The sequence below is a fragment of the Mesorhizobium sp. M1273 genome, assembly GCF_040318195.1.
Lineage (GTDB): Bacteria > Pseudomonadota > Alphaproteobacteria > Rhizobiales > Rhizobiaceae > Mesorhizobium.
Genome location: NZ_JAMYLV010000036.1, coordinates 1 through 57,201 on the forward strand (window position 1 = coordinate 1; position 57,201 = coordinate 57,201).

Sequence of the window (57,201 nt, forward strand, 5' to 3'; positions counted from 1 at the left end):
GCCATCGCGGGGACCTTCGAGGTCGACCTCCATGATCTGCAGCGGCTTTCCGGCGGCAACGGCGACAGCGGCGCGCGTTTTCATCAGGCAATCCTCCCATGACAGTCTGCAATCCAGGTTAGATTTAACTTACCATTCAGCTCTGCGCTATGCACGAAGCGACGTTGTGACCCCGGATTTTCGTCAGCGCCCGCCGATTTGCATGCGGGATAGGCTCCGACTTTGCCTTGACCGGCCCCCTGAAGCCCATAAAACGGGAAGCCCGTAAAAGAAGGGCAGCCGAGGGACGAGGCCTGCATGTTCACAAAGATCCTGGTCGCCAACCGTGGCGAGATCGCCTGCCGCGTGATCAAGACGGCGCGCAAGATGGGCATCGCCACCGTCGCGGTCCATTCCGACGCCGACCGCGACGCCGTGCATGTCGAAATGGCCGACGAGGCGGTGCATATCGGGCCTTCGCCGGCTGCGCAAAGTTATCTGGTCGCGGAAAAGATCATCGCCGCCTGCAAGGCCATAGGAGCAGAGGCCGTGCATCCCGGCTACGGTTTCCTGTCCGAGCGGGCATCCTTCTGCGAAGCGCTGGAGCAGGAAGGCATCGTCTTCATCGGCCCGAAGCCCAAGGCCATCAAGGCGATGGGCGACAAGATCGAATCGAAGAAGTTCGCCAATGCGGCCAAGGTGTCGACGGTGCCCGGCTGGCTCGGCGTCGTCGAAAACGCCGCCCATGCCGAAAGAATAGCCGGCGAAATCGGCTATCCCGTGATGATCAAGGCTTCAGCCGGCGGCGGCGGCAAGGGCATGCGCATCGCCTGGAGCAAGGCAGAGGTGCGCGACGGCTTCGACCGGGCGCGGTCGGAGGCGAAAAGCTCGTTCGGCGATGACCGCGTCTTCATCGAAAAATTCATCGTCGATCCGCGCCATATCGAAATCCAGGTGCTCGCCGACGCGCATGGCAACACGCTCTATCTCGGCGAGCGCGAATGCTCGATCCAGCGCCGCAACCAGAAGGTCGTGGAGGAGGCGCCGTCCCCCTTCCTCGACGCCAAGACCCGCAAAGCCATGGGCGAGCAGTCGGTGGCGCTGGCCAAGGCCGTCGACTACCAGAGCGCCGGCACGGTCGAGTTCATCGTCGACAGCGACAAGAACTTCTATTTCCTGGAAATGAACACGCGGCTGCAGGTGGAGCATCCGGTGACGGAACTCGTCACCGGCATCGACCTGGTCGAGCAGATGATCCGCGTGGCGGCCGGCGAAAAGCTCGCCATCAAGCAGAGCGACGTCAAGCTGAACGGCTGGGCGGTGGAAAGCCGCCTCTATGCCGAAGACCCGTATCGCAACTTTCTGCCGTCGATCGGCAGGCTGACGAAATACCGGCCGCCGGAAGAGGGAAAATTCGGCGAGGTCGTTATCCGCAACGATACCGGCGTTACCGAAGGCTCGGAAATCTCGATGTTCTACGACCCGATGGTCGCCAAGCTGTGCACCTGGGCGCCGACACGGCTGGCGGCGATCGACGCGATGTCGGAAGCGCTGGACAGTTTCGTCGTCGACGGCATCGAGCACAACATACCGTTCCTGGCGGCGCTGATGCAGCATCCGCGCTGGCGGGAAGGGCGGCTATCGACGGCGTTCATCGCCGAGGAATATCCCGACGGCTTCGCGCCCATTGTGCCGAACAGCGAAGAAAACGCGGTGCTGGCCGCGATCGCAACCGCGGTCGAACTGCTGCGCCGCGACCGGCTCGACCGGCTGGGCGGGCGGCTGGCGCCGCATTCGGGCGCCTTGAAACGCGATTGGGTGGTGAAGATCGGCCGGGATTATCTTTCGGTTGCCATCGTCGAAGGCATGATTTCCATTCCGATGGAGCTCGACCTCACAATCGACGGCGGCAAACCGCTGACGGTGGCATCCGACTGGCGGCCGGGCGATCTCATCTGGCGCGGCACGGTCGGCGGCCGCAAGGTCGCGGCGCAAGTCAGGCCGGTGCTGAACGGGTTCCGCATCGCCTGGAAAGGCATCTCGGTGACAGCCCGCGCCATGCTGCCGCGCACCGCCGAACTCGAAAGGCTGATGCCGGAAAAAGTGGCGCCGGATACCTCGAAGATGCTGCTATGCCCGATGCCCGGCCTCGTCGTGTCGATTGCCGTTGCCGAGGGGCAGGAGGTCAAGGCCGGCGAGACGCTGGCCGTGGTCGAGGCGATGAAGATGGAAAACGTGCTGCGCGCCGAGCGCGATCTCATCGTCTCGAAGCTCAACGCCAAGCCCGGCGACAGCCTTGCCGTCGATGCTGTGATCATGGAATTCGCGTGAGGTTGGACCGAGCGAGGCGCCGAAGCTGCCAATCTCCCCCCTCGTGGGGGAGATGTCTGGCAGGACAGAGGGGGGCGAAGGAACGCGACCTTGCAATTGGTTGGGCACGCTCAGTGGAGGAGGGACAAGGCGAGGCCGCGAGGAATTCGCATTTTTCCCCGTCGCGCCGTATTTTTGTTCTTGCTTTGTGCCGGCAGCTATGCTATTAATTTGGGTATGGTGCTAATTGGCTCCAAGGACCCGCCTGCTAAGGCGGGTTTTTATTTGCAGCCTGACGTCGGCGGGACAGCGCCCCTCTCTGTCCTGCCGGACATCTCCCCCACGAGGGGGGAGATTGGCAGCTTGGGTGGCAGCGCCTTTCTGCCGGCGGAAGCGATTGCTAAGTTCACAAAGCTCCAATCACTACCGCTGGACTCGTGTTACCCGGTGCCGGACAATACAATACATGTTCATCGACTGAGTCCTTGTGAGGCGGCGCGAAAAAACCATGGCGGATGAAAGACTTCCACGCGATCCCTTGCTGCGCGAGGCCTATGCAAAGGCGTCGCGGGCGGAGGCGGCGGCGCGTCGGTTCATTCATCTGCGCGTGCATTCGGCCTATTCGCTGCTCGAAGGTGCCTTGCAGCTCGGCAAGATCGTCGGCCATGCGGTGCAGGACGAATGCCCGGCAATCGCCGTCACCGACACCAACAATCTGTTCGGCGCGCTGGAATTCGCCCAGAAGGCGGTAAAGGATGGCATCCAGCCGATCATCGGCTGCCAGATCGACCTCGCCTTTTCCGGCGAGGCGAGCGACAGCCAGCGCGACCGCAGGCGGCAAGGACCGGAGATGCGGCCGGCCGTCCTGATCGCCGCAACCGAGGCCGGCTACGGCAATCTGGTCAGGCTGGTCAGCCGCGTCTACCTCGAGACACCGCCCGGCGAAGCGGTGCATCTGACGAGCGAGATGCTGCAGGGCCACACCGACGGATTGATCTGCCTTACGGGCGGGCCGCGCGGTCCGATCGGCACTGCCTTGAAACAGGATCGCCGCGAACTCGCCGAGACCCGGCTCTCGGCGCTCAAGAGCCTGTTCGGCGACCGGCTCTATGTCGAGCTTGAGCGCGTGTCCGGCTATGACCGCGCCATCGAGCAGTCGTCGGTCGATCTCGCCTACCGCCACGATCTGCCGCTGGTTGCCACCAACGAGGCGTTTTTCTTCTCTCGTGAAGACTATGAGGCGCATGACGCCCTGATCGCCATCGCCGAAGGTTCCGTGGTTGCGGCCGACAATCGCCGCCGCCTTTCGCCCGACCACTTCCTGAGAAGCCAGGCCGATATGGCGAGGCTGTTCGCCGACCTGCCGGAAGCAATCGACAACACCGTCGAGATCGCGCTGCGCTGCTCGTATTACCCGAAGACCCGCAATCCGATTCTGCCGCGCTTTGCCGGCCGCGATGTCGCCGACGCCGATGCTGCGGTCAAGGCGGAGGCGCAGGAGCTTGCCAGGCAGGCGCATGAAGGGCTAGAGGCGCGGCTGGCGGCGCACGGCCCGACGCCGGGCTACACGGTCGAGCAATATCGCGAAAGGCTGGATTTCGAGCTCGGCGTCATCGAGAAGATGAAATATCCGGGCTATTTCCTGATCGTTGCCGACTTCATCAAATGGGCCAAGGCACAAGGCATTCCGGTCGGCCCGGGCCGCGGTTCGGGCGCCGGCTCGCTGGTCGCCTATGCCACGACCATCACCGACATCGATCCACTGCGTTTTTCGCTGCTGTTCGAGCGCTTCCTCAATCCCGACCGCGTGTCTATGCCCGACTTCGACATCGACTTCTGCCAGGACCGGCGCGAGGAAGTCATCCGCTACGTCCAGCAGAAATACGGCCGCGACCAGGTTGGCCAGATCATCACCTTCGGCACGTTGCAGGCGCGCGCGGTGCTGCGCGACGTCGGCCGCGTGCTGCAGATGCCTTACGGGCAGGTCGACAAGCTGAGCAAGATGGTGCCGTCGAACCCGGCCAATCCGGTCAAGCTCGCCGACGCCATCGCCAACGAGCCGCGCTTTGCCGAAGAGGCGGAGCGTGAGCCGATCGTGCAGACGCTGCTCGATACGGCGCAGAAACTGGAAGGTCTTTATCGGCACGCCTCGACGCACGCCGCCGGCATCGTCATCGGCGACCGGCCGCTGTCGGAGCTGGTGCCGATGTACCGCGATCCGCGCTCGGACATGCCGGTCACGCAGTTCAACATGAAATATGTCGAGCAGGCCGGGCTGGTGAAATTCGACTTCCTTGGCCTGAAGACGCTGACGGTGCTGGACAGGGCCGTCAAGCTGATCCGCCGCCGCGGCATCGAGATCGATCTTGCCCACATTCCGCTCGACGACCCCGAAACCTACGCCATGCTGTCGCGCGGCGAGGTGGTCGGCGTGTTCCAGGTGGAAAGTGCCGGCATGCGCAAGGCGCTGATCGGCATGCGGCCCGACTGTATCGAGGACATTATCGCGCTGGTCGCGCTCTACCGGCCGGGGCCGATGGAGAACATACCGACCTACAACGCCAGAAAGCACGGCGAGGAGGAGATGGCGTCGATCCACCCGAAGATCGACCATCTCGTCAAGGAGACGCAAGGCGTCATCGTCTACCAGGAACAGGTGATGCAGATCGCGCAGGAGCTCTCCGGCTATTCGCTGGGCGAAGCCGATCTGCTGCGCCGCGCCATGGGCAAGAAGATCCGCGCCGAGATGGACAAGCAGCGCGAGCGCTTTGTTTCGGGCGCGGTCGAGCGCGGTGTCGGCAAGCCGCAAGCCGACTTCATCTTCGACCTGCTGGCAAAGTTTGCCGACTACGGTTTCAACAAATCGCATGCCGCCGCCTATGCCGTCGTCTCCTACCAGACCGCCTATCTGAAGGCGCATTACCCCGTCGAATTCCTGGCGGCATCGATGACGCTCGACATGGGCAATACGGACAAGCTCGCCGATTTCCGCCAGGATGCGCTGCGCCTCGGCATCGAGGTGGTGGCGCCGTCGGTCATGACGTCGTTCCGGGATTTCGAGGTCGGCGAGAACCGCATCTTCTATTCGCTGGCCGCGCTCAAGGGCGTCGGCGATGCGGCGGTCGAGCACATCGTCGCCACGCGCGGCGAAAAACCCTTCAAGAGCCTCGCCGATTTCTGTGAAAGGGTCGATCCGAAGATCGTCGGCAAGCGCGTCTTCGAAAGCCTGATCATGGCCGGCGCGCTCGACTGCTTCGGTCATGACCGCGCGGCGATGATGGCCGGCGTCGAGCGGATGATGGGGCTGGCGTCGCTGGCGCAGCAGAATGCCGTCACCGGCCAGCATGACATCTTTGGCGCCTCGCTCGGCGCACAGTCGCAGGCGCTCAACTTGCCGGCGACCGATCCCTGGCTCGCCGCCGACCGCCTGCACCGTGAATTCCAGGTGGTCGGGTTCTATCTCTCGGCGCATCCGCTCGACGAATACAAGGCGGCGCTGCAGAAAATGCGGGTGCAGACCTGGGGCGAGTTTTCGGCCGCCGTCAAACGCGGTGCTGCCGCCGGCCGGCTCGCCGGCACGGTGACCACCAAGCAGGAGCGCAAGACGCGCACCGGCAACAAGATGGGCGTCGTGCAGTTCTCCGACACCTCCGGCCAGTATGAAGCGGTGCTGTTTTCCGAGGGGCTGGCGCAATACCGCGACCTGCTCGAACCCGGCCGCTCGGTGGTGATCACCGTTTCGGCCGAGGACAGGCCTGAAGGCGTCAATCTGCGCATCCAGACCGTGCAGTCGTTGGAGGAAGAGGCAAGCCGTATCCAGAAAGCGTTGCGCATCTTCGTCAGAAATGACGCACCGGCATCGACAATCCAATCGCAGCTTGGCCAGCGTGGCGACAGTCAGGTGAGCATCATCGTCATCAAGGAAGGCGGCGAGGGCGAGGTCGAGATCGAGTTGCCCAACCGCTACCGCGTATCGCCGCAGATCGCGTCGGCGATGCGGGCGGTGCCGGGCGTGGTCGAGGTGGAACTGGTCTAAGAGTTAGCGCACGCTTATGAAGCGGCGATCTCCGCCGGTTGCGGTGCTCTCCGCTGCAGGTTGAGCAGATTTCCCATGAGGATCAGCAGGGCGCCACCGGCGGTGAAGGCGTCGATCTGCTCGTGATAGAGCAGCCATCCGATCACCGCCGACAGCGGCACGCGCAAAAAGTCCATTGGCGAGATGACCGTCGCATCGGCATAGACAAGTGCGCGGGCCATGCAGAAATGCGACGACATGCCGGTGAAGGCGATGAGCAGGATCCACGGCCAGAGCTCAAGCGGCGGGTTGCGCCATTCGTAAAGCGCCGGGACGAGGCCAAGCAGCGACTGGATGATCAACATCCAGAAGATGATGCGCACGACGCTGTCCGTCCGCGTCAGCGACTTGACGAGAACCACCGAGACGCCGAAGCAGACCGCGGCTCCCAGCACGATAACATGCCCCGGATTGACCGCGCCGACGCCCGGACGCACGATGATCACAACGCCGATCAGCCCGAGCACGATTGCCGCCAGCCGTGGCCGGGAGAGCCTTTCGCCGAGGAAAGCGACGGCCAGCAAAGCGGTCCAGATCGGCGTCGTGAATTCGATCGAGATCAGTACCGCAAGCGGGATCAGCGTCAGGGCGTAGAGCCAGGCAGCCTGGCCGGTATAGTGGACGACGTTGCGGGCGATATGAGCCAGCGGGCGTCCGGTGCGCATCGCCGCAAAACCGCCTGACATCATGACCAGCGGCAACAGGATGAAAAAGCCGATCACCGAGCGCAGCTCGAGCACCTGGAAGACGTTTAGTTCGGCCGTCGTGGCACGGCCGGCCACCGACATCGCCAGGAACGAGGCGATCGACAGCGCCATCCAGAACGCGGCCTTGGGGATCGAGGGTGCGGGTGCCATGCGGCTATGTCGCAAGCCGGAGCGCTCATCGCAACCGCTAGCCGACGCATTCGACTGGGCCAGCCGCGCAGCGTTGCAAACAGTGATGTTGAAGCCGGAACCCGCCGCTGAGGGGAGCGTTGGTCCCTCAGTGTTTGCGTGCTGTGTTTTGGATACCAACGAGGAGCGGTCCGATGAAATCACTTGCACGATTTGTACTTGCCGGCTGCCTGACGGCCGGGGCCGGGGCAGCGCATGCCGACGATCCGGATTTTCTTCGCTCATTCCAGGGGAATTTCGCCGGCAAAGGCATCGTCAAGGTGACCACCGATGCGCCGACGGTGAATGTCTCCTGTCATTTCAATTCCGACGCAACGTCGAGCTCGCTGTCGCTCGACGGCAGCTGCCGCGGTCTTATCGTGGTAACGCGCGCCATCAGCGCCGATCTCAAATCGAGCGGGACGAAATACACCGGCACCTATGTCGGATCGCGCACCGGGCCGGCGCAATTGAGCGGCAGCCGCTCCGGCAACGCAATCAATCTCGGCATCCGTTGGGCCAAGGAGGTCAATGGCGATCGCAAGGCGCAAATGACGGTCGAGAAGAACGGCGAGAATGGCATGCGGCTGATCGTCGTCGATACCGATCCGAAAACCGGGAAGAGTGTGGTGACCACCCGGATCGATCTGCAGCGCACGTGACTGGGGCAAGTTGATATTCAGGTGAGGCCGGCCTGCGAAAAGCGGTTTCCTGCGCATCCAGTGCTCACGTACTCACAAGTGCGCTCCGCTCCGGTTCTCGGAAACCACCCTTCTCGACTCGGCCTGACCTGAATCTCAAACATGCCGGTATCATTCCTCGACCGGTTCGGGCGGATGGGCATCGCGGCCCTTGCCGAAGGTATAGCCGGTTTCCACCGCCCTGCGGCCGAACTTGCCGCGCAGCGTGTCGATGGCGCCTTCGGCCATGGCGCGCTTGCGTGACTGGACGTCGACCAGGTCGGGCGGGTCCGCCCGGTCATCGTCGGAGAGATCGCTGACGCCAATGCCGAGCAGCCGGTATTTCGTGCCATCCGCTTCCTTGCGCAGCAGCTCGAGCCCGGTCTGAAAGATGCGGTCGGCCAGCCGGGTTGGATCGCCGAGCTGGCGATTGCGCGTGCGGATCCTGAAATCCTGCGTCTTCAGCTTGAGGACGACGGTGCGTCCGGCAATTCCGGATTTCTTCAGCCGGGCCGAGACTTTTTCCGACAGCGCCCTCAGCACCGAAACCAGTTCGTCGACGGAGGCGATGTCGGTATCGAAAGTGGTTTCCGCCGAGACGCTTTTCGCGTCCTGGTCGGGAACGACGCGACGGTCGTCCTCGCCGCGCGAAAGCCGGTAGAGCCGGTCGCCCATGACGCCGTAGCGGCGCATCAGATCGCCACGTTCCACACGCTGCAACTGGCCGATGGTGCGGATGCCGTCGCGCTCGAGCGTGGCGGCAAAGGCCTTGCCGACCCCCCAGATCAGCGTCACCGGCTGCTCGGCCAGGAAGCCGATAGCCTCGGCCTCGCCGATCACCGAAAAGCCGCGCGGCTTGCGGAAGTCCGACGCCACCTTGGCCAGGAACTTGCAGTAGGAAAGGCCGGCCGAAACGGTGATGCCGATTTCCTTTTCCACGCCGAGTGCGAAGCGCGCCAGCACCACCGCAGGCGGCAGGCCATGCAGGCGCTCGGTGCCGGCGAGGTCGAGAAAGGCCTCGTCGATCGAGAGCGGCTCGACCAGCGGCGTCAGCACCTGCATCATGGCGCGTACCTCGCGGCCGACGCGCACGTATTTTTCCATGTCCGGCGGCAGGACCACCGCTTCCGGGCAGGCTTCGAGCGCCTTGAACATCGGCATTGCCGAGCGCACGCCGTGGATGCGGGCAATGTAGCATGCGGTGGAGACGACGCCGCGCTTGCCGCCGCCGATGATCAATGGCCGGTCCTTCAACGCCGGGTTGTCGCGCTTTTCGACCGCCGCGTAGAACGCGTCGCAATCGATATGGGCAAGGCGCAGCCGGTAGAGCTCCGGATGGCGGGCGAGCCGTGGACTGCCGCAGCGCTCGCAACGGCGTGCCTGGCTGCGCTGAAAACTCAGGCAGTCGCGGCAAAAACCGTGTTCGGGATTGTTGACAGGGGCCGCCATCGCTGCGAACATAAAGAGAACAAATGCAATGGTACGTCAGGACGGATGCCACGACAAGGCGGTGGGCCGGGAGAGAGCTCATGAATACGACCATAGCGCCGCTAGTGCCCGAGCTTTGGGCGGATTTCGAAGATCTTTTCGGTAGGCAAGGCGCCTGCTACGGCTGCTGGTGCACACATTTCCGGCTGTCGCCCGCAGCACGCCGCGCGAGCAACCGGGAGCGCAACAAGGACCACATCAAGGCGCGGATCGAGGCCGGGCCGCCGCCCGGCCTGCTGGCTTTCGAGGGTGGCCAGGCGGTCGGCTGGATGCAGATCGGCCCGCGTGCCGACGTGCCCGAATGGAACAACCAGGGCAGGGGGTCGGCGCCGATCGACCCCGCCGACGCCAGCGATCCGGGCGTCTGGGCGATCTCCTGCTTCTTCATCCGCACCAAAGCGCGCGGCAAGGGCCTGTCGCACCGCCTGGTCCAAGGCGGCATTGAGTTCGCCCGCGAGAACGGCGCGCGGCTGATCGAGGCCTGCCCGATCGACCTGTCGAAGGATTCGCGCTCGATCGGGCTGTTCGTCGGCTCATCGCGGGTCTTCGAAAGGGCCGGGTTCCAGCGATTGGTCGAACGTAAGCCAGGCCGACCGCTGGTGCGGCTGGTGCTTTAGCCGGATGCGCTTTTGGCCTACAGTCGGCGTCTTGCGGCTGTAACGCTGTTTCACTAACACAAGCAATGATTTGGCCCGAGACAACGGAGAATCGACGTGAAGCGTGTATTGCCACTTGTTCTCGCCGTCGCGTTTAGCGCGCCCGCTTTCGCCCAGACCGTCGACAGCCAAGGTGCGAAGAAGCTTACCGATGATCTGGCACATTATTTCGGCAGGCAGGGTTTCGATATCGGACTGGTGAAAATCACTGCCGACGGCGATGCGTACAAACTCGCCGTCGATTTCAAGCCGCTCGTCGCTTTGCTGTCGAAACAGGATTCCTTCAAGTTCGACGTCACGCCTTACGACATGCGGGTCAAGCCGCGCCAGGACGGGCAGTGGGACGTGTCGGCGGATACGTCGCTGACCGGATCGTTCGATTTCAAGGGGCCTCAAGGGCCGCAGCACATCGACTTTTCGGTGTCGAACAACAAGTTCACCGGTGTGTATGATCCGGCCCTGGTGGCCTTCGTCAGCGCCACGGGGTCAATGGACGCTATGACGATGAAAACCCGGGAGCCGAAGCAAGAGGCCGATGTCTCTGCCGGTGCCGGCACCGCCACGCTAAATTCGACGAAATCGGCGAACGGCGGCATCGATTTCACTGTCGCGGAAAAGATCTTGAATTTTGCTGAAGTCCTCAAAGTCAACGATCCCGAGCGAGGGTTGAATTTTCCGGTCACCCTCAATGCGCCGGAACTTTCGGTGCATGCAAACGGCAAGGGTGTTCGGACAAAGCCGTTGATGGATCTGCTTGCTTTTGCCGTCGCTAATGAAGACGAGGCGAAACTGAAAGTAAATCAGGCGGAACTTAAGTCACGTCTCCTTGCGGCGTTGCCTGTCTGGGAAAGAATCGACGGAACGTACGCCTTCAAGGATTTCGCAATTGAGAGCCCAGTCGGCAAGTGGGGTGCGAAGCAGTTGGATTTGGCCAGCGGCATGGATGGCGTCTCCCAGAACGGCAAGATCAACTATGGGATCAAGGCCTCCGGTCTGACGATCCCCCGGCAATTGCTGCCCGCCTGGACTGGTCCACTGGTGCCGACGGATATCGACCTCAACTTCGGCGGTGCCAATATCGATCTCGACACGATGGCGAAGAAGGCGATCGAAGCCTTTGATCTCAATAAGAATCCGCCGTTGCCGGGGGAATTCGGCAAGGCTTTGGTCGCCGATTTCAAGGCCAAGAAACCCAAAGTAATCCTCGGCCACTCGACCGTGAAGAATGGCGACGTCGAAGTCGCCATGGAAGGCGAGATGACTTTCCCGGGCGGCGAAAAGCCTGATGCGACCGTGACCGTCGCTGTGGCCGGCTACGACAGGATCGTCGATGCCCTGAAGGAAGGCGCCAAGAGCGATGAGCAGATGGCGCAGGCCTTCCCCTTTGCGCTGGCCGTCAAAGGTTTTGGCAAGACGCTGCCGGATGGCCGGCTGGAATGGGTGATCAACACCAAGGCCGATGGGTCCGTTGCGGTCAACGGCGCCATGCTGAAGGGGCCGGATGAAGTCCAGGACGACAGCGCCGGCCAGGATGACAACTCGGGCGATGATGGCGCGAATGGAACGGACAATTCGACCGGGGGCGAGGATTCGGACGGCGGCGACAATGGCGGGGCAGGACCGAAGCTGCAGCCCTGAGCGCTCGCATTAAAGCCCCAGAGCACTCGCGATCTTCGGCGCGGCGTCGCGCCAGTCTTCGACGACGCTGACGCCGTCCGGCGGCGGCGGCAGGAAAGCGCGCAGCGAATTGTCGGCCATCAGATGGAAGAGATACGCATCGGCGACCGAGTTCTGCACCGACACAAGATTGGACGGCTGATCGTCGACGAAAGCGACCGGGCGGCCCTTGTTGCCGCGCAATTTGGCCACCGCCGGTCCCTTGGCCATTTCGGTGGTCAAAAGCGGGTAGGGCAATCCGAGCGCGTCGAGATGCGCACGGCGCACCACGCGGTGCTTGTGCGGCATGGCGGTTAGCAGAACGATCTCGGCGCTGTCGCTAAGCGCTGCAAGAGCATCCTCGGCACCGTCGGTGATGCTTTGCCAATCGGCCTGGGCATCAAAGAATTCCCCCAGAAGTGCCGTAACCTCGGGCTGTTCGATCAAACGGCCGCTCGCCGTTTCGGTGATGTTGCCGGTGAGCCGGAAGGAAGCCAGCGTCAGGCCGAAGCCGCGCGATTTGAGGAAATGCGGAAACGGCCGGATGAATTCGAGCACGACGTCGTCGACGTCGAGCACCAGCAGCGGCCGGTCGTCGTCGGCCAGCTCCTCGATCTGCCGCGCCGTCTCGGGATCGTCGCTCATACCGAATGCTCATGATTGTCGTCGCCGAGCGGCAGCGCCCGCAATGCCTTGCCGACTGCGGCCGGCGGCGTCCCGGTCTCCTCGGAAAAACGCATCAGCGTCGGCTCGTGGGCAAGGATGAACTGCAGTACGCCGGCCAGGAATCCAGGCTCGCCCGCCGCCCGGCGGATGGAATGGGCTTCGATGCCGGTGATCGCCAGGAAGCGGGGCAGAAGTTCCGGATCGGCGGCGACGAAGCCCAACGCCTTTACGGCAATGGTTTCCGCTTCCTCGCGCATTGACGCTGCGTTTGCCATCGCTACCTTCCTTCATGGGCGGAATCGTTCTGTTTTCGCAGTAGTGGCAAGTGTCGCCGGCAGCAAGCTCGCCGACCTGGAATCCGAACGCTTTTAGGGCGGCCGGTTTGCGTTTCGTCAATCATATTGCCGTATAGTGGGAACAGGTTTGGTGCGTGCCGACAAGGGGCGCATGACGGCACCCTTCGAGTGGAAGGTCAGCCGGGACGGGAAATCGATGCCAAAGAAGGTTATGATCGTCGAAGACAACGAGCTCAACATGAAGCTCTTTCGCGACCTCATCGAAGCGAGCGGCTACGAGACGGTGCGCACACGCAACGGCCTGGAAGCGCTGGATCTGGCGCGGCAGCACAGGCCGGACCTCATCCTGATGGACATCCAGCTGCCGGAAGTGTCGGGCCTCGAGGTCACCAAATGGCTGAAGGAGGACGATGATCTCCACGTCATCCCGGTCATCGCCGTCACCGCCTTCGCGATGAAGGGGGACGAGGAGCGCATTCGCCAGGGCGGCTGCGAGGCATATATCTCCAAGCCGATCTCGGTGCCGCGTTTCATCGAAACCATCAAATCCTACCTGGGCGATGCCTGATGTCCCTTTCCAGCCGAGCCGGAGCTTTGTGAAATGACCGCGCGGATCCTCGTCGTCGACGACATCCCAGCCAATGTCAGGCTGCTGGAGGTTCGGCTACTCGCCGAATATTTCGAGGTCCTGACCGCCACCAACGGGCCGGACGCGATCGAGATCTGCGAGAACGGCAAGGTCGACGTCGTGCTGCTCGACGTGATGATGCCCGATATGGACGGGTTTGAGGTCTGCCGGCGGCTGAAGGGCGACCCGGCGACGTCGCATATCCCTGTCGTGATGATCACCGCGCTCGACCAGGTTTCGGACCGGGTGCGCGGCCTCGAGGCCGGCGCCGACGATTTTTTGACCAAGCCGGTCAACGATCTGCAGCTGATGACGCGCGTCAAGAGCCTGGTCAGGCTGAAATCGCTGACCGACGAGCTGCGGCTGCGCGCCTCGACGACACGCAATATCGGCATCGAGGAGCTTTTGAGCCGCAACTTCGCTGCCGACGACGCGGTGCCGAAGGTGCTGCTGGTCGACGAGCGCAAATCCTCGTTCGAGCGCGTCCAGAAGATGCTGCGCGGCAGTGCCGATCTCGACGTCGCCAACGATCCGCATGCAGGCTTCTTCCAGGCCGCCGAGCAGCCGTATGAATGCGTGATGATCTCGACGGCCTTCGCCGATTTCGACCCGCTGAGGCTCTGCTCGCAATTGCGCTCGCTCGATCGCACCCGTTTCCTGCCGATCATCCTTCTGGCGGACGAGGGCGAGGAGGGGCGTATCATCCGCGGCCTCGAACTCGGCATCAATGATTATCTGATGCGGCCGATCGACCAGCAGGAGCTGACCGCGCGGCTGCGTACGCAGGTGCGCCGCAAGCGCTACAACGACCAGCTTCGCGCCAGCGTCACCCAGACCATCGAGATGGCGGTGACCGATGCCCTGACCGGCCTGCACAACCGGCGCTATCTCGACAGCCATCTGCAGACGCTGTTCGACCGCGCCGTGGCACGGCGCCGGCCGCTGTCGGTGATGATCACCGATCTGGACCGCTTCAAGAGCATCAATGACGCGCATGGCCATGACGGCGGCGACGACGTGCTGCGCGAATTCGCGCGGCGGCTGCGCAAGAATGTGCGCGGCATCGACCTAGCCTGCCGCTTCGGCGGCGAGGAGTTCGTCGTGGTGATGCCGGACACCGACGGCGCGGTGGCCGAAAAGGTCGCCGAGCGCATTCGCGCCGAAATCGCCCAACTGCCGTTTCCCGTCGGCGCCGAAGGCAAAGCCGTCGAAGTCACCGTCAGCGTCGGCGTTTCGTCGGTGCTGAAAGGGGTGGACACGGTCTCCGCGCTAATGAAACGCGCCGACCTTGCGCTCTACGAAGCCAAGAGCGGCGGCCGCAATCGCGTCGTCGCCAAGGCGGCTTAGCACCGAACACCAATTGCCGGGTCAACGCGACAAGGTTACGAATTTACCTTAATCCAAGCGATTTGCGAGGCTTGGTTAAGAAACGGTTGATTTCCATAAGTTGTTGCGCAAATGTGCAGCCCTTAGACGTAACCGGCACGAGGCTAGATCGCCGGTTCGACCCGAAGAATACCCCATGATGCTCAGGTCCGCCGCATCTCCTGGGTCCGTGGGGTCGGCCGGCCGGCGCTGGCACATAGTGGCCTCCTCGTACCGCTGCCAAACGCCGGCCGGCCCCCAATTTTCAGAACACATCAGGATTCTACGCCAAGACCCGGAAAACGCTTGGTTTTTGTTGCGGCAGCGACAGCGCCCTTTGAAATAGCCGGCTGGGCAGGGCGTATGCGCCCGCAGTCGATTGACAGGGCCTGTCTTCTATGCAGAAATTGGTTGGACCATTGAGCCATTTGGTGACCCGTTGGCATGACCGAATTCGGCCTTTCCCCCATACACGCAACTGCTCGCGACGACGCGGTGCTCAAGGCGCTGGCCGGCTTCGTGATGCGGGAAGCCCTCGGGCCCGGCCAGAGACTGCCGACCGAACGCATCCTCGCCGAGCGCCTCAAGGTGAGCCGCAACACCGTGCGCGAGGCGCTGACGCGCTGGGAAGGGCTCGGCCTGGTCGAACGGCGGCAAGGCAGCGGCACCTATCTCAAGGGAGTGGTCTCGCTGGACATGCTGCACATGCCGCTGACGCTGGCCGGCGGCAATGATTTCACCAGCCTGATGCAGACGCTGGAAATCCGCCGGGCACTGGAAGCGGAAGCCGCCGCCCTGTGCGCCGTCCGCGCGGGCCAGGCAGATCTCGTCGAGATCGGGCGCAAGCTCGACATTATGGAGCAGGCCTTCCACACCCGCGCCGGGATGTCGGCGGAGGAGGACTGGGAATTCCACCAGTCGATCTACCGCAGTTCCGGCAATCCGCTGTTCGAGCAGATCATCGCCGCCATGCACGAACTGTTCCATCGTTTCTGGGAGCATCCGCTCGGCGTGCGTGATTTCGGCCACGCCAGCTTTCCTTACCACCGCACCATCTACGAACGCATCGCCGCGCACGATCCGGAGGGGGCTCGGGCCGAGGCGCTCAAGCTGATCGCCACCGTCGAGGACGATCTGAAGCGCGGCGCGGCCAAACTCGAACTTTCAGGCCAGAAATGAGCGATCATCCCGCCGGTTTCGAAAACGACTATCTCGCCGAGGCAGCGACGCTTCTCGCCCATGACGAGCCTTTCCCCGGCGGCGCGGTGGTCCCGCCGATCTACCAGACTTCGCTCTTCACCTTCGCCAACTATTCCGAGATGGCCGACACATTCGCCGGCAGGCGACATCAGCCGATCTATTCGCGCGGCGACAACCCGACGGTCATGGAGTTCGAGGCGCGTGTCGCCGCTCTCGAAGGCGCGGAGGCCGCGCGCGGCTTTTCCAGCGGCATGGCGGCGATCAGCGCCACGGTGCTTGCTTTCGTCGGTGCCGGTGAGCGCATGGTTGTCGTGCGCAATTGCTACGGCGATGCCTACCGGCTGTTCGAACGGCTTTTGCCACGGCTCAACATCAAGGTCGACTATGTCGACGGTTCCGATCCGGACGCGGTCGCGGCAGCACTTCCCGGCGCCAAGCTGCTCTACCTGGAAAGCCCGACGTCGATGATGTTCGAGCTCCAGGACATAACCCAGCTGGCGCGGCTGGCCAAAGAGCAGGGCATCATCACCTCGATCGACAATTCCTGGGCTACGCCGGTGTTCCAGAAGCCGATTTCGCACGGTGTCGACCTGGTGTTGCATTCGGCCTCGAAATATCTCGGCGGCCACAGCGACACCGTCGCCGGTGTGGTGGCCGGTTCGGCCGCCCATATCCGACATATCAACGAGCAGACCTATTCCTATCTCGGCGGCAAACTGTCGCCTTTCGAGGCCTGGCTGTTGCTGCGTGGCCTGCGAACATTGCCGCTGCGGTTGCCGCACCATATGAAGAGCGGGCTGACCATCGCCGAACGGCTGAAAGCGCATGACCATGTCGAGCGGGTCAACCACCCGGCCTATTCCAACCATCCAGGCAAGGCGACGCTTGCCGGCTATGCCGGGCTGTTCTCGTTCGAAGTGACGGAAGACGTCGACATCCCGGCTTTCGTCGATGCGCTGAAACTCTTTCGCATCGGCGTCAGCTGGGGCGGCCATGAGAGCTTGGTCGTTCCGGCAAAGGCCTCGCTCGAGCAGACGCCGGGCCTGAATTCGATGGCGCGCTTCGGCGTCAGCCCACGAACCATCCGCTTCAGTGTCGGATTGGAAAGTGTCGAAGACCTGTGGGCGGATGTTGCCCGGGCCTTCGACAGAGCAAAAAGATAAAGGAGCCGTTCAAAATGGGAGTGCTGAACATGAAAAAACTGAGCATCCTTCTTGGTGCCGTCGCGGGTCTGGCGATTTCCGCCGGCAGTGTGCTGGCCGATTCCACGGTCAAGATGGTCGAGGTCATCACCAGTCCGCCGCGTACCGAATTCCTCAAGAAGCAGATCGCCGAATTCGAGGCGGCCAATCCGGGTGTCAAGGTCGAGCTGGTATCGCTGCCCTGGGGCCAGGCGTTCGAGAAGTTCCTCACCATGGTGCAGGCCGGCGACACGCCCGACATCGTCGAGATGCCGGAGCGCTGGATGGGCCTCTATGCGACCAACGGCCAGCTCGAGGATCTCGGGCCATACATGGCCAAATGGGACGATGCCAAAACGCTTGGCGAGCGTGCCAAGCAGTTCGGCTCGACGGTCGATAACAAGCAGTACATGATCCCTTACGGCTATTACCTGAACGCGCTGTTCTGGAACAAGAAGCTGTTCAAGGAGGCCGGTCTGGACGGTCCGCCGGCGACGCTCGATGAATTCGTCGAGGACTCCAAAAAAATCTCGGCGATACCGGGCAAATATGGCTACTGCCTGCGCGGCGGCCCGGGCGCCTTCAACGGCATGCATATGTTCATGAACATCGCCGCCGGCAAGGGCGGGTATTTCAACGAGGACGGCACCTCGACCATCAACGAGGAAGGCTCGGTCAAGGGCCTGCAGATGCTCGCCGACATGTACAAGAACGGCCTGGCGCCGAAAGATGCGGTGAGCTGGGGTTTTAACGAGACCGTCACCGGGTCTACAGCGGCACCTGCGCCATGCTGAACCAGGATCCCGACGCGCTGCTCGGCATCGCCGACAAGATGAGCGCCGACGATTTCGCCGTGGCGCCGATGCCGGTCGGACCGAGCGGCAAATCCTATCCGACGCTCGGTTATGCCGGCTGGGCGATGTTCGCCAATTCCCAGCACAAGGACGATGCATGGAAGCTGATGGCGACGCTGTTGTCGCCCAAGGACAATCTGGAATGGGCAAAGGAAGTCGGCGTCATTCCAATCCACAACGGCGCCGACCAGGACGCCCACTTCAGGACCGAGCAGTTCAAAGGCTGGTTCGAGGAACTGAACAACGGCGACAAATACGAGATGGTGACGCCGCCGACTCACCTGGAAAACCTTGGCAATTTCGTAGACCAGGTGGCGATCAAGAATTTTCAGGAAGTGCTGCTTGGCCAGAAAGCGGCCAAGGACGTGGCTGACGAATGGGCCAAGTTCCTGACCAAAGAACAGCAGGACTGGCTGGCCAAGAACAAGAAATAGCTCTTCTTCCTTCTCCCGTTCACGGGGAGAAGGTGTCACGAAGTGACGGATGAGGGCGGCGCCAACCCGTCGTGGCTCGTGTTGCCTCTCATCTGCCTGCCCGTCCTCCGCAGCAGCTGCGCTGCAGCTGCGGAGGGTGGACCGGCATCTCCCCGTAAACGGGGAAGGCGCTGTCGCCAGCCCGTGGTTACCCAGGAGACGATCCAGTACCAATGACCTATGCCGTGTCCGAAATCCGATCCGCCGGCAGGCCGCGAAAGAAGCGGCTATCCCATGCCGTGATCGAGCCTTGGCTCTATCTCAGCCCGGCGATCGCGCTGCTGGTCGTCGTGCTCCTGGTGCCGCTGGTTATCGGTGTCGGCTACTCGTTCCGCAAATTCTCCGCTTTCAAATCCGAATATGTCGGGCTTGGGCAGTATCAGGCGATGCTGTCGGATCCTGTGCTCGGGCAGGCGCTCGTCAACACGCTATGGTGGACGGCAGCCAGCCTGTTCTTCCAATTTTTCCTTGGACTTGGCCTGGCGCTGCTGCTCGATACGCCGTTCCGGGGCAGAAAGATCGTGCAGGCCGTGGTGTTCCTGCCTTGGGCGGTACCGTCCTTCCTCTCGGGCCTGACCTGGGCCTGGCTGTTCAACCCGATCATCGGGCCGCTGCCGCATTGGCTCTACGCCTTGGGGCTGAAAGCCGAGCCAACCAACGTGCTCTCCGATCCCTCGACAGCCATGTGGGGGCCGATCGTCGCCAATGTCTGGTTCGGCATTCCCTTTTTTGCCATCACCCTTTTGGCGGCGTTGAAGTCGATCCCGTCAGAACTGCATGAGGCGGCGGCGATCGACGGCGCCTCGCCGTGGCAGCGCTTCACCAAGGTGACGCTGCCGTTCCTGGCGCCGACCATCGTCATTACCGTCATGCTGCGCACGATATGGATCGCCACATTCGCCGACCTGATCTTCGTCATGACCGAAGGCGGGCCTGCCGGTTCGACCGCCACAGTGCCGGTCTATATCTATGTCAGCGCGTTCAAGTCGCTGGACAAAGGCTATGCCTCCGCAGTGGCGGTCCTGCTGCTTGTGCTGCTCATCGTCTACGCGGTTGCGCTTATCGGCATCCGCCGTTCGCTGGTGAGGCACGTCTGATGATTGCCGGACGCTCCGCTTCCTCGCGCGTCCTCGGCGGTATCGGCCTTTACGGCGCCATCGCCGCCTATATGGCCTTCGCGCTGTTCCCGATCTTCTGGACGTTGAAGATCTCGGTCACGCCGGAGCGGCTGCTCTATTCCGAAGGCATCACTTTCTGGCCGTCGCAAACGACGCTGCAGAACTTCGTCACCGTGCTCGAAGCCAGCGATTTCCCGCGTTACTTCCTGAACAGCGTTATCGTTTCGGTTTCGACGGCAGCCTTCGTAACGGTCATTGCCACGCTGGCCGGCTACGCCATGTCGCGATTTTCCTTCCGCGGCAAGGCGACCCTGGCCATCCTGCTTTTGCTCACCCAGACTTTTCCGCTGGTGATGGTCATTCCGCCGATCTACCGCATCATGGGACAGATCGGCCTCATCAACAGCCTGACCGGCCTCGTCATCATCTACACCGCGTTCAATACGGCCTTTGCGACCTTCCTGATGCAATCTTTCTTCGACGGCATCCCGAGAGACCTGGAAGAGGCAGCCATGATCGACGGCTGCACGCGCCTGCAGGCGATGCGCAAGGTGATCGTGCCGCTGACGCTGCCCGGCATGGGCGCGACGCTCGGCTTCGTCTTTACCGCCGCCTGGAGCGAGTTGCTGTTTGCGCTGATGCTGATTTCCAGCGACGACCAGAAGACCTTCGCGGTCGGCCTGCTCACCTATATCGGCAAATTCGCGGTCGACTGGGGACAGATGATGGCGGCTTCCATCCTGGCGCTGATCCCGGTCTGCGTCTTCTTTGCCTTCCTGCAACGCTACCTCGTCACCGGCCTTACCGCCGGCGCTGTCAAGGGATAGATCGATGGCCTCCGTTACACTTGACAAAGTCCGCAAAGACTATGGAGCGGTGCGCGTTCTGCACGCAGTCGATCTCGAAATCGCCGACGGCGAGTTCGTCGTTCTGGTCGGCCCGTCCGGCTGCGGGAAGTCGACACTGCTGCGTATGATCGCCGGGCTGGAGGAGGTCTCCGACGGCGAAATCCATATTGGTGAGCGCCTGGTCAACGATATGGCGCCAAAGGACCGCGACATTGCCATGGTATTCCAGTCCTACGCGCTCTATCCGCACATGGACGTGTCGAAGAACATGGGCTTCAGCCTGATGCTGAGGAAGGCCGGGAAGCCGGTGATCGATGCAAGGGTGGACGGGGCCGCCAAGCGGCTCGGGCTCGATGCGCTTCTGCAGCGCCTGCCTCGGCAATTGTCCGGCGGCCAGCGTCAGCGCGTCGCCATGGGCCGTGCCATCGTACGCGACCCGAAGGTCTTTCTCTTCGACGAGCCGCTTTCGAACCTCGATGCCAAGCTGCGCGTTCACATGCGTGCCGAGATCAAGGCGCTGCACCAGCAATTGAAGACCACTTCAGTCTATGTCACCCACGACCAGACCGAAGCGATGACAATGGCCGACCGCATTGTCGTCATGCATGACGGCCTCGTCCAGCAGGTCGGTGTGCCGCTCGATCTGTACGACCGGCCGGTCAACATGTTCGTCGCCGGGTTCATCGGCTCGCCCGGCATGAATTTTCTGTCTGCCGTGGTTGAAAAGGGCGCCAAGCCGGATGCCATCCTGGCCGACGGCCAGAAGCTGAGGCTGCCGGACGGCCTGCCGCTCAGGGATGGCGATGCGATCACCGTCGGCTTGCGGCCCGAGCATATCCGGCTCGCCGACAATGGCGCGCTGAAGGGCGAGGTGGGTGTCGTGGAGCCGCTCGGCCTGTCCACCCAGTTCTATGCCAGGCTTGCCGGCCAGCAGGTCTGCGTGTTTGCCATGGGCCGGGCCAGCGTGAAGCCGGGTGAGGCCGTGCGCCTGTCGGCTGATCCGGCATCGCTCCATCTGTTCGATCCGGCAAGCGGCGATCGCATCGGCTAGCCCTGTATCCCCGAAATGAAAAACGCCGCCCGGAAGGCGGCGTTTCGGTACTGCGAGAAAAACCCGATTACTTGATCTTGGTTTCCTTGAATTCGACGTGCTTCTTGGCGACCGGGTCGTATTTGCGGAACGACAGCTTGTCCGTCTTGGTGCGGCTGTTTTTGCTGGTCACGTAGAAGAAACCGGTGTCGGCGGTCGACAGAAGCTTGATCTTGATGTTTGCGGCTTTGGCCATGATGTTCGTCCGTTGAATGTTCGTGGAGTTTTGGCCGCTGGAGCACGGGAAACACCCGGACGCGGGAAACTTGCCGCGACACATAAAGAACGCGCCCGGAAAGTCAACCCTTGTCCAGGTTCTGTGTCGTAAGCAGATGAGTTGTCCGGATTAGGTAGCACATGAGTTGTCCGGGTTTATTGCCAGCCGATGGAGGCTGGGGACGAACCGGACATTGATGTGCTACCAAAACCCGACAATTTGATTGGGTGCCGACAGCCGCGGGAGGCTCCTGTGTGCCTCCGGCCGTCCTCCGGGTGGCGTCTCAGTTTGAATGCTGGCTATGAGTATCGAGCGATGGACGGCTGATCGATCACCCAAAGCCAGTTCCCGTCACCTTGCCGGCGAGCGATTTCCGCAGTTACGGTGCCATCGGCAAGGCGCGTGGAAGTGAGCGCCAAATCCCTGTTGATGATAGCCGGACGCTGATCTCCGAGATCAAACTTTCGTCCCGCTGCCACCAACTTGGCGTAAAATCGGCGGATGGCATCTCTGCCGCAGGCCAACTGTCCGTTGCCGGTGTCGAGGATGGCACCGGGTTCGTAAAGAGCAGCCATTCCTTCCGCGTCTCCCGCTTGCTCGCGAGAAACCAATAGCCGCGCCAGGTCCTGGGGATCGCTTGCCGGTTTGCGGTTTGCTTCATCATTCATCGGCAGGCTTCCTGACAGCCAGATTCAAACCGAGATACGACCAGGTTCCGGTCACTCCGCCGCGACGGTTTCCGGTTGTAACGCCTTCTTCCAGTCTCCCGTCGTGTTCCACCAGCGGTTAGGGTTGGTGCGGTCGTCGAGACCCTTGGAGCGGCTGGCAAGCAGTGGCTGAATGCGGATCACCGGTTCCTGATAGCTGTGAACCTGATAAATCGCCTCGACGACGCGTGCGGCGAGCTTCTGGTCATCAGGCAGTTCGAACGACACCTCGACAGTCCCCGACCGCCTGCGCAATTCCGTCTCGGCGCCGGCGGCGGCACCTTCAAGCGGCCGGTAACGTTCGATGCCGTCCGCCGACTGAAAGGCATTGCTGTCATATTTGCCCATTTCGAGCGGCGCGATCGCGACCACCGCCTCCATGATGCGGTCGACATCGGCTGCCGGTGCCTGAAAGGTCACCAGCAGCAGCAATTCCATCCGCAGCGATTTCGTTTCAAAGCCACTATCGATCATCCGAGGTCTCCCTGCTTATGCACTTTGGGGGAGCATATACTCGAGCCCTCCTGACATGGTTGTGTCAGGAGTTGGTCAGCAGTGGGAGCGATGTCGGCAGCTGGGCCGAGTCAGAGGATTTTGTGGAGCAGCCTGGTGCCGACCAGCACGATATAGCAGGCGAAGAACAGGCCGAGCGCCCAACCGAAGCCCGACGGCCCGAAAGCGTCCATGCCGATGCCGATCGCCTGCGGGCCAAGCACCATGCCGACGCCGTAGCAGAGCACGAAGGCGGCGTTGGCGGAGGCCAATTCGTGGCCGGAAAGCTGCGAGCCGAGATGCGCCAGGCCGATTGTGTACATGGCAGCGACCACACCGCCCCAGACGAACAGAAGCGCTGCCATCAAATGCCAGTTCTGCGCGAAGTACGGCATGAAGACCGTACCGGCAAGCCCGACGGTGGCACAGGCCATCAGCAGATAGCGACGGTCGCTTACGCGGTCGCTGATCATGCCGATCGGGATCTGCAACAGCACGTTGCCAAGCCCGATCATGGTGAGCAAAAGGGCGGCGTCCGCCTCTGAGTAGCCGATGCGGCTACCGTAGACCGGGAACAGTGCAAAGCCGCCGGTCTCGACCGCGCCGAACACCAGCACGGCGGCGGTCGCCGTCGGCACCAGCCAGATGTAACGCAGGAAATTGCTGGTTTCGCCGTCCGAGACGATCGTCGGGCTCTCGTTGCGTGCCGCCAGGACCGGTATGGCAGCGAGCGTAACCAAGGCGATGGTAACGCCGAAGGGCAGGAAGCCACTGCTGCCGAGATGGGCGAACAGCCAAGGCCCGGCGGCAAAGCCGAGAGACAGCACGGTGGCATAGATGCCGAGGACCAGTCCGCGCCGGTGTGGCGGCGCCGAGGTGCTGATCCAGAATTCCGACAGGATGAACAGCACCGTCAGCGCGATATGCAGCAGCACGCGCAGCGGAAACCACATCCAGAAAGCTGGCGCGAAATGGAAACCGACAAAGGCCAGCGCCCCGGCGGCGATCATGGCAAGCATCGTCCAGGCGACCCCGAACCGCATGGCAAGCGGGGTGGCGAGCGGCGCGCCGGCGATAGAGGCGAGGCCGGCGACCGCGGTGTTGAGACCGATCATCGACGCGGAATGGCCACGCGTTTCCAGGATCACGCTGAGCAGCGGCATGCCAAGGCCGATGGCAATGCCGACGACGCTGATCGACGAGATCGCCGCGACCATCGGCAGCCAGTGTACGCGTTCCTTGCCCTGCGGCTGGGTATCGACTGTCATGGAATGCCTGGCTGCTCTAGAGAATTTCGCGGACGAAGCGATTGCGGACAAGCCGGTAGAACGGCACGGGACTGCCGGGGCTCAGCAACGGATCCCAGGCGAGCCGCATTTCCAGTTCCTCCAGGACCGTGCGCGTGATGTCTGGAATATCGGCTTGCCTGGCCTTGGCCAGCGGCAGCCAAACGACGTCCTCCAACTCGTTGGTCGGACCGCCACCCGGCAGTTCAACGGCGACATCGTCGCGCCATGCGGCGAGAAAGCGCGTATCGAAGCGGCGCACCCGGTTGGGCGGGGTGATGGCGCGTGCGACGAAGCGCAGCGCTTGCAGTGATGGGATGACCCCGTGTTCGACAAAGCCCTGCCAGTCGCGCCTGGCGGTTGCGAACACGCCTTTTTGACCGATCAGCAGGCCGGCCTCCTCATAGGTTTCGCGGATTGCCGACAGGGCAATCGCGCGGGCGCGAGCCGGGCTGGTGCGACCGATACCAGCGGTCAATCTCGCTTCTTCCTCGGGATGAAGTGCGGTGGCTATTGAGATGCGGCTGTCGGCCGGATCTGTGCGGCCGCCAGGAAACACGAATTTTCCCGGCATGAAGGCATGACCGGCGTGGCGCCGGCCCATCAGCACCAGGAATTCGTCGCCTTTGCGGTCGAGCAGGATCAGCGTCGCGGCGTCGCGTGGGCGTATAGGCTTGGCCTCGAGCGCGATCCGCTCAACCTTGTCGACTTCCGCCTTGGTCATAACGTCCATGCGGTCGACCTAGCGGAATCTTCTCCGATGCGAAAGTGGCGTCCAGCCATGCCGATTGCGCCAGCCTCGGTTTCAAGCCTCGGGATGCGACTCGATCAGATCTTCTTCACCGCCAAAGCCGTGCATATAAAACGCCCATTGCAGGCCGATGACAGCGCCCTTGACCGGTTGCAGCAGGACGACGGCCAGAATGATGGTCAATGGCACCCAGATGGCGATGTGCTGCCAGGTAGACAGCGTCGAGGTCGCCTCGACACCCATGAAGGCCCCGAGCACGATGTGGCCGACAATGACGACCACGAGATAGGCCGGCAGGTCGTCGGCGCGATGGTGGTGGAGCTCCTCGCCGCAATGATCGCATTTGTCGACGGTCTTGACGAAGGCGCGAAACAGCTTGCCCTCGCCGCAATGCGGGCAGCGGCCGAGCATACCGCGCTTCATTGCCGTCCATAGCGGCCGGGCGGTCCGGCCCGAGTGATGTTCGCCACCGAAAATCCGTTCTTCCACCTGCAGTTCTGTTGGCATTATCGTCTCCTGCCGCGCGAGCCTGGACGCGATTGCGACGCCCGGGCGCGGCCTTTGGCCTTGTGGAACGACCGTTTGGAGCCGGGCAGCGGCTTTGGCTCGGTCAGCATCTCGAAACGCATCGCGCCGGCCATCGGCGCCACCTCGATCAGGCGAACCTCGACGCGATCAGCAAGCTGATAGCCCTTGCCGGTGCGTTCTCCGAAAAGCGATCGAGCAGTTTCGTCGTATATATAGTAGTCGCCGCCCAGGGTTGAAACCGGAATGAAGCCATCCGCGCCGTACTGCGGCAATTGGACAAACAGGCCCGATTTGGTGACGCCCGAGATGCGGGCGTCGAAACGGTCGTCGATGCGCTCGGCGAGATAGGCGGCGATCAGCCGGTCGACCGTGTCGCGCTCGGCGGCCATCGCGCGCCGCTCGGTCGCCGAAATCAGCGCCGAGACCTCTTCCAGCCGCTCCGCCTCGTCCTGCGTCAGGCCCCCCGGACCAAGGCCGAGTGCGGCAATCAGCCCACGATGCACGATCAGGTCGGCATAGCGACGGATCGGCGAGGTGAAATGCGCGTAGCGCTTCAGGTTGAGGCCGAAATGGCCGATATTGGCGGGCGAATATTCGGCCTGGCTCTGCGAGCGCAGCACCACTTCGTTGACCAGCCCCTCATTATCGGCGCCGCGCACGCGAGCGAGGATGCCGTTGAACTGGTTCGGCAGCATTTGCGCGCCGCGCGCCAGCGACAGGCCGAGCGTCTGCAGGAATTCACGCAGCGATTCCTGCTTGGCGAGCGAGGGCGCATCGTGGATGCGGTAGACCAGCGCCTGGCGCTTCGCCTCGAGTGTCTCGGCGGCGGCGACATTGGCCTGGATCATGAACTCTTCGATCAGTTTGTGCGCGTCGAGCCGCTCCGGCACGACGACCTTGTCGACGGTGCCGTCCTGCTTGAGCAGGATCTTGCGCTCGGGCAGATCGAGTTCGAGCGGCTGGCGGGTGTCGCGGCCGCGCTTCAGGATCGCGTAGGCGTCCCATAGCGGCTTCAGCACCGTATCGAGGATCGGGCCAGTCGTGTCGTCCGGTGCGCCGTCGATCGCCGCTTGCGCCTGCTGATAGGCGAGTTTCGCCGCCGACTTCATCATGACGCGATGGAAGGAATGTCTGAGTTTGTGGCCATCGGCCGAGAAAGTCATACGCACCGCTATCGCCGGACGATCCTGGCCCTCGCGCAGTGAACAGAGGTCGTTCGAGATGCGCTCCGGCAGCATCGGTACGACTCGGTCGGGAAAATAGACCGAATTGCCGCGCTTCAGCGCTTCGCGATCGAGCGCCGTGCCATAGCGCACGTATGCAGCGACATCGGCAATGGCGACGGTGACAATCACGCCGCCGGCGTTCTTCTCGTCGGTGTCAGGCATGGCGAACACCGCGTCGTCATGATCCTTGGCATCGGCCGGATCGATGGTGAGCAGCGGCAGCTCGCGCCAATCCTCGCGGCCGGCAAGCGTCGCCGGCTTGACCGCCTCCGCCTGGGCGATGACGTCGGCTGGGAAAATATGCGGAATGTCGTGTGCGTGGATGGCGATCATCGAGACCGCCTTTTCGCTGGTCAGCGACCCCAACACCGCCAGAACCTTGGCTCGCGGCAGCCCGTAGCGCGAGGCCCGTGCCGGCTCGACCTCGACCAGGTCGCCGTTCTTGGCGCCGTTCTGGAATTCCTTGTCGACGACCAGCTCCGGCTGACGCCTTTCCACCGGTTCGATGCGGAACGTGCCGTCCTTCAGCACACGGAAAACGCCGAGAACCGCATCGGTGCGCTTCTCGAATATCTTCATCACCCGGCCCGTATAGGCCGGGCCTGCCGGATCGTCGGTCGGAAAGGTCTTGGCCAGCACGCGGTCGCCGATGCCCGGCGTCGGGCCATTGCCGCCGCGCGACACGCGGATCGCTATGACCGGAGGTTCGCCATTGCCAATCGCTTCGGTCGGGTGCGCCAGCAGCACACCGTCGGCGTCACGGCCGAAGATGTCGAGCACCGCGACGTGGGGCAGGGCGCCGACACGGGCAAGCCGCTTGCGCTCCTTGGTCAGCAGGCCTTCATCCTGCAGGTCGCGCAAGACGTCCTTCAGCCAGATACGGTCTTCGCCGCGCAGCGCAAACGCCTTGGCGATGTCGCGTTTTCCGGCGCGGTCCGGATTTTCGGCGATGTAACGCAGTATCTCGTCGCGTGAAGGCCGGTAATTGTCCCTGACCTTGGCACGGGTATCGGCGGTGCGCAGATCGCCGTGGCTTCTTCCGGAGACTTTGCGCGCCAACCCGTCCTATCCCTTTTTCCTGGCCGCCGGTTTTTTGGCCGCAGCCGGTTTCTTCGCAGGCGCGGCCGCTTTGCGGAAGGGCTTCCTGGCACCGTTGCCGCCCTTGGCTTCCTTTTCCGCAATGAGCGCCACCGCATCCTCGATCGTCACCGATTGCGGATCCTTGCCCTTCGGCAGCGTCGCATTGACCTTGCCGAAATTCACATAAGGCCCGTATTTGCCGTCGCGCACGACTATTTTGCCGCCGCCGGCAGGATGCTCGCCTAGTTCCTTGAGCGCAGCGGCTGTGCCGCCATTGCGGCCGCCTTTGCCCTTCAATTGCTTCTCGGCGATCACCGAGACGGCGCGATTGAGGCCGATCGAGAACACGTCCTCGATGCTGTCGAGATTGGCGTAGGTGCCGTCATGCAGCACGAACGGCCCGTAGCGCCCCAGCCCGGCCGAAATCATCTTGCCGGATTCCGGATGCTTGCCGACGTCGCGCGGCAGCGACAACAAGGCGAGCGCCTTTTCGTGATCGATCGAATCGACCGTCCAGCCCTTGGGTAGGCTGGAGCGCTTGGCATTCTTGCCGTCGCCGCGCTGGATATAGGGGCCGAACCGGCCATTGCGCAGCGTGATCTCCTCGGCGGTATAGGGGTCCTTGCCGAGCACTTTGGTGCCGTCTTCACCACCGCCGTTCTCGCCATTGGGATTGGCGGCGTCGCCGAGCTGGCGGGTGAAGGAGCATTCGGGATAGTTCGAACAGCCGACGAAGGCGCCGAACTTGCCGAGCTTCAGCGACAGGTTGCCGGTACCGCATTTCGGACAGATGCGCGGGTTCGAACCGTCTTCCCGCGCGGGAAAGACCAGCGGCGCCAGTTCCTCGTTCAATGCATCGAGGACGTCGGTGACGCGCAACTCCTTGATGTCGGCGACAGCGCCGGAAAAATCCTTCCAGAAATCGCGCAGCACGTCCTTCCATGCGAGCTTGCCGTCGGAAATCTCATCGAGCTTTTCCTCCAGCGAAGCGGTGAAGTCGTACTCGACATAACGCTCGAAGAAGCTTTCGAGGAAGGCCGACAATAGCCGGCCCTTGGCCTGCGGCACCAGCTTGCGCTTGTCGATGGTGACATAGTCACGATCCTCGAGCGTCTTCAGGATCGCCGTATAAGTCGACGGCCGGCCGATGCCCAACTCTTCCAGCTTCTTGATCAGCGAAGCTTCCGAATAACGCGGCGGCGGCTCGGTGGTGTGCTGGGTGGCGTTGATCGCCTCGCGTGTGAGCTGCTCGCCGGCACGGATCTCGGGCAGGCGGCGGCTTTCCTCGTCTTCCGAATCTTCTTCCTTCTGCTCGATGTAAGCGGCAAGGAAGCCGTCGAAGCGAACAACCGAGCCTACAGCACGAAGCTCGGCGGTGCGCGGGCCGTTGATGGCCTCGACCTCGACCGTGGTGCGCTCTATCTCGGCCGGCTGCATCTGGCTGGCGATGGCGCGTTTCCAGATCATCTCGTAAAGCCGCGCCTGGTCAGCGTCGAGATACTGCCTGACGGAAGCCGGCGTGCGCATGAAATCGGTCGGACGGATCGCTTCGTGCGCCTCCTGGGCGTTCTTGGCCTTGGCGGAATAGTAGCGCGGCTTTTCAGGCAGGTATTTAGGGCCGAATTCCTTGGCAATCGCATCGCGCGCGGCAGAGATCGCCTCCGGCGCCATCTGCACGCCGTCGGTTCGCATGTAGGTGATCAGGCCAGTGGTCTCACCGCCGATCTCCATGCCCTCATAGAGCCGCTGAGCCACCTGCATGGTGCGGTTGGCCGAAAAGCCGGGGCCCGATGAGGCTGCCTGCTGCAGCGTCGAGGTGGTGAAGGGCGGCCCGGGATTGCGCTTGGTCGGCTTGGCTTCGACCGACGCCGCCTTGAAGCTGGCGCCTTCGAGCATCGCTTTGATGTCGTCGGCCTGCGCCTTGTTGGAAATGTCGAGCTTTTGCAGCTTCTTGCGCTCGAAGGCGGTCAGCCGCGCCTCGAAATTATCCTTGCGCGGCGTACCGAGAATGGCGGCGACCTGCCAGTATTCCTCGCGGATGAAGCGCTCGATCTCGGATTCGCGGTCGCAGACCAGACGCAGCGCCACCGACTGGACGCGGCCGGCGGAGCGGGCGCCGGGCAGCTTGCGCCACAGCACGGGCGACAGCGTGAAGCCGACCAGATAGTCGAGCGCGCGGCGAGCGAGATAGGCATCGACCAGCGGCGCGTCGATCTGGCGCGGATTGGCCATCGCCTCCAGCACGGACGCCTTGGTGATGGCGTTGAAGACGACGCGGCTGACCGGCTTGTCCTTCAACGCGCGCTTTTGCTTCAGCACTTCCAGGACATGCCAGGAGATCGCTTCGCCCTCGCGGTCCGGATCGGTGGCGAGGATCAGCCCGTCGGCGTCCTTGACCGCCTTGGCGATATCGGCGAGACGCTTTCCAGACGCGGTGTCGACGGCCCAGGACATGGCAAAGTCCTCATCCGGACGCACCGAGCCATCCTTGGCCGGCAGATCGCGGACATGGCCGAACGAGGCCAGAACCTTGTAGTTCTTGCCGAGGTACTTGTTGATTGTCTTCGCCTTGGCCGGCGATTCGACGACGACGACGTCCATACGGTCTCATATCAGTTGTGATGCGGCAGAAGAATTCCGCTGCGCGCGACGAAATCTCGTTCAATGTGTCGCTCACATGGCCGCGCTTTTGCATCCGGTCAAGGCCAAGCAGTCAAAATGCGGCCCTGTACCGAATGCGCAACCCAACGGCGCGCCATGCGATTTCCGCAATCCTGGACAAGGGAAATGAGCAGCCTATCGCTGGACAAACCCGGCAATTGATCCTGGAGAACGGGACAAACTCTCCCGCGGATATAAGAGAAACATCGAGCACGCGCCAGCCCTGCTTGAACAGATGCTGTAAAGCGCGCAATCGCTTGCCCGGCATTTTGCTCGGACAGTCGCAAGGAAGTACCGTGCTGAAAAGCTGGCCGCCGGGGCGGTTGGGTCGAGTTCCCAGCGACCAGCCGTGTTACCGCCCGTTACGGCCGATCAGAAGCTCAAGGCCTAGTCGGCCTTGGCGATATGCCAGACGCCGCCGACACCCTCGCCGGTCACGTCGCCGGCCTTCTTGTCCTTGATGAACGTGTAGAGCGGCTTACCTTCGTAGGCCCACATCCTGGTGCCGTCGGTGCGGTCGACGATCGTCCACTCGCTCTCGGCCTTGGCGTTGGCGTCAGCCTTCAGCGGCGGCCAATTGGCGGCGCATTTGTCGTAGCAGTTCGACTTGCCCGCCTCGTCCTTGTCGTAGGTGTAGAGCGTCATGCCGCTGGCGTCGGTGTAGATCTTGGTGCCGCCGACCTCCGCTTCCTTCCACGCCTCGGCAGCGAAGGATGCGGCAGTGCCGAGCAAAAGCGCGGCCATGCCAATTGCGATCGTTTTCATGGACTTCTCCCTGGATCATTCGAAAAGCGCGCGGAACAACGCAGTTTCGTTTGATCAACGCTGCCTGGCCGCCCTTTCTTCCCGGGCGGGCGTCGACTTGCTACCCAATGTGATGGGGCCACGCGATGGTGATTGGCGGACGGCTGTTGTCGCGGCTATATGGCTGCGCAGTCATCGGGAGACGGAAATGGCATTGGACGTCGGCTATGTCAGTGCGATCGGGGCGGGAGCAATTTCCTTCCTGTCCCCCTGCGTGCTGCCGCTGGTGCCGCCTTACCTGTGCTATATGGCCGGCGTGTCGGTCGACGATTTCCGCGGCGAGGCCGGCATTACGGCAAAGGCCGGCGCGCGAGGCGCGCTGATTAATTCCTCAATCGCCTTCGTGCTCGGCTTCTCGACCGTCTTCGTCGCGCTCGGCGCCGGCGCCTCGACCATCGGCCATTTGCTGCGAGTCTGGCAGGAGCCGCTGGCAATGGCGGCAGGCGTGCTGATCATCCTGATGGGGCTGAATTTCCTCGGCGTACTGCGCATCCCTTTGCTTTCACGCGAGGCGCGCTTCCAGTCACAAGGCAAGCCGGCCAGCCTGATCGCCGCTTACGTCATGGGCCTGGCCTTCGCCTTTGGCTGGACGCCCTGTATCGGCCCGGTGCTGGGGCCGATCCTGACGCTTGCCGGCGGCCGCGAGACGGTGGGCGAGGGCGCGCTGCTGCTCGCCGCCTATTCGCTCGGCCTCGGTATTCCCTTCCTCGTTGCGGCGCTGTTTTCAGGCGCCTTCATGCGCTTTCTCGGGAAATTCCGCGTCCATCTCGGCCGCGTCGAAAAGGCCATCGGCGCGTTGCTGGTGGTCGCCGGCGTTTTTTTCCTGACCGGCGGCGTGCAGGCGGTGTCCTATTGGTTGCTCGAGAATTTTCCGGTGCTGGGGCAATTGGGATAGGTTTGCCGCCCGACATGGGTCTGTTCAGCCTTCGAAATAGCCCGGCTGGTCGATATCAGCGATCAGCCCGGGTCCGCTCGGCTGCCACCCCAGCAGCGCCTGGGTCCGTTCGCTCGAGGTCGGGACATCCATCGCCGCGAACATAGCGAACCAGCCAAAATGATCGGCGGCTTCTTCCGCGGACTTGGCGACGACCGGCACGTTCAGGCGCCGGCCGATCACGCCGGCGATGTCCTTGAACGGCACGCCTTCTTCGGCGATCGCGTGATATCGCCCGCCACCGGCTCCATGCTCGAGCGCAAGCCGGTAAACGCGGGCTGCATCGAACCGATGCACGGCAGGCCAGCGATTGAGCCCTTCGCCGATATAGGCCGACACGCCCTTCTTGCGAGCGAGGTCGATGAGAATAGGAACAAAAGCGTGGTCGCCTTGGCCATGGACCGACGGAGGAAGGCGCACAACCGACGCGCGCACGCCGCGTGCCGCCAGCGCGGCGGCTGTCGCTTCGGAGGCGCGGGGATACGAAGCGGAAGATGGGACAGGCGCATCTTCCTCGGTCGCGATACGGCCCCGCGCCTGGAGCGCGGTCCCGGAGGTGACGAGCAGGGGCCGCTCGGAGCCTTCGAGTGCACCGCCCAAGGCCTCGATGGCGCACCGGTCCATCTCGCAGTTTTGCGCGAACTTCGAGAAGTCGTGGTTGAAGCCGGTATGGATCACTCCATCAGCTGCCGCTGCGCCCCTGCTGAGGCTTTCGAGGTCTTCGAGGTCACCTCGATGCACCTCGGCTCCGGTGGCTGCAAGCGACTTGGCCGACGCCGCCGAGCGGGCGAGGCCGAGCACCTGATGGCCGGCGCCGATGAGTTCTTGAACGACGGCAGAACCGACGAATCCGGTCGCTCCGGTAACGAAAACACGCATCACGACTTCTCCTGTCCGTTTCTGGCCACGACCATTTTCGCGGCTCAGTTGTGTCGTGATAGGCGCTTGAGAAAATACGATCTATGCGGTAAAGTCCGTATTATCTTCGCAATCGTCCGGAATGACCTGTGGATCCCCTTTCAGATGTGCTGTCGCTGCTGAAGCCGCGAAACTATATGTCGGCCGGTTTCGATGCTGGTGGTGAATGGTCGATCCAGTTCCCCGACCAGCAGCAAAGCATCAAGACCGGAGCGGTGGTCTCCGGCCGGTGCTGGCTGTCTGTGGAGGGTGTTGCTGACGCAGTGCGCCTTGAGACGGGAGACAGCTTCCTGCTGCCGAGTGGACGGCCTTTCCGCCTTGCAAGCGACATGAGCTTGACGCCTGTTGAAGCCGTCAAGATTTTTCCGCCTGCGCGAGCCGGCGGTGTTGTGACCCACAATGACGGTGGTGATTTCTTTCTGGTCAGCAGCCGCTTCGCGCTTGGCGGCAATCATGCCGGCATGCTGTTGCGGATGCTGCCAGCCATTGTGCATATCCGCAAAGAGTCGGACCAGTCGGCGCTGCGCTGGTCTGTGGAGCGGATGATGCAGGAGCTGCGCGAGCCGCAGCCGGGCGGCTTTCTGATGATCCAGCACCTCGCCCACATGATGCTGGTTCAGGCGCTGCGGCTGCATCTTTCGGAAGGATTGAAAGGTGGCATCGGCTGGCTCTTTGCCCTCGCGGACAAACAGATCGGCGCGGCGATCAGCGCCATGCATGACGATCCGGCGCATGGCTGGACGCTACAGGAACTGGCGGAACGGGCCGGCATGTCGCGATCGACCTTTGCGCTCAGATTCAAGGAGACGGTTGGCGCGTCGCCGATGGACTATTTGACGCGCTGGCGAATGCTGCTGGCTGGCGACCGGCTGACGAATTCCAGCGATCCCGTCGCCGTCATAGCGCTTTCGCTCGGCTACGAATCCGAAAGCGCCTTCAGCACAGCCTTCAAGCGGGTCATGTACTGCTCGCCACGGCAATACGGCCGTGGCCGAGCACCCCGCTTCGCATCACGCAACGAGGCGGAAGCCGCCTGAGCCGATCGGCTTGAGCGTGTCGCGGGTTGGAGGTTCCACCGTCTCACCGGAATTTAACCGCATTGGTGCAGCATGGCGCCGGTGCTACTAACGCTTCGATTCCACACCCCTTCAACGGTTGCTGTCCCCATGAGCCAGAGATCCTGCCTGTCCGTCATCCTCGCCGCCGGTGAAGGCACGCGCATGAAGAGTGCAGTGCCGAAAGTGCTGCACACAATCGCGGGCCTGCCGATGGTTGCCCATGTCGTCAAGGCGGCCGAAGCCGCCGGCAGCGGCGAATTGGCGCTGGTGATCGGCCATGGCGCCGATGAGATGCGCAAGGCTGCACTCAAGTTTGCGCCGAAGGCCGAGGCTTTCGTTCAGGAAAAACGTCTCGGCACCGCGCACGCCGTGCTTGCCGCACGTGTAGCAATATCAAAAGGTTATGACGATATCTTGGTGATGTTTGGCGACACGCCGTTGATCGATCCGGAAGCGCTAGCGGCGGCGAGGCTGAAGCTGGCGGAAGGTGCGGCCGTCGTCGTGGTCGGCTTCCGTACGGAAAATCCTTCGGGCTACGGCCGGCTTATCGAAAAGGCCGGCAAGCTCGTGGCCATCCGCGAGGAGAAGGACTGCTCGGACGAGCAGAAAAAGATCACCTTCTGCAATGGCGGGCTGATGGCGGTCGCCGGCAGGCACGCGCTGAAGCTGCTCGATCAAGTCGGCAGCAAGAACGCCAAGGGCGAGTATTATCTCACCGACATCGTCGAGATCGCCGCTGCGCAGGGACTTGATGTCGTCGCCACCGAAGCCAGTTTCGAGAACGCGCTCGGCATCAACAACCGTGCCGAGCTTGCCCAGGCGGAAGGTATCTGGCAGCAGCGCCGGCGGCGCGAGGCGATGCTTTCTGGCGTTACGCTGATCGCGCCCGAAACTGTGTTCTTCTCGCACGACACCGAGATCGGCGCCGATACGATCGTCGAACCCAATGTCTGGTTCGGGCCGGGCGTGAAAATCGCGACGGGGGCCAAGATCCACGCCTTCAGCCATATCGAAGGCGCCACCATCGCGTCGAATTGCGATGTCGGGCCGTTCGCGCGGCTGCGGCCCGGGGCCGATCTGAGAACCAAGGCCAAGGTCGGCAATTTCTGCGAGGTCAAGCAGGCGATCGTCGAGGAGGGCGCGAAGGTCAACCATCTGACCTATATCGGCGATGCCCGCATCGGTGCCGGCGCCAATATCGGCGCCGGCACCATCACCTGCAATTATGACGGCTATTCGAAATTCTTCACCGATATCGGCGAGGGCGCCTTCATAGGCTCGAACTCCTCGCTGGTGGCGCCGTTGTCGATCGGCAAGGGCGGCTACATCGCCTCGGGCAGCGTCATTACCGAAAGCGTACCCGACGATGCGCTGGCTTTCGGCCGCGCCCGCCAGCGGACTCTACCCGGCAAGGGCAAGGAGTTGCGAGAGCGTTTTTCTCAGGCCGCGGCGGCCCGCAAAAAAGGGTAGACTAGCGGAACTCGGCGACAAGCTGGATTTCGCCAACGATTGCATCGTTGAAGGCCGACAGGTCTTCGGCCGGGATCCAGTATTCCAGATGCGCCCGGCTCCCGGCATGCTGGACGCTGTAACGGTCCAGAAAGCTGCGACGCACCTCGAAACGCGTCACGAAACCTGATCCGCTCGCGGGCACGTTCCAGTCTCGGGCGATCTGGGTGGCATAGGCCTCGCTGGTAACCGGATAGAAGATCGGCTGATCGGCAAGTCGAGGAGGAAAGGCGCGCATCCCTGCCCTCTGGATCAACTCCAGTTCGCGGGGACCAACCGGACGCCAAAGCGTCACCGTGTCAATTCGTTCGTTCATAGCCGCATCATGTCTTTGACTGATTTCTGGAGCCGTTGAGCCGAGATAGGATACATAAGCGGAGAAACTGAGCAATTGCACTAACCGGATTGCAAGTGCGCCCTGTCATGGTGCATCTGTGCAGGGTAGTCCGGCTGATACCGGACGAAATGGAATGTGATTTTTCGCGACAGCCCGGCAGTCTCTAAATAGCGCCGGGTTTGAGGTCGGAATCGGGGGCAAGCGCCATGTGCGGTATCGTTGGAATTGTCGGTGACTCGCCGGTCGCGCCGCTTATCGTCGATGCGCTGAAAAGGCTCGAATATCGCGGCTATGACTCGGCCGGCGTCGCCACGATCGAGCACGGCAGGCTTGACCGCCGCCGCGCCGAGGGCAAGCTGGTCAATCTCGAGCGCCTGCTGAAGGACGAACCGCTCGACGGCATGATCGGCATCGGCCACACGCGCTGGGCCACGCATGGCGTTCCGAACGAGAGTAATGCGCATCCGCATTTTTCCGACGGCGTCGCCATCGTCCATAACGGCATCATCGAGAATTTCGCCGAATTGCGCGACGAGCTGATGCGCGACGGCTACAGCTTCACCTCGCAGACCGATACCGAAGTCGTCGCGCATCTGGTGGCGCGCGAACTGGCCAGGGGGCTGAAGCCGGTTGAGGCGGCGTACAAGGCGCTGAAGCGGCTGGAAGGCGCCTTTGCGCTCGCCATCATGTTCAAGGGCGACGAGGATCTGATCGTCGGCGCGCGCAATGGCCCGCCGCTCGCGGTCGGTCATGGCGACGGCCAGATGTTCCTTGGCTCCGACGCCATTGCGCTTGCCCCTTTCACCAATTCGATCACCTATCTGGAAGACGGCGACTGGGCGGTGGTGCGCCGCAACGAGGTCGATATCTTCGACATGGGCGGCAACAAGGTCGACCGCAAACGCCAACAGTCGCTCAGCACGAGCTTCATGGTCGACAAAGGCAACCGCCGCCATTTCATGGAAAAGGAAATCCATGAGCAGCCGGAAGTGATCTCGCACACGCTGGCGCATTATGTTGATTTCATCAGCGGCGTCTCGAAGCCGCTCGACCTGCCGTTCGATTTCGCCAAGATCGACCGGCTGGCGATCTCGGCCTGCGGCACCGCCTATCTCGCCGGGCTGATCAGCAAATACTGGTTCGAGCGCTATGCGCGGCTGCCGGTCGACATCGATGTCGCTTCGGAGTTCCGCTATCGCGAGATGCCGCTGTCGAAGAACGATGCCGCTTTCTTCATCTCGCAATCGGGTGAGACCGCCGACACGCTGGCGTCGCTGCGCTACTGCCGCAAGGCCGGCATGAAGATCGGCGCGGTCGTCAATGTGCGCGAATCGACCATGGCGCGCGAATCCGACGTCATCCTGCCGACGTTGGCCGGCCCGGAGATCGGCGTCGCTTCGACCAAGGCGTTCACCTGCCAGCTTTCCGTGCTGGCCTCGCTGGCGGTGCGGGCGGGCGTGGCGCGCGGAACGATTTCGCAGGAGCAGGAGAAAACGCTGATACGCGAGCTGTCGGAAGCGCCGCGTTATGCGAACCAGGTGCTAAAGCTCGACGGGCAGATCGAAAAGGTCGCGCGCGACCTCTCGCACTACAAGAATGTGCTTTATCTCGGCCGCGACACCAATTTTCCGCTGGCCCTGGAAGGCGCGCTGAAGCTCAAGGAAATTTCCTATATCCACGCCGAAGGCTATGCCGCCGGCGAGTTGAAACACGGCCCGATCGCGCTGATCGACGAGAACATGCCCGTCATCGTCATCGCCCCGCATGACCGTATCTTCGAAAAGACCGTCTCGAACATGCAGGAGGTGGCGGCGCGCGGCGGCAAGATCATCCTGATCACCGACAGCAAGGGCGCCGCGCACGCCACGGTGAAGACGATGGAGACGATCGTTTTGCCGGACGTGCCGGAAATCATCTCGCCGATCATCTACGCACTGCCGATCCAGATGCTCGCCTATTTCACCGCCGTGTTCATGGGCACGGATGTCGACCAGCCGCGCAATCTGGCGAAATCGGTAACGGTGGAATGATCGGTTCCAAACGGCTACCGATAGGGTCCAAGTTGATCGTTTCGTTCAAAGGCAAAGCGGTGGAAGCGGTTGCCGAGGGGAAGGCACCGAAAGGTTTTCCACCGGATCTGGTTGCCCGTGGCGAACGTCGTCTTCGAGCGATCGAAAACGCCGGACAATTGAACGATCGCCACCCGGAAATCGCCTTGAAGCCCTGAAGGGAGCAGAGCTGGGCAGCATTCAATTCGTATCAACGACCAATGCCTGCTTCAAATGGACCAACGCTGGCGCCGAAGAGGTGGAGATCGTCGACTACCATTGAGCGGGCACTTGCCCTAAACCCTTGAGGTCTCTGAACCATGCTCAAGTTCGTACGTCCAATTCACCCCGGAGAGTTCCTGCGCGAGGAATATCTCGTCCCGCTCGGTATGAGTGCCGGTGCGCTGGCGAAGAAGCTCAATCTTCCTCGTACCCGTATCGAACGCATTGCCAAGGAAGAGATCGGCCTGACTCCTGATACCGCGCTTCGCCTCGCCAGGCTCTTCAACACCACGCCGGAATTCTGGATGAATTTTCAGCAGGCTTATGAACTTGAAACCGAGGCGAAGAAACTCGCACCGGAGCTCGAGAAGATCGAACCGCTGGAAGCCGCGGCATAGTTGATCTTTTAAAAACTTCGCCATTCCAAAGCGCCTTGGGGTTCAGTAGTGTCGCGCTGCAAACACACGCTGCGGTGAACCATGTCGGATGCTCTCAAGACCTCAGGCATGACCCGGCTGAGAAACTATTTCCTGACCGGCTTCGTCGTTTGCGCGCCGCTGGCGATTACCGCCTACATTGCCTGGTCGCTGATCGGTTGGGTCGATTCCTGGGTGAAACCCTACATTCCGGTACGCTACAATCCGGACACCTACCTGCCGTTTCCAGTGCCGGGTTTTGGGCTGATCGTTGCCTTGATCCTCATCACCTTCATCGGCTTTATGACCGCCAATATCGTTGGCCGCGCCATCGTCAATTTCGGCGAGCGCCTGCTTGGCCGCATGCCGCTGGTGCGCGGCATCTACCGTTCGCTGAAGCAGATTTTCGAGACCGTGCTGTCGAACAAGGGCGACATGTTCCGCCAGGTCGGGTTGGTCGAATATCCGCGCAAAGGGGTCTGGTCGCTGGTCTTCGTCGCCAGCGAGAAGGAAACCGAGATCAACCAGAAGCTCGACCGGGAAGGCGATCCGCTGATTGCCGTATTCATGCCATGTACGCCCAACCCGACGACGGGCTTTCTGATGTATGTGCCGAAATCCGACATTGTGCTGCTCGACATGACAATCGAGGACGGAGCCAAGCTGATCGTGTCGGCCGGCTTGGTGGCGCCGGCGGTCAAAATGGTGACGGTGAATGGCGAGCAGATCCACGGCGCGCTTGCCAATCCGCCGCTCGACACGATGCCTCAGCCGGCACGCAGGAGCCGCACGGCCTCGTCGCGGCCGAACAGATAGAGCAACAGGCGCAGCGCCGTGCCGCGTTCGGACTGCAATTCCGGATCGCGCGACAGGATCAGCCGCGCATCGTCGCGAGCGGCCTCGAGCAGGTCGGCATGCACCTCGATGCGCGCCACCTGGAAGCCCGGCGTGCCAGACTGGCGAGTGCCGAGCAACTCGCCTTCGCCGCGCAGCTTCAGATCCTCTTCGGCGATACGGAAGCCGTCCTCGGTCTCGCGCATCACCGACAAACGGCGTTTTGCCGTCTCGCCGAGCGGGTCCTTGTAGAGCAGCACACAGGATGAAGGCTTGTCGCCACGCCCGACCCGGCCACGCAATTGGTGCAACTGGGCGAGGCCAAAACGCTCGGCATGCTCGATGACCATGATCGTCGCATCAGGCACATCGACGCCGACCTCGATGACGGTGGTGGCGATCAGGATACGGGTGTCGCCCTGCTTGAAGGCGCGCATCGCCTCGTCTTTGTCGGTGCCTTTCATGCGGCCGTGCACCAGGCCGATGCGGTCGCCGAACAGCGGCTTCAGCGAGGCAAAACGGTCCTCGGCCGACATCAGCTTGATCTCCTCGGATTCCTCGATCAGCGGACAGATCCAGTAGATTTTCTGGCCATCGGCGACGGCGTCGAGCATGCGTCCGATCAGTTCGTCGAGCCGTTCAAGCGGCAAGGTGACGGTGCGGATCGGCTGGCGGCCGGCCGGCTTTTCCGTCAGCTTCGACACATCCATGTCGCCGAATGCAGTCAGCACCAGCGTCCGCGGTATCGGCGTTGCTGTCATCACCAGCATGTCGGGCGCATCGCCCTTGGCGGTAATGGCAAGGCGCTGATGGACGCCGAAACGGTGCTGCTCGTCGACGACGGCGAACACGAGGTCACGGAACGTCACCGTTTCCTGGAACAGCGCATGGGTGCCGACGACGATGTCGATGTCACCATTGGCCAGCCCGGTCAGCGTGTCGGCACGCTCGCGGCCCTTTTCGCGACCTGTGAGGACGGCGACACGCAGGCCGGCCCGTTCCGCCAACGGCGCAATTGTTGCCAGATGCTGGCGCGCCAGGATTTCGGTCGGCGCCATCAATGCCGCCTGGCCGCCGGCCTCGACGGCACGCGCCATGGCAAGCAGCGCGACCACCGTCTTGCCGGAGCCGACATCGCCCTGCAAAAGGCGCAGCATGCGTTCGGGGTCACCGAGATCGGCGTTGATTTCGGCAAGCGCCATTTCCTGCGACATGGTCAGCGAATAGGGGAGTGCCACGCGCAGTTGTTCGACTATGCGGCCGTCGCCGACCAATGGCCGGCCAGATAATCGGCGGACCTTGGCCCGCACCAGCGCCAGCGATACCTGGCCGGCCAAGAACTCGTCATAGGCAAGGCGCCGCCACGCTGCGCCGTCGACGGAGACGTCGATCGGGTCGGCAGGATTGTGGATGCGGTTGAGCGCATCGCTGAAAGCAGGAAAGGCATGGCGGCGCCGGAACTCACCGTCCTGCCATTCGGGCAGCACCGGCAGGCGGGCCAGCGCCTGGCCGATGGCCCGGCGCAGTACCTTGCCCGAGAGCCCGGCGGTCAGCGGATAGACCGGCTCGACCAGCGGCAGGTTTTCCGCGTCGTCGGCAAGTGCGATATGGTCGGGGTGAACCATGGTCGGGCGGCCGTTGAACCATTCCATGCGGCCGGAGACGACGACATGCTCGCCTACGGGCATTGCTTTTTCGAGATAGGCGGCATGGGCATGGAAGAAGGTCAGCGCGATCTCGCCGGTGTCGTCATGGGCGTAGACCCGGTACGGGACCGACCTGTTGCCGCGTGGCGGCGGCTGGTGGCGGTCGATGCGGACGTCGAGCGTAACGATGGCGCCTTCCGCCGAGCCGGCGATGCCAGGCCGGTTGCGGCGGTCGATGACAGTATGCGGCAGCACGAACAAGAGATCCCCGGCGCGCGCGGCCCGGTCGCCGAGGTCGGCTGCTACGACTTTTTCGATCAGGGCGCCAACTTTTGGCCCGACCCCGGCAAGCGAGGTGATCGGGACAAACAGCGGATCGAGGAGGGAGGGACGCATGATGTCAGCTTATGTTGCGGCGACTGTAGCGCAAGGCTGACACCGCCTTCTATCCACGCTATATGCGCCGCCTGGGCAAGGATGTTGCAAGATGACCGGAACGAAACGATCAAGCGAGGGGCTCGATGCCCGCCGCCGCAAGCTTCTGTTTCGTTCGTGGCACCGCGGCATGCGCGAGATGGACCTTATACTCGGCAGCTTCGCCGACGCCGAGATCGGCGCCTTGACCGGCGACGAAATCGACCAATATGAGAGGCTCCTCGACATTCCCGACACCGAATTCCTGCCTCTCGTCACTGGCGAACGCCCGGTTCCGGCGGATATCGACTGTGCCGTCCTGCAAAAAATCCTGGCTTCGCGCCGGGAGATGACCTTCTGAACAACGTGTAGCCATGAGCCTTATCCCTACGATCGGTCTGCCGAAAGGCCGCGCCGGCCAGTTCATCGTCGATGGCGTCGCCGACGGCTACGAAGCTTTTGCGCTGGTGCAGACTGCGCATGAGATCGCCCCTGACAAGCCGGTGCTGTTCGTGGCGCGCGACGGCCAGCGTCTGCCGGCGATCGTCGAGGCGCTTGCCTTTGCCGCGCCGGGCCTGCCGGTGCTGGAACTGCCGGCTTGGGACTGCCTGCCTTACGACCGCGTCTCGCCCGGCGCCGATGCCGCCGCAAGGCGGCTCGATGCACTGGCCGCAATGATTGCGCTGGCAAAGAAGCCGCACCGCGCCGTCGTCCTCACCACCGCGAATGCGCTGTTGCAACGCATTCCGCCGGCTGAACTCGTCGAGGCGCAGACCTTCCACGCCAAACCCGGCAACCAGATAGACATGAACGTGCTGGTGTCGCGGCTGGAGAATTCCGGCTTCGAGCGAGTGCCGACAGTGCGCGGCATCGGCGAATTTGCGGTGCGCGGCGGCATTCTCGATCTCTTCGCGCCCGGCTGGACGGAGGCACTGCGCCTCGATTTCTTCGGCGATACGCTGGAATCGATCCGCGTCTTCGACACCGCAACCCAGCGCACCATCGGCCAACGCAAATCGATGGCGCTGCAGGCGATGAGCGAGGTGGCGCTGACGCCGGAAACCATCAGCCGCTTCCGCCGCGCCTACATCGAAGCCTTTGGCGCGCCCTCGCGCGACGATGGGCTCTATGCGGCGGTCAGCGAGGGCAGGCGGTTTGCCGGCATGGAGCACTGGCTGCCGTTCTTCTATGAGCGGCTGGAAACCGTGTTCGATTACCTGCCGGATGCGCCCGTGGTGTTTGATCATCTGGCGCATGAGGCACTGGCCGAGCGCCACACTCTGATCCTCGATCATTACGAGGCGCGAAAAAAACAGGCCGACGGCGCCTTGAAGGATGCCGTGCCCTACAAGCCGGTGTCGCCGGATCAGCTTTATCTGTCGCCCGAGAACCTGATTGCCTCGCTTGGGCCGCGCGAAGCGATCGACTTCACCTCCTTCGACGCGCCCGATGCCGGTGCGAAAAAGGTGTTCCATGCCGGCTCGCGCCATGGCCGCAGCTTCGTCGAGGAACGCGCCGACCCTAACGCCAACGTCTTCGACGTCGTCGTCAAACACATTTCCGACGAGCGCGCTGCACGCCGCCGTGTCGTCGTCGCCGGCTGGACTGAAGGTTCGCTCGACCGGCTCGGCCAGATCCTGGTCGAGCATCACCTTGGCAATCTGGAGCCGGTGGCGACGCTTGCCGAAGCCGAAAGGCTTGAGCCAGGGCAGGCGGCCCTGGCCGTGCTGCCGCTCGAATCCGGCTTCGAGACCGAGAAACTGGTCGTCGTCGCAGAGCAGGACATTCTCGGCGACCGGCTGATCCGGCGCTCGAAGCGCAAGAAGCGCGCGTCCGACGTCATCGCCGAGGCTTCGGCATTGTCTTCAGGCGATATCGTCGTGCATGCCGACCATGGCATTGGCCGCTTCATCGGGCTGCGCACCATCGAGGCGGTCGGTGCGCCGCACGATTGCCTTGAAATCCACTATGCCGGCGACGATCGGCTGTTCTTGCCGGTGGAAAACATCGAGCTGCTGTCGCGCTATGGCTCGGATTCGGCCGAGGCGACGCTCGACAAGCTTGGCGGCGGCGCCTGGCAATCGCGCAAGGCACGGCTGAAGAAACGTCTGCTCGACATGGCCGGGCAGCTGATCCGCATCGCCGCCGAGCGACAAATGCGGGCCGCACCGGCGCTGGTGCCGGCGGAAGGCCTCTATGGCGAGTTTGCGGCGCGTTTCCCCTATGAAGAAACCGACGACCAGCAAACGGCAATCGATTCGGTCATGGGTGATCTGGGCGCTGGAAAGCCGATGGATCGGCTGATCTGCGGCGATGTCGGCTTCGGCAAGACCGAAGTCGCGCTTCGTGCCGCCTTCATCGCGGCGATGGAAGGCTTTCAGGTCGCGGTGGTGGTGCCGACGACATTGTTGTCGCGCCAGCATTTCAAGACCTTCTCGCAGCGCTTCTCCGGCCTGCCGATCCGCGTCGCCCAGGCCTCGCGGCTGGTCGGCGCCAAGGAACTGGCCGAGACCAAGAAGGGCGTCGCCGAAGGCCAAGTCGACATTGTCATCGGCACGCACGCACTGCTCGGCTCCTCGATCTCGTTCAAGAATCTCGGTCTGCTGATCATCGACGAGGAGCAGCATTTCGGCGTCAAGCACAAGGAGCGGCTGAAGGATCTCAAGACCGACGTCCACGTTCTGACGCTGTCGGCGACGCCGATCCCGCGAACGCTTCAGCTTGCCTTGACCGGGGTGCGTGAGCTGTCGCTGATCGCCACGCCGCCGGTCGATCGCATGGCCGTGCGTACCTTCATCTCCCCTTTCGATCCGCTGGTCATCCGCGAGACGCTGCTGCGCGAGCGCTACCGTGGCGGCCATTCCTTCTACGTCGTACCGCGTATCAGCGATCTCACGGAAATCCATGATTTCCTGCGCGAATCCGTGCCTGAGCTGAAAGTGGCGGTGGCCCATGGCCAGATGCCGCCCGGCGAGCTCGACGATATCATGAATGCCTTTTATGACGGCCAGTACGATGTGCTTTTGTCGACCACCATCGTCGAATCCGGCCTCGATATACCGACCGCCAATACGCTGATCGTACACCGCGCCGACATGTTCGGCCTGTCTCAGCTCTATCAGTTGCGTGGCCGCGTCGGCCGTTCGAAGGTGCGCGCCTATGCGCTGTTCACTCTGCCCGCCAACCGCAAGCTAACCGATACAGCCGAGCGTCGGCTGAAAGTGCTGCAATCGCTCGATACGCTAGGCGCCGGTTTCCAGCTGGCCAGCCACGACCTCGACATCCGCGGCGCCGGCAATCTGCTTGGCGAAGAGCAGTCGGGCCACATCAAGGAGGTCGGCTTCGAGCTCTACCAGCAGATGCTGGAGGAGGCGGTGGCCGAAGTGAAGGATTCCGGCGAGGTGCAGGACGGCGGCTGGTCGCCGCAGATCGCCGTCGGCACGGCGGTGATGATCCCGGAAAGCTACGTCCCGGATCTGCAGCTCAGGCTGGCGCTCTATCGCCGTCTTGGCGATCTCGAAAATACGGAAGAGATCGATGCTTTCGGCGCCGAGCTGATCGACCGGTTCGGACCGCTGCCGGAAGAGGTAAAGCATCTGTTGAAGATCGTCTTCATCAAGGCGCTTTGCCGCAAGGCCAACGTGGAGAAGCTCGACGCCGGGCCGAAAGGCGTCGTCGTCCATTTCCGCAAGCGGGAATTCCCCAATCCGGTCGGGCTGGTCAAGCTCATCGGCGAACAGGGCTCGCTGGCCAAGATCCGACCCGACCAGAGCGTCGTCTTCAGCCGTGACTGGGCGACGCCCGAGAAGCGGCTGGCTGGCTCAGCGGTTGTCATGACGCAGCTGGCGCGGCTGGTGGAGAAGGCGGCGTAGCAGCGCGTCGCTGGTGCTCGGGCCACAGCCGCATCGGCACTTTCGCAGTGCCGTGCTCATTCGCCACGCGACCACTTCCGGTCTAGAATAGGAAATCGGCTTCGTGTATGGAGCCGCGACCCCATATGGGGCGGATTGGCGGGCGATGGCGTCCGTGTGAAAGAGCGTTAGGTGCTTCGATGACGAAATGGTCGCCGAATTCGTGGAGAGCCAAGCCGATCCAGCAGGTTCCTGCCTATCCGGATCTTGCCGCGCTTAGGAACACGGAAGCCCAGCTTGCCACGTTTCCGCCGTTGGTTTTTGCAGGTGAGGCACGCAAGCTGAAGAAGCAGCTTGCAGCCGTCGCTGCCGGTGACGCATTCCTTCTGCAGGGCGGCGATTGCGCCGAGAGCTTCGCCGAGCATGGCGCCGACAATATCCGCGACTTCTTCCGCGTCTTCCTGCAGATGTCGGTGGTGCTGACCTTCGCCGGCGCCCAGCCGGTGGTGAAGGTCGGCCGTGTCGCCGGCCAGTTCGCCAAGCCGCGCTCGTCCGACAATGAGACCAAGGGCGGTGTGACGCTGCCGAGCTATCGCGGCGACATCATCAATGGCATCGAGTTCGACGCCAAGTCGCGCATTCCCGATCCTGCAAGACAGGAGATGGCGTACCGCCAATCGGCGGCGACGCTCAACCTTTTGCGTGCCTTCGCCCAGGGCGGCTACGCCAGCCTGGAGAACGTGCATCAATGGATGCTCGGCTTCGTGTCCGACAGCCCGCAGGGCGAGAAATACGAATCGCTCGCCAACCGCATCACCGAGACGATGGACTTCATGAAGGCCGTCGGCATCACCTCGGAGACCAATTACGCGCTGCGCGAGACGGATTTCTACACCAGCCACGAAGCGTTGCTGCTCGGCTACGAGGAGGCGCTGACCCGCGTCGATTCGACCTCCGGCGACTGGTACGCCACCTCTGGCCACATGATCTGGATCGGTGATCGCACGCGCCAACCCGACCATGCGCATGTCGAATATTGCCGCGGCATCAAGAACCCGCTCGGGCTGAAATGCGGTCCGTCGCTGACGCCGGATGGCCTGTTGCAGCTCATCGACCTGCTCAATCCGGAGAACGAGCCCGGCCGGCTGACGCTGATCGCCCGCTTCGGCTCCGACAAGGTTGCCGACCATCTGCCCAAACTGGTGCGCGCGGTGCAGAAGGAAGGCCGCAGCGTGGTGTGGTCGTCCGACCCGATGCATGGCAATACGATCGAGGCCGCCGGCTACAAGACACGGCCGTTCGACCGCATCCTGAAGGAAGTGCAGACCTTCTTCGAGGTGCACCGCGCCGAAGGCACGCATCCGGGCGGCATCCACATCGAGATGACCGGCAAAAACGTCACCGAGTGCACCGGTGGTGCCCGCGCCATCACCGCCGAAGAACTGCAGGACCGCTACCACACCCATTGCGATCCGCGCCTCAATGCCGATCAGGCGATCGAGTTGGCGTTCCTGGTCTCCGATCTGCTCAAGAAGACCCATCCGGTCCAGCACAAGCAGGCCGTTAACGGCTGATATGATCTGAACTTTGATGTCATTGAAGAAGCGCCGGGCGAAAACCGGCGCTTTTTGTATTCAATCCCGCCGGTGTCGCATTTGCTCGTGCCTAACGCGCGCAAAACTGGAATCCTGCCAGGCGATGGCAATTGCATCGGGAGGCCGACATGGCTGACAGTCACACCGGATCATGCTTGTGCGGGGCAGTGCGGTTCAAGACACGAGGACCGCTACGCGGTGTCATCTACTGCCATTGCTCGCAGTGCCGGAAGCAGAGCGGGCATTTTTATGCGGCGACCAACGTTGCCGACCGCGACATTACAATCACCGGCGCGGAGAGCATCACCTGGTACGAGGCCTCTTCGTTCGCCAGGCGCGGCTTCTGCAAGACATGCGGCTCTCTGTTGTTCTGGAAGCCGAGCGATGACGGCTATGTTTCGGTGATGGCAGGGCTGTTCGACGCGCCAACTAGGCTCCAAGGCGAATGTCATATCTTCGTCGGCGACAAGGGCGATTATTACGCCATCGATGACGGGCTGCCGCAGTTCGAGAAGTCGACGCCGTCGATCAAGGTGGCAGACGGCTGATTCTTTGCAGAGGCCGCCTTATTCCCTTGGTCCAGCCATTGCGCTATCCCCTGCCGGTGATTCCGAAGGGTTTTGGCATGCAGCGACTGATCGACGCTTTTTACAATTCGGTGCGGGCGTTTCGCAAACTGGCCGCCGGCGAGGAGGCCTTCCAGCTGGAGCTGACGCTGCTCGTGCTTGCCTTGCCGCTCGGCTGGTTCCTTTCGGAATCGTGGCGCGGCTATGCGTTGCTGATCGGCGCGGTGCTGCTCATGATCATGATCGAGGTGCTGAACACCGGCATCGAGGCGGCATGCGACGCGTTCAGCCGCGAATTCAACGTCGATATCCAACTGGCCAAGGATTGCGGTTCGCTGGCGGTGCTGATTTCGGTGGTGATCGCTGCCGGGGTATGGGGCGTCGCCGTCATCGAGCGGATCCTCGGGGTACCGATCTGACGTTTCAGACACTACATGCCGGTCAACTGAGGGGCCCGACATGGCCGATACCACCGGATTTCTGTTGCTTGAACGTGACGGCCTGCCGGACGATCTGCACTGGCTGGTCGAAAAATTTCCGCGCGAGGACTGGCAGGCGCATGCCAATATCCACGGCATAGCCAATATGTGGCTGCAGCGGCACGACATGTTCCGCGAGCTTGGCGGCATGCTCACCAATGGTATCGGCGATTATCGAGAAAGTAGGCTGAACGCGCCGGAATTCGCGCGCTGGTTCGCGCCGCGCCTCAACCATTTCCTCGGCAATCTCGACGGCCATCACAATGTCGAGGACCATCATTATTTCCCGGTCTTCGCCAGGGCCGAGACCCGTCTGAAGCGCGGCTTCGAGATTCTCGATGCCGATCACCACACAATCCATGAGGGACTGGAGCGCAATGCCGAGGCGGCAAATGCCTTCATCCGCACGCTTCAGGAGAGCGAAGACAAACAGCGTTTCGCCGCCGATGCCTATGCCGACGAGAACGGCCGGTTGATCGCCATGTTGACCCGGCATCTTGCCGACGAGGAAGACCTGATCATTCCGCTGATCCTCGAGAAGGGTGATCGTGCGCTCGGCATTGATTGACGATGATTGACGATCAGCTTCCCTTGTGGAGTTCCTTCTTGGCGACGATATGGGCCGCGAGCCAGCCGAGGATGGCCACAACGAGGCCGATTGCCAGAGCGATCAGTAATCGCTCGTGACGAGCCAGCGCTTGGCCGACGATGTGCTCCGCGCCCAGCCCGAAGACATAACCGACAGTGCAGAACAGTGCCGCCCAGACCACCGATGAGATGGCGTTGAGGATGACGAAGCGCGCCGCCGCAATGCCCGACAGCCCGGCGGCGATGCCGCCGACCAGGCGGAGGCCATAGATGTAGCGGTTCGACAGCACGAAAATGTTGGGATGAGAGGTGACAAGGCGGTAGGCGTGGCTGAAGCCCGGCCGGGCTCGGAGCCTGATCACGAATTTATGGTCGGCGAAGCTCCGTCCCAAGATGAAGAAGAACGTGTCGCCACCGAAGGCGCCGAGCGCGGCTGCGAGAAACGCCTGCCACGGGATGAAGACATGCTGATGCGCAAAAAAGCCGCCAAGAATTGCGGCGCTTTCGCCCTCTGCGACGCAGCCCAGAAAAACCGCGACCAATCCATATTGCTCAATGAGACGATGGATGACTTCCGTCATGAAGACGTTCGCTGCTTCGACAGAATGTCGTCGATGCGCTTCATCTGCTCGGCCAGCCGGGCGATCTCGTCTCGCATGCCGATGATCTGGCTGTGGCGCAGTTCGTCGAGCTTTTCGTGTAACGCCATGATCTCGATCTCGGCCTTGAGATTAACCTCATAGTCGTGGGCGGCGTCGATTCGATCGCGCTCCGTCTGGCGGTTTTGCGCCATCATGATCACTGGCGCCTGCAGGGCAGCAACCATGGAAAGCACGAGATTGAGGAAGATGAAGGGATAGGGATCGAAGGCGGCGCGCGACAAGAGCCAGACATTGCCTGCCGTCCACAGGATCAGGAAGCCAATGAATGCCAGGATGAAGGACCAAGAGCCGCCGATCCGGGCGATGGTGTCGGCCAGGCGATCTCCAAACGTCTGGTGAAAGGCGACGGCCTTGTTGGTGTCCTTGGAGATCGTGGTGCGCTCGAGCGTAGATTGCAGTACCCGGCTTTCGAGCGCGCTGAGGCCGTCCGGCTTTCGCTTCAGCCAGCGGCTTGCCAGGTCCTCGATCGTTTTGTTCATCGTCGCCTCCGTCGTCCGCGATGAGGTAGACGCTGCCGGTTCCTATGGGAAGTGGTAGATTGACGCGATGGGGTCAGGAAACAATGGTGGATTTTCAGAAAATTCGCGCCCGTGCAGCGAAGCGCAAAGGCGGTGAGGCAGCGCTGACGTCGCTGCTGGGTCCTATGCCCGACAATGCCGCGGTGGCAAAGATTACGGACGACCGGATCCTGTCGACCATGGCCGAGCGGGTTTTTGCCGCCGGCTTTGTCTGGCGCGTCATCGAGCAGAAATGGCCGGGTTTCGAGGAAGCATTTCTTGGCTTCGAGCCGAAGCGGCTGCTGTTCCAGCCTGACGATTTCTGGCACGATCTCACATTCGACAAGCGCATCGTCCGCAATCCGCAGAAGATCAAATCCGTACGCGACAACGCAGCCTTCGTCGAGCGCGTGTCGAAGGAGCATGGCAGCTTCGGCAAGTTCCTGGCCAATTGGCCGGCGGATGACCAGGTCGGATTGATGGCCTATCTCGGCAAGCATGGCAGCCGGCTCGGCGGCAATACCGGCCAGTATTTTCTGCGCTGGCTGGAGTGGGACGCCTTCATCGTCTCGGCCGACATGGCGGCAGCGCTGCGCGACGCCGGGCTCGACCTCGCGCAGAGCCCGACATCGAAGAAGGACCTGGACAAGATCCAAGTACAGATAAACGCCTGGGCGGCGGAAACCGGGCTGCCGCGCCGGCACATTTCGCGCATTCTGGCAATGTCGATCGGCGAGAACCATCCGCCGGAAGCCTTGCGCGAATATATGGGCGAATAGGATCGACTGTTTGGTCCAAACGAACGCCATTGCCCGACGAATTTTGCCGCGCTAAACCCACGGGCATGATAGACAAGACCGCTCCAGACATATTGCGCATCGCCGTCGCCCAGCTCAATCCGACGGTCGGCGACGTCGCCGGCAATCTTGCCAAGGCACGCGAGGCGAGGGCGGATGCCGCCCGCCAAGGCGCCGACCTCGTGCTGTTTACCGAGCTTTTCCTTGCCGGCTATCCGCCTGAGGATCTGGTGCTGAAGCCTGCCTTCCTGAAGGCCTGCGAGCGGGCGGCGGAGGATTTCGCCGGCGATACCGCCGACGGCGGCCCGGGTTTCGTCATCGGCACGCCGTTGAAGCGCAAGACCGGCACGCACAATTCGATCATCTTTGCCGACGGCGGCAAGATCCTTGCCGAACGCTACAAGCTCGATCTGCCGAATTACGGTGAGTTCGACGAGAAGCGCGTCTTCCAGGCCGGCCCCGAGATCCAGGGGCCGGTCAATTTCCGCGGCGTGCGCGTGGGAGTGCCGATCTGCGAAGATATCTGGGGCGAGGTTGCCGTCTGCGAGACGCTGGCCGAAAGCGGCGCGGAAATCCTGCTGGTCCCGAACGGCTCGCCCTATTACCGCGGCAAGGTCGACGTCCGCCACCAGATCGTTATCCGCCAGGTCATCGAATGCGGACTGCCGATTATCTATGCCAACCAGCTTGGCGGTCAGGACGAGCTGGTTTTCGATGGCGCATCGTTTGCCATAGGTTCTGACAAGACGCTGGCCTTCCAGATGAGCCAGTTCGAGGAGACGGTCAACGTCACCACCTGGAAGCGAAAGAATGACATCTGGGTCTGCTCTGACGGACCGATGTCGAAAATCCCGGAGAAGGAGGAGGCCGACTACCGCGCCTGCATGTTGGGCCTGCGCGATTACGTCAACAAGAACGGCTTCAAGAATGTCGTGCTCGGCCTCTCAGGCGGCATCGATTCGGCGATCTGCGCGGCACTTGCCGTCGACGCGCTCGGCGAGGAACGGCTGCGCGCCGTGATGATGCCTTACCGCTACACTTCGAAGGACTCGCTCAAGGATGCCGAGGACTGCGCCCGCGCACTCGGCTGCCGCTACGATATCGTGCCGATCTTCGAGCCGGTCGAAGGTTTCCTGCACGCGCTGACGCAGCTTTTCGAGGGCACCAAGGAAGGTATTACCGAGGAGAACCTGCAGAGCCGTGCACGTGGCACTATCCTGATGGCGATTTCCAACAAGTTCGGCTCGATGGTGGTCACCACCGGCAACAAAAGCGAGATGTCGGTCGGCTACGCGACGCTCTACGGCGACATGAATGGCGGCTTCAATCCGATCAAGGATCTTTACAAGATGCAGGTCTATGCATTGTCGCGTTGGCGCAACGCGCATGTGCCGCCGGGTGCGCTCGGTCCGTCCGGCGAGGTGATCCCGACCAACATCATCGACAAGGCGCCCTCGGCGGAACTGCGAGAGAACCAGATCGACCAGGATTCGCTGCCGCCCTATCCAGTGCTCGATGACATATTGGAGTGTCTGGTCGAGAACGAGATGGGCGTCGACGAGATCGTTGCGCGCGGCCATGACCGGGCGACGGTGGCGCGTGTCGAGCACCTGCTTTACGTCGCAGAATACAAGCGCCGGCAGGCGGCGCCCGGCGTGAAGATCACCAGGAAGAACTTTGGCCGCGACCGCCGTTATCCCATCACCAACCGGTTCAGGGATCGCGGGTAGGCCATTGGCCTGCGTAACGGTTTAGCCATGGCCAACCTTGAAATTAGCTTTGACCTGTCGCGGATCGACTTCCGGGCGACATCCGACATTTTGAAGGCGAGCTATTGGGGCAGCGGCCGCAGCGATGAACTGCACCGCCGCGCTTTTGCCAACTCACTGTGCGTCGGCGCCTATGTCGGCGGCAATCAGGTCGGCTTCGGCCGGGCGATCACCGACCGTACGGTATTTGCCTATCTCGCCGACATAATTGTCTGGCCCGGGTATCGCGGACAAGGCATCGGAACCCGGCTTGTCCAGGCGCTTATCGACCACTCGGACGTCAAGACGGTCACGCATTGGAGCCTGTCGACCAACGACGCCCATGCGGTTTACGAGAAGCTCGGCTTCAGGCCTTCCACCGATGGCCGCTATATGCGCCTCGACCGTATCCCGGCAACCTGAACAGAGGCAGCGCACAACCCGCGATTGTTGCAAAATCGTCTTACTGCTTGGACCAGATGCGCTTTTGGCTATCTACTGACTTGGCGCGGCGTTGAGGCGTCTCTATAAACACCTCTCCGCGATTCCCCTTCAGGAGGAACCGAATGCCAGGATTTGACATCGTTATGCGAGGCTGCGAAGCCTAGGTCTTGGTCAGTGCGCCGCGAGATAGCCTCGCGGCAAGGCTGAACCGAGGCAGGTATTTCGCCGCTGCCGGTCGCCGCCCCTCTACAGGGCCGCCAAATACGCCAAACCTCCGCATCTCCGGGCGCCAAACGGCGCCGACGCGGTTTTTCAATTTCTACTTTCGTGGGATCGGGCTCGTTTGCGCCCGAATGACATCATGACTCGTTTTCGAATAGATTTGCGCGCGGGCGCCTTTCGCAGCGTTCTTGGCTTCACGCTCAGCCATTGGCGGTGTCAGCCGTGGCGGCTTGCCGGCATTATGGGCACATTCCTGCTGTCGACCTTGGCCGACGTGCTGACGCCGCTCTATTCCGGCCGGCTGGTGGATGCCGTCGCCAGCAGTGCTGCGGCCGACGATGTTGCGTGGAACGCGGCGACAGCGGCCTTTTCGATGCTGGTGGCCCTGGCGCTCACCGGTGTCGTGCTGCGCAATCTCGCCTTCATGGCCATTGTCGAGCTGACGTTGAAGATGATGGCGGATATCGCCGCCGACGCCTTCCACCGCGTCCAGCGCTTCTCCACCGACTGGCACGCCAACAGCTTCGCCGGATCGACGGTGCGCAAGATAACGCGCGGCATGTGGGCGCTCGACCTGCTCAACGACACGATCCTGATCGCGCTGCTGCCATCGGTCGTCATGCTCGTCGGCTCGACGCTGCTGCTTGGCTGGTTCTGGCCGCTGATGGGTGCTGTCGTCGCCACCGGTTCGGTTCTGTTCATCGCGGTGACGACGATGCTGTCGCTTGGCTATGTCGCGCCCGCGGCAAGGCTTGCCAATGCGTGGGATACACGGCTTGGCGGCTCGCTGGCCGACGCGGTGAGCTGCAACGCCGTGGTCAAGGGTTTTGGCGCCGAGGAACGCGAGGAGACGCGGCTTGCCGAGGTCGTCGCCAAATGGCGCGGTCGCACGCGCCGCACCTGGATGCGCGGCACCGTCAACGGCACCACGCAAGGGACGATGCTGCTGCTTTTGAGGGCAGCGGTCATCGGGTTCTCCCTGCTGTTGTGGTCGTGGGGGCAGGCGAGCGCCGGCGATGTCGCCTTCGTGCTGACCTCATTCTTCGTGCTGCAAGGCTATCTGCGCGACATCGGCACACATATCCGCAATCTGCAGCGCTCGATCAACGACATGGAGGAACTGGTCGACTTCCAGTCCGAACCACTCGGCATCGAGGATCGGCCCGGAGCCAAACCGATCCGGATCACCGATGGCCGTATCACCTTCGACAATGTCACGTTCCACTATGGCAGCCACCGCCTGCCGCTCTATCGCGACTTTTCGGTGGACATCGCGCCGGGCGAACGGGTTGGGCTGGTTGGCCATTCGGGCTCCGGCAAGACGACATTCGTCAAGCTGATCCAGCGCCTCTACGACGTGACTGCGGGCAATATCCTGATCGACGGCCAGGATATTGCGAATGTGGCGCAGGCGTCGCTGCGCGCGCAGATCGCAATCGTCCAGCAGGAGCCGATCCTGTTTCACCGGTCGCTGGCCGAAAACATCGCCTATGCTCGGCCGGCCGCCACGCAGGCCGAGATCGAGCACGCGGCGCGATTGGCCAGCGCGCATGACTTCATTGCCAATTTGCCGAAAGGCTATGGCACGCTGGTCGGCGAGCGTGGCGTAAAGCTATCAGGTGGTGAGCGTCAGCGCGTTGCAATCGCACGCGCCTTTCTTGCCGATGCGCGCATTCTCATCCTGGATGAGGCAACGTCGAGCCTCGATTCGGAATCGGAGGTGCTGATCCAGCAGGCGATGGAGCGGTTGATGGTCGGCCGCACGACGCTGGTCATTGCCCACCGGCTGTCGACGGTGCGGGCGCTGGACAGGCTTTTGGTGTTCGATCGCGGCCGCATCGTCGAAGAGGGCTCGCATGACCAACTGATCCGGCTGCAAGGCGGCATCTACCGCCGGCTGTTCGAACGCCAGGCGCTTGAACTGACCAAAGGCCTGGTGATCTGACGGTTGCGGTGCCGCGCGTCTTGATAGACGTGCGGCGCTGCAGTCTTTTCTTCGCCTTTGTCATGTTCTATGTCTGCCGCCGAGCGCGGGGGCGCGTCTTGTCAACAGCAAAACCATCCGGTACGCCCCGCTCATGACAGTTACCGTCCGTTTCGCCCCGTCACCGACCGGCCGCATCCATATCGGCAATGCGCGCACCGCTTTGTTCAATTGGCTGTTCGCCATCAAGAACAAAGGCCGCTTCATCCAGCGCTTCGACGACACCGACGTCGCCCGTTCGACGCAGGAGTTTTCCGACGCTATCCTATATGACCTGCATTGGCTGGGCATCTTCCCCGATGCCACGGAGTACCAGTCGCGGCGGGTCGAAATCTACGATGCCGCACTGGAGAGGCTGAAGGAGGCGCGCCTCGTCTATGCTTGCTATGAGACGCCTGAAGAGCTCGACCTGAGGCGCAAGGTGCGCCGCACGCGTGGCCTGCCGCCAGTCTATGGCCGCGAGGCGCTGACGCTGGCACCCGAGCAGGTGGCGGAATATGAGGCCGATGGCCGGCGGCCGCACTGGCGCTTTCTGCTGCCCAACTTCAGCAGCGATCCGCTACAGCCGGAGCGCACCGAAATCCACTGGAACGACCTGGTGCGCGGCGAAGAGACCGTCGACCTCGCCTCGCTTTCAGACCCGGTTCTGCGGCGTGAGGACGGCACCTACCTCTACACATTGCCTTCGGTTGTCGACGACATCGACATGGGCGTCAGCCATGTCATTCGCGGCGACGACCACGTCACCAATACCGGCGTCCAGATAGCCCTGTTCCGAGCACTTGGCGCGGAGCCGCCGGTGTTCGGCCACCACAATCTCCTGACAACGGCATCAGGCGAGGGACTTTCGAAGCGCACCGGCGCGCTGTCCATCCAGAGCCTGCGTGAGAGCGGCATCGAGCCGATGGCGATCGCTTCGCTGGCGGTGCTCGTCGGCACCTCGGAAAACGTCGTGGCGGTGCCAACGATGGCCGAGCTAGTCGAGCGCTTCGATCCGGCTGCAACATCGAAATCCGCCGCCAAATTCGACCCGGACGAACTCTTCGTGCTCAACCGCACGCTGCTGCATCACATGCCGTTTTCCGAGGCGCGCGACCGGCTGATCGTGCTCGGCATCTCCGGCGAACAGGCCGAGTCTTTCTGGCTGGCCGTGCGCGGCAATCTCGACAGGCTGGCCGATGCGGCGATCTGGTGGCGTACGCTTCGAGACGGTCCAGAGGAGCCGGCGGAGTTTTCCGACGAGGACCGCGACTTTCTTCGCCAGGCATTCGAGTTGCTGCCGGAAGAGCCTTGGAACGGCACCGTCTGGAAGGACTGGACGGGCAAGATCCGAGCGGCGAGCGGCCGTAAGGGCAAGGCGCTGTTCATGCCGCTCAGGCTGGCGCTTACGGGACAGCCTTCGGGTCCGGAGCTTGCAGATCTGTTGCCGCTGCTGGGTCGGGAAGGAACGTTGGCCCGACGACCCTGACCTTGCGCTGCTCCGGCGGCGGCAGCGATGTCGGCGAGGGCACAGGTTTGACAGCAAGGCGTCTGATCGCCCCACGGTCGAGGCCGTCTTGCGCATTGGCCAACGACTCCGGGTCGGCGCCCGGATCAGGCCTGGCAACCGGCAGCGGAATGAACGGGGTACTCTCTACATTCGCCTCGGATTGTTCCCGGGTTGGCGGGTTGCCGGCGATGATCTCGAAATTCTGCGCGGCGTTGCAGCCGCAGGTCGGCGGCCGCGGCATGTCGGATTGCTTGTAGAGGTAGGCCGTCGGCAGTTCGATATAAGGCCTGCCCGTCACCGAAGACGTCATCGACGCCGAATCGCTGTTCACGCCGCGCGTGTAGAAAACCTGCATCTCGGTGCCGGGGCAGCTCGATTCGCAATTCTTCTGATCGCGCTCGAAATCGCCCAGCGAGGCAGCATTCGACATCGGGAAGAAATAGCCGTCGCAGGTGCGCACACACATGGTGCGGAATTCGCCTTGGGGCTGGCCCATGTCGGCGCTGTTGAGCACGGTGCGGATGTTGCCCGGCTGGCTCAGTTCTTCAGCCTGGTCGGCCTCTTCGGGCTGACTGCCCAAAAGCTGGTCGAGCAGGTTTCGCTTGCCGTTTTCACGGTTGGCTTCGCGGACCGGCGGGGGCGTCGGCGCCGCCGCATCATCGCGGCAGCCATTGGCGTCAAGCAACGTCAATATGCGCGCACGATCACGTCGCGAACCACCGCCGGCAAGGTCGCCGCGCTTGGCCTGCAGGG

48 protein-coding genes and 2 pseudogenes (1 of these 50 only partly in view) are annotated in these 57,201 nt (G+C 62.6%); 31 read left to right on the forward strand and 19 right to left on the reverse strand.

The annotated features are described in order from the left end of the window. Positions 1 to 297 precede the first annotated feature (297 nt). Together NKH30_RS27150 and dnaE are read left to right on the forward strand one after the other, a co-directional pair. Complete coding sequence (locus NKH30_RS27150) at positions 298 to 2,310, forward strand: acetyl-CoA carboxylase biotin carboxylase subunit (protein ID WP_352997540.1); 2,013 nt, start codon at positions 298 to 300, stop codon at positions 2,308 to 2,310. Between the two features lie 487 nt (positions 2,311 to 2,797). Further along, entirely contained in the window at positions 2,798 to 6,325 is a 3,528-nt protein-coding gene (gene dnaE, locus NKH30_RS27155; RefSeq protein ID WP_352997541.1) for a DNA polymerase III subunit alpha, read from the forward strand. 14 nt (positions 6,326 to 6,339) lie between these two features. Here dnaE and NKH30_RS27160 read toward each other — a convergent pair whose 3' ends face one another. Beyond that, positions 6,340 to 7,221 (reverse strand): DMT family transporter, encoded by an 882-nt coding sequence (locus NKH30_RS27160; RefSeq protein WP_352471788.1) that lies wholly within the window; start codon positions 7,219 to 7,221, stop codon positions 6,340 to 6,342. 173 nt (positions 7,222 to 7,394) lie between these two features. On the opposite strand from NKH30_RS27160, the gene NKH30_RS27165 reads away from it, so the two are divergent. Beyond that, positions 7,395 to 7,901: a hypothetical protein gene (locus NKH30_RS27165; protein WP_352471786.1), complete on the forward strand. Its 507-nt coding sequence runs from the start codon at positions 7,395 to 7,397 to the stop codon at positions 7,899 to 7,901. 150 nt (positions 7,902 to 8,051) lie between these two features. Here NKH30_RS27165 and NKH30_RS27170 read toward each other — a convergent pair whose 3' ends face one another. Next, positions 8,052 to 9,380, reverse strand: coding sequence for a DNA polymerase IV (locus NKH30_RS27170; protein ID WP_352997542.1), 1,329 nt, complete (start codon positions 9,378 to 9,380; stop codon positions 8,052 to 8,054). A gap of 68 nt (positions 9,381 to 9,448) precedes the next feature. Between NKH30_RS27170 and NKH30_RS27175 the strand changes: the two genes are divergently transcribed. Both NKH30_RS27175 and NKH30_RS27180 read left to right on the forward strand, forming a co-directional pair. Next, positions 9,449 to 10,024, forward strand: coding sequence for a GNAT family N-acetyltransferase (locus NKH30_RS27175; protein ID WP_352979761.1), 576 nt, complete (start codon positions 9,449 to 9,451; stop codon positions 10,022 to 10,024). Positions 10,025 to 10,372: 348 nt separating this feature from the next. Next, positions 10,373 to 11,701, forward strand: a complete 1,329-nt coding sequence (locus NKH30_RS27180) for a hypothetical protein (protein WP_352997543.1) — start codon at positions 10,373 to 10,375, stop codon at positions 11,699 to 11,701. A gap of 9 nt (positions 11,702 to 11,710) precedes the next feature. On the opposite strand, the gene NKH30_RS27185 is transcribed toward NKH30_RS27180, so the two are convergent. Both NKH30_RS27185 and NKH30_RS27190 read right to left on the reverse strand, forming a co-directional pair. Further along, complete coding sequence (locus tag NKH30_RS27185; protein ID WP_352997544.1) at positions 11,711 to 12,364, reverse strand: hypothetical protein; 654 nt, start codon at positions 12,362 to 12,364, stop codon at positions 11,711 to 11,713. After that, complete coding sequence (locus NKH30_RS27190; protein WP_352502452.1) at positions 12,361 to 12,660, reverse strand: DUF3572 domain-containing protein; 300 nt, start codon at positions 12,658 to 12,660, stop codon at positions 12,361 to 12,363. Before NKH30_RS27190 ends, NKH30_RS27185 begins: the two co-directional genes overlap by 4 nt. Before the next feature lie 217 nt (positions 12,661 to 12,877). Between NKH30_RS27190 and NKH30_RS27195 the strand changes: the two genes are divergently transcribed. The 8 genes and pseudogenes from NKH30_RS27195 to NKH30_RS27230 all read left to right on the forward strand — a co-directional run bounded on the left by NKH30_RS27195 (position 12,878) and on the right by NKH30_RS27230 (position 21,399). After that, positions 12,878 to 13,249 carry a response regulator gene (locus NKH30_RS27195; RefSeq protein WP_006334976.1) on the forward strand — a complete coding sequence of 124 codons (372 nt, stop codon included), beginning with the start codon at positions 12,878 to 12,880 and terminating at the stop codon, positions 13,247 to 13,249. Positions 13,250 to 13,282: 33 nt separating this feature from the next. After that, entirely contained in the window at positions 13,283 to 14,656 is a 1,374-nt protein-coding gene (locus tag NKH30_RS27200) for a PleD family two-component system response regulator (protein WP_352897894.1), read from the forward strand. A gap of 462 nt (positions 14,657 to 15,118) precedes the next feature. Continuing rightward, positions 15,119 to 15,853: a FadR/GntR family transcriptional regulator gene (locus tag NKH30_RS27205; protein WP_352997545.1), complete on the forward strand. Its 735-nt coding sequence runs from the start codon at positions 15,119 to 15,121 to the stop codon at positions 15,851 to 15,853. After that, positions 15,850 to 17,037, forward strand: coding sequence for a PLP-dependent transferase (locus NKH30_RS27210; protein ID WP_352997546.1), 1,188 nt, complete (start codon positions 15,850 to 15,852; stop codon positions 17,035 to 17,037). The genes NKH30_RS27205 and NKH30_RS27210 overlap by 4 nt, the downstream gene beginning before the upstream one ends. A 14-nt stretch (positions 17,038 to 17,051) precedes the next feature. Continuing rightward, positions 17,052 to 18,343, forward strand: a pseudogene (locus NKH30_RS27215) (ABC transporter substrate-binding protein). Between the two features lie 212 nt (positions 18,344 to 18,555). After that, entirely contained in the window at positions 18,556 to 19,479 is a 924-nt protein-coding gene (locus NKH30_RS27220; protein ID WP_352613811.1) for a carbohydrate ABC transporter permease, read from the forward strand. Further along, complete coding sequence (locus NKH30_RS27225) at positions 19,479 to 20,327, forward strand: carbohydrate ABC transporter permease (protein ID WP_352613810.1); 849 nt, start codon at positions 19,479 to 19,481, stop codon at positions 20,325 to 20,327. Before NKH30_RS27220 ends, NKH30_RS27225 begins: the two co-directional genes overlap by 1 nt. 4 nt (positions 20,328 to 20,331) lie before the next feature. Next, complete coding sequence (locus NKH30_RS27230; RefSeq protein ID WP_352540640.1) at positions 20,332 to 21,399, forward strand: ABC transporter ATP-binding protein; 1,068 nt, start codon at positions 20,332 to 20,334, stop codon at positions 21,397 to 21,399. A gap of 67 nt (positions 21,400 to 21,466) precedes the next feature. Here the strand turns inward: NKH30_RS27230 and rpmG are convergent, their stop codons facing one another. From rpmG to NKH30_RS27275, 9 genes are all read right to left on the reverse strand, one after another. Next, positions 21,467 to 21,634, reverse strand: a complete 168-nt coding sequence (gene rpmG, locus NKH30_RS27235) for a 50S ribosomal protein L33 (protein ID WP_006201775.1) — start codon at positions 21,632 to 21,634, stop codon at positions 21,467 to 21,469. A 320-nt stretch (positions 21,635 to 21,954) separates the two neighbouring features. Further along, positions 21,955 to 22,323, reverse strand: a complete 369-nt coding sequence (locus NKH30_RS27240) for a YybH family protein (RefSeq protein ID WP_352471772.1) — start codon at positions 22,321 to 22,323, stop codon at positions 21,955 to 21,957. Between the two features lie 51 nt (positions 22,324 to 22,374). Beyond that, positions 22,375 to 22,836 (reverse strand): YqfO family protein, encoded by a 462-nt coding sequence (locus NKH30_RS27245; protein WP_352471771.1) that lies wholly within the window; start codon positions 22,834 to 22,836, stop codon positions 22,375 to 22,377. Positions 22,837 to 22,946: 110 nt separating this feature from the next. Further along, on the reverse strand, positions 22,947 to 24,122 hold the full coding sequence (locus tag NKH30_RS27250; RefSeq protein ID WP_352770286.1) for an MFS transporter: 1,176 nt from the start codon (positions 24,120 to 24,122) through the stop codon (positions 22,947 to 22,949). Between the two features lie 16 nt (positions 24,123 to 24,138). Further along, on the reverse strand, positions 24,139 to 24,873 hold the full coding sequence (locus NKH30_RS27255) for an NUDIX hydrolase (protein WP_352502460.1): 735 nt from the start codon (positions 24,871 to 24,873) through the stop codon (positions 24,139 to 24,141). A 72-nt stretch (positions 24,874 to 24,945) separates the two neighbouring features. Then, positions 24,946 to 25,398 carry a DUF983 domain-containing protein gene (locus NKH30_RS27260; protein ID WP_023679976.1) on the reverse strand — a complete coding sequence of 151 codons (453 nt, stop codon included), beginning with the start codon at positions 25,396 to 25,398 and terminating at the stop codon, positions 24,946 to 24,948. Next, positions 25,398 to 27,704, reverse strand: a complete 2,307-nt coding sequence (gene rnr, locus NKH30_RS27265; protein ID WP_502898793.1) for a ribonuclease R — start codon at positions 27,702 to 27,704, stop codon at positions 25,398 to 25,400. Before rnr ends, NKH30_RS27260 begins: the two co-directional genes overlap by 1 nt. Positions 27,705 to 27,710: 6 nt before the next feature. Beyond that, entirely contained in the window at positions 27,711 to 30,326 is a 2,616-nt protein-coding gene (gene topA / locus NKH30_RS27270; RefSeq protein ID WP_352997547.1) for a type I DNA topoisomerase, read from the reverse strand. A 447-nt stretch (positions 30,327 to 30,773) separates the two neighbouring features. Beyond that, the gene (locus NKH30_RS27275; RefSeq protein WP_352540636.1) at positions 30,774 to 31,151 is read right to left on the reverse strand and encodes a COG4315 family predicted lipoprotein; all 378 of its coding nucleotides are present in this window, start codon (positions 31,149 to 31,151) and stop codon (positions 30,774 to 30,776) included. A gap of 187 nt (positions 31,152 to 31,338) precedes the next feature. On the opposite strand from NKH30_RS27275, the gene NKH30_RS27280 reads away from it, so the two are divergent. After that, on the forward strand, positions 31,339 to 32,085 hold the full coding sequence (locus NKH30_RS27280) for a cytochrome c biogenesis CcdA family protein (protein WP_352471765.1): 747 nt from the start codon (positions 31,339 to 31,341) through the stop codon (positions 32,083 to 32,085). A 24-nt stretch (positions 32,086 to 32,109) separates the two neighbouring features. On the opposite strand, the gene NKH30_RS27285 is transcribed toward NKH30_RS27280, so the two are convergent. Further along, positions 32,110 to 33,003, reverse strand: a complete 894-nt coding sequence (locus tag NKH30_RS27285) for an SDR family oxidoreductase (protein WP_352997548.1) — start codon at positions 33,001 to 33,003, stop codon at positions 32,110 to 32,112. A 128-nt stretch (positions 33,004 to 33,131) separates the two neighbouring features. Between NKH30_RS27285 and NKH30_RS27290 the strand changes: the two genes are divergently transcribed. Both NKH30_RS27290 and glmU read left to right on the forward strand, forming a co-directional pair. Further along, entirely contained in the window at positions 33,132 to 34,079 is a 948-nt protein-coding gene (locus tag NKH30_RS27290) for an AraC family transcriptional regulator (RefSeq protein ID WP_352816705.1), read from the forward strand. A 129-nt stretch (positions 34,080 to 34,208) separates the two neighbouring features. Then, positions 34,209 to 35,570, forward strand: a complete 1,362-nt coding sequence (gene glmU, locus NKH30_RS27295) for a bifunctional UDP-N-acetylglucosamine diphosphorylase/glucosamine-1-phosphate N-acetyltransferase GlmU (protein ID WP_352997549.1) — start codon at positions 34,209 to 34,211, stop codon at positions 35,568 to 35,570. 1 nt (position 35,571) lies between these two features. Here the strand turns inward: glmU and NKH30_RS27300 are convergent, their stop codons facing one another. Next, positions 35,572 to 35,925, reverse strand: coding sequence for a hypothetical protein (locus NKH30_RS27300; protein ID WP_023679968.1), 354 nt, complete (start codon positions 35,923 to 35,925; stop codon positions 35,572 to 35,574). Between the two features lie 227 nt (positions 35,926 to 36,152). Here NKH30_RS27300 and glmS point away from each other — a divergent pair, with 227 nt between their 5' ends. The 4 genes and pseudogenes from glmS (at position 36,153) to NKH30_RS27320 (ending at position 39,448) form a co-directional block, all read left to right on the forward strand. Then, on the forward strand, positions 36,153 to 37,976 hold the full coding sequence (glmS, locus tag NKH30_RS27305; protein ID WP_352997550.1) for a glutamine--fructose-6-phosphate transaminase (isomerizing): 1,824 nt from the start codon (positions 36,153 to 36,155) through the stop codon (positions 37,974 to 37,976). Between the two features lie 32 nt (positions 37,977 to 38,008). Next, positions 38,009 to 38,277: pseudogene (locus NKH30_RS27310) on the forward strand (type II toxin-antitoxin system RelE/ParE family toxin). Positions 38,278 to 38,314: 37 nt separating this feature from the next. Next, positions 38,315 to 38,614 (forward strand): HigA family addiction module antitoxin, encoded by a 300-nt coding sequence (locus NKH30_RS27315; protein ID WP_352540632.1) that lies wholly within the window; start codon positions 38,315 to 38,317, stop codon positions 38,612 to 38,614. Between the two features lie 81 nt (positions 38,615 to 38,695). Continuing rightward, positions 38,696 to 39,448: a DUF502 domain-containing protein gene (locus tag NKH30_RS27320; RefSeq protein WP_023680026.1), complete on the forward strand. Its 753-nt coding sequence runs from the start codon at positions 38,696 to 38,698 to the stop codon at positions 39,446 to 39,448. Here the strand turns inward: NKH30_RS27320 and recG are convergent. Then, entirely contained in the window at positions 39,400 to 41,508 is a 2,109-nt protein-coding gene (recG, locus tag NKH30_RS27325) for an ATP-dependent DNA helicase RecG (RefSeq protein ID WP_352816410.1), read from the reverse strand. The two genes, NKH30_RS27320 and recG, sit on opposite strands and share 49 nt — an antisense overlap. 91 nt (positions 41,509 to 41,599) lie before the next feature. On the opposite strand from recG, the gene NKH30_RS27330 reads away from it, so the two are divergent. The 6 genes from NKH30_RS27330 to NKH30_RS27355 all read left to right on the forward strand — a co-directional run bounded on the left by NKH30_RS27330 (position 41,600) and on the right by NKH30_RS27355 (position 48,585). Next, positions 41,600 to 41,887 (forward strand): FAD assembly factor SdhE, encoded by a 288-nt coding sequence (locus NKH30_RS27330; RefSeq protein ID WP_023680023.1) that lies wholly within the window; start codon positions 41,600 to 41,602, stop codon positions 41,885 to 41,887. Between the two features lie 13 nt (positions 41,888 to 41,900). Beyond that, positions 41,901 to 45,398 (forward strand): transcription-repair coupling factor, encoded by a 3,498-nt coding sequence (gene mfd, locus NKH30_RS27335; protein WP_352997551.1) that lies wholly within the window; start codon positions 41,901 to 41,903, stop codon positions 45,396 to 45,398. Positions 45,399 to 45,577: 179 nt separating this feature from the next. Further along, positions 45,578 to 46,951 carry a class II 3-deoxy-7-phosphoheptulonate synthase gene (locus tag NKH30_RS27340; protein WP_352471752.1) on the forward strand — a complete coding sequence of 458 codons (1,374 nt, stop codon included), beginning with the start codon at positions 45,578 to 45,580 and terminating at the stop codon, positions 46,949 to 46,951. Between the two features lie 149 nt (positions 46,952 to 47,100). After that, a complete protein-coding gene (locus tag NKH30_RS27345; RefSeq protein WP_352471751.1) occupies positions 47,101 to 47,520 on the forward strand; it encodes a GFA family protein in 420 nt (139 codons plus the stop codon). A 77-nt stretch (positions 47,521 to 47,597) separates the two neighbouring features. After that, complete coding sequence (locus NKH30_RS27350) at positions 47,598 to 47,957, forward strand: diacylglycerol kinase (RefSeq protein WP_352471749.1); 360 nt, start codon at positions 47,598 to 47,600, stop codon at positions 47,955 to 47,957. Between the two features lie 40 nt (positions 47,958 to 47,997). After that, positions 47,998 to 48,585 carry a hemerythrin domain-containing protein gene (locus NKH30_RS27355; protein ID WP_352816417.1) on the forward strand — a complete coding sequence of 196 codons (588 nt, stop codon included), beginning with the start codon at positions 47,998 to 48,000 and terminating at the stop codon, positions 48,583 to 48,585. 13 nt (positions 48,586 to 48,598) lie between these two features. Here NKH30_RS27355 and NKH30_RS27360 read toward each other — a convergent pair whose 3' ends face one another. Further along, complete coding sequence (locus NKH30_RS27360) at positions 48,599 to 49,186, reverse strand: DedA family protein (RefSeq protein ID WP_352502473.1); 588 nt, start codon at positions 49,184 to 49,186, stop codon at positions 48,599 to 48,601. Then, positions 49,183 to 49,746 carry a DUF1003 domain-containing protein gene (locus NKH30_RS27365; protein WP_352997552.1) on the reverse strand — a complete coding sequence of 188 codons (564 nt, stop codon included), beginning with the start codon at positions 49,744 to 49,746 and terminating at the stop codon, positions 49,183 to 49,185. The genes NKH30_RS27360 and NKH30_RS27365 overlap by 4 nt, the downstream gene beginning before the upstream one ends. An 83-nt stretch (positions 49,747 to 49,829) precedes the next feature. On the opposite strand from NKH30_RS27365, the gene NKH30_RS27370 reads away from it, so the two are divergent. The 5 genes from NKH30_RS27370 (at position 49,830) to gltX (ending at position 56,427) form a co-directional block, all read left to right on the forward strand. Further along, complete coding sequence (locus NKH30_RS27370; RefSeq protein ID WP_352502474.1) at positions 49,830 to 50,543, forward strand: DNA-3-methyladenine glycosylase I; 714 nt, start codon at positions 49,830 to 49,832, stop codon at positions 50,541 to 50,543. A gap of 65 nt (positions 50,544 to 50,608) precedes the next feature. Next, on the forward strand, positions 50,609 to 52,291 hold the full coding sequence (locus tag NKH30_RS27375; protein WP_352997553.1) for an NAD+ synthase: 1,683 nt from the start codon (positions 50,609 to 50,611) through the stop codon (positions 52,289 to 52,291). Between the two features lie 27 nt (positions 52,292 to 52,318). Continuing rightward, positions 52,319 to 52,732 carry a GNAT family N-acetyltransferase gene (locus tag NKH30_RS27380; RefSeq protein WP_352613798.1) on the forward strand — a complete coding sequence of 138 codons (414 nt, stop codon included), beginning with the start codon at positions 52,319 to 52,321 and terminating at the stop codon, positions 52,730 to 52,732. Between the two features lie 382 nt (positions 52,733 to 53,114). Further along, on the forward strand, positions 53,115 to 54,920 hold the full coding sequence (locus NKH30_RS27385; RefSeq protein ID WP_352613797.1) for an ABC transporter ATP-binding protein: 1,806 nt from the start codon (positions 53,115 to 53,117) through the stop codon (positions 54,918 to 54,920). Positions 54,921 to 55,053: 133 nt separating this feature from the next. Then, complete coding sequence (gene gltX / locus NKH30_RS27390; protein WP_352471740.1) at positions 55,054 to 56,427, forward strand: glutamate--tRNA ligase; 1,374 nt, start codon at positions 55,054 to 55,056, stop codon at positions 56,425 to 56,427. On the opposite strand, the gene NKH30_RS27395 is transcribed toward gltX, so the two are convergent. Next, positions 56,345 to 57,201, reverse strand: the 3' portion of a protein-coding gene (locus tag NKH30_RS27395) for a DUF2865 domain-containing protein (protein WP_352925272.1). The gene runs 328 nt beyond the window's last position; the window shows 857 of its 1,185 coding nt (coding positions 329-1,185); its start codon lies beyond the right edge, outside the window; it ends in the stop codon at positions 56,345 to 56,347. The genes gltX and NKH30_RS27395 overlap by 83 nt on opposite strands.

Excerpts from the sequence above, each read along its gene's own strand:
- rpmG (WP_006201775.1), bottom strand. The coding sequence starts at position 21,634 with ATGGCCAAAGCCGCAAACATCAAGATCAAGCTTCTGTCGACCGCCGAC.
- NKH30_RS27365 (WP_352997552.1), bottom strand. The coding sequence starts at position 49,746 with ATGAACAAAACGATCGAGGACCTGGCAAGCCGCTGGCTGAAGCGAAAG.
- NKH30_RS27315 (WP_352540632.1), top strand. The coding sequence starts at position 38,315 with ATGCTCAAGTTCGTACGTCCAATTCACCCCGGAGAGTTCCTGCGCGAG.
- NKH30_RS27350 (WP_352471749.1), top strand. The coding sequence starts at position 47,598 with ATGCAGCGACTGATCGACGCTTTTTACAATTCGGTGCGGGCGTTTCGC.
- NKH30_RS27375 (WP_352997553.1), top strand. The coding sequence starts at position 50,609 with ATGATAGACAAGACCGCTCCAGACATATTGCGCATCGCCGTCGCCCAG.
- topA (WP_352997547.1), bottom strand. The coding sequence starts at position 30,326 with ATGGACGTCGTCGTCGTCGAATCGCCGGCCAAGGCGAAGACAATCAAC.
- NKH30_RS27150 (WP_352997540.1), top strand. The coding sequence starts at position 298 with ATGTTCACAAAGATCCTGGTCGCCAACCGTGGCGAGATCGCCTGCCGC.
- NKH30_RS27380 (WP_352613798.1), top strand. The coding sequence starts at position 52,319 with ATGGCCAACCTTGAAATTAGCTTTGACCTGTCGCGGATCGACTTCCGG.
- NKH30_RS27245 (WP_352471771.1), bottom strand. The coding sequence starts at position 22,836 with ATGATCGATAGTGGCTTTGAAACGAAATCGCTGCGGATGGAATTGCTG.
- NKH30_RS27330 (WP_023680023.1), top strand. The coding sequence starts at position 41,600 with ATGACCGGAACGAAACGATCAAGCGAGGGGCTCGATGCCCGCCGCCGC.
- NKH30_RS27240 (WP_352471772.1), bottom strand. The coding sequence starts at position 22,323 with ATGAATGATGAAGCAAACCGCAAACCGGCAAGCGATCCCCAGGACCTG.
- NKH30_RS27260 (WP_023679976.1), bottom strand. The coding sequence starts at position 25,398 with ATGCCAACAGAACTGCAGGTGGAAGAACGGATTTTCGGTGGCGAACAT.
- NKH30_RS27230 (WP_352540640.1), top strand. The coding sequence starts at position 20,332 with ATGGCCTCCGTTACACTTGACAAAGTCCGCAAAGACTATGGAGCGGTG.
- NKH30_RS27180 (WP_352997543.1), top strand. The coding sequence starts at position 10,373 with ATGCGGGTCAAGCCGCGCCAGGACGGGCAGTGGGACGTGTCGGCGGAT.
- NKH30_RS27190 (WP_352502452.1), bottom strand. The coding sequence starts at position 12,660 with ATGGCAAACGCAGCGTCAATGCGCGAGGAAGCGGAAACCATTGCCGTA.
- NKH30_RS27280 (WP_352471765.1), top strand. The coding sequence starts at position 31,339 with ATGGCATTGGACGTCGGCTATGTCAGTGCGATCGGGGCGGGAGCAATT.
- recG (WP_352816410.1), bottom strand. The coding sequence starts at position 41,508 with ATGCGTCCCTCCCTCCTCGATCCGCTGTTTGTCCCGATCACCTCGCTT.
- NKH30_RS27300 (WP_023679968.1), bottom strand. The coding sequence starts at position 35,925 with ATGAACGAACGAATTGACACGGTGACGCTTTGGCGTCCGGTTGGTCCC.
- NKH30_RS27285 (WP_352997548.1), bottom strand. The coding sequence starts at position 33,003 with ATGCGTGTTTTCGTTACCGGAGCGACCGGATTCGTCGGTTCTGCCGTC.
- NKH30_RS27360 (WP_352502473.1), bottom strand. The coding sequence starts at position 49,186 with ATGACGGAAGTCATCCATCGTCTCATTGAGCAATATGGATTGGTCGCG.
- glmU (WP_352997549.1), top strand. The coding sequence starts at position 34,209 with ATGAGCCAGAGATCCTGCCTGTCCGTCATCCTCGCCGCCGGTGAAGGC.
- NKH30_RS27275 (WP_352540636.1), bottom strand. The coding sequence starts at position 31,151 with ATGAAAACGATCGCAATTGGCATGGCCGCGCTTTTGCTCGGCACTGCC.
- NKH30_RS27205 (WP_352997545.1), top strand. The coding sequence starts at position 15,119 with ATGACCGAATTCGGCCTTTCCCCCATACACGCAACTGCTCGCGACGAC.
- NKH30_RS27385 (WP_352613797.1), top strand. The coding sequence starts at position 53,115 with ATGACTCGTTTTCGAATAGATTTGCGCGCGGGCGCCTTTCGCAGCGTT.
- NKH30_RS27225 (WP_352613810.1), top strand. The coding sequence starts at position 19,479 with ATGATTGCCGGACGCTCCGCTTCCTCGCGCGTCCTCGGCGGTATCGGC.
- glmS (WP_352997550.1), top strand. The coding sequence starts at position 36,153 with ATGTGCGGTATCGTTGGAATTGTCGGTGACTCGCCGGTCGCGCCGCTT.
- gltX (WP_352471740.1), top strand. The coding sequence starts at position 55,054 with ATGACAGTTACCGTCCGTTTCGCCCCGTCACCGACCGGCCGCATCCAT.
- NKH30_RS27220 (WP_352613811.1), top strand. The coding sequence starts at position 18,556 with ATGACCTATGCCGTGTCCGAAATCCGATCCGCCGGCAGGCCGCGAAAG.
- NKH30_RS27355 (WP_352816417.1), top strand. The coding sequence starts at position 47,998 with ATGGCCGATACCACCGGATTTCTGTTGCTTGAACGTGACGGCCTGCCG.
- NKH30_RS27250 (WP_352770286.1), bottom strand. The coding sequence starts at position 24,122 with ATGACAGTCGATACCCAGCCGCAGGGCAAGGAACGCGTACACTGGCTG.
- NKH30_RS27210 (WP_352997546.1), top strand. The coding sequence starts at position 15,850 with ATGAGCGATCATCCCGCCGGTTTCGAAAACGACTATCTCGCCGAGGCA.
- NKH30_RS27195 (WP_006334976.1), top strand. The coding sequence starts at position 12,878 with ATGCCAAAGAAGGTTATGATCGTCGAAGACAACGAGCTCAACATGAAG.
- NKH30_RS27340 (WP_352471752.1), top strand. The coding sequence starts at position 45,578 with ATGACGAAATGGTCGCCGAATTCGTGGAGAGCCAAGCCGATCCAGCAG.
- NKH30_RS27165 (WP_352471786.1), top strand. The coding sequence starts at position 7,395 with ATGAAATCACTTGCACGATTTGTACTTGCCGGCTGCCTGACGGCCGGG.
- NKH30_RS27170 (WP_352997542.1), bottom strand. The coding sequence starts at position 9,380 with ATGTTCGCAGCGATGGCGGCCCCTGTCAACAATCCCGAACACGGTTTT.
- NKH30_RS27200 (WP_352897894.1), top strand. The coding sequence starts at position 13,283 with ATGACCGCGCGGATCCTCGTCGTCGACGACATCCCAGCCAATGTCAGG.
- mfd (WP_352997551.1), top strand. The coding sequence starts at position 41,901 with ATGAGCCTTATCCCTACGATCGGTCTGCCGAAAGGCCGCGCCGGCCAG.
- dnaE (WP_352997541.1), top strand. The coding sequence starts at position 2,798 with ATGGCGGATGAAAGACTTCCACGCGATCCCTTGCTGCGCGAGGCCTAT.
- NKH30_RS27175 (WP_352979761.1), top strand. The coding sequence starts at position 9,449 with ATGAATACGACCATAGCGCCGCTAGTGCCCGAGCTTTGGGCGGATTTC.
- NKH30_RS27160 (WP_352471788.1), bottom strand. The coding sequence starts at position 7,221 with ATGGCACCCGCACCCTCGATCCCCAAGGCCGCGTTCTGGATGGCGCTG.
- NKH30_RS27185 (WP_352997544.1), bottom strand. The coding sequence starts at position 12,364 with ATGAGCGACGATCCCGAGACGGCGCGGCAGATCGAGGAGCTGGCCGAC.
- NKH30_RS27255 (WP_352502460.1), bottom strand. The coding sequence starts at position 24,873 with ATGGACGTTATGACCAAGGCGGAAGTCGACAAGGTTGAGCGGATCGCG.
- NKH30_RS27320 (WP_023680026.1), top strand. The coding sequence starts at position 38,696 with ATGTCGGATGCTCTCAAGACCTCAGGCATGACCCGGCTGAGAAACTAT.
- NKH30_RS27370 (WP_352502474.1), top strand. The coding sequence starts at position 49,830 with ATGGTGGATTTTCAGAAAATTCGCGCCCGTGCAGCGAAGCGCAAAGGC.
- NKH30_RS27345 (WP_352471751.1), top strand. The coding sequence starts at position 47,101 with ATGGCTGACAGTCACACCGGATCATGCTTGTGCGGGGCAGTGCGGTTC.